Source organism: Saccharothrix sp. NRRL B-16314 (assembly GCF_000716595.1).
Lineage (GTDB): Bacteria > Actinomycetota > Actinomycetes > Mycobacteriales > Pseudonocardiaceae > Actinosynnema.
The window spans coordinates 1-57,671 of the sequence record NZ_JNXC01000013.1 but is presented as its reverse complement, the minus strand read 5'-3'; the positions used below and the strand labels follow the sequence as shown (position 1 = coordinate 57,671).

The 57,671-nt window shown below is 71.1% G+C and carries 52 protein-coding genes (1 of these 52 running past the window's edge); 27 read left to right on the top strand and 25 right to left on the bottom strand.

Annotated features, from left to right (window positions below; genetic code table 11):
* From OQ02_RS20290 to typA, 9 genes are all read right to left on the bottom strand, one after another.
* Nucleotides 1-124 carry the 5' portion of a hypothetical protein gene (locus OQ02_RS20290; protein WP_033440080.1) on the bottom strand. Its footprint begins 269 nt before the window's first position, so 124 of the gene's 393 nt are visible here — the first part of the coding sequence; the start codon lies at nt 122-124; the stop codon falls past the left edge of the window.
* Entirely contained in the window at nt 121-960 is an 840-nt protein-coding gene (mshB, locus tag OQ02_RS20285; RefSeq protein ID WP_033440079.1) for an N-acetyl-1-D-myo-inositol-2-amino-2-deoxy-alpha-D-glucopyranoside deacetylase, read from the bottom strand. The genes OQ02_RS20290 and mshB overlap by 4 nt, the downstream gene beginning before the upstream one ends.
* A 90-nt stretch (nt 961-1,050) precedes the next feature.
* The gene (locus tag OQ02_RS20280; RefSeq protein ID WP_051772569.1) at nt 1,051-2,115 is read right to left on the bottom strand and encodes an ABC transporter ATP-binding protein; all 1,065 of its coding nucleotides are present in this window, start codon (nt 2,113-2,115) and stop codon (nt 1,051-1,053) included.
* Nucleotides 2,112-3,296 carry an ABC transporter ATP-binding protein gene (locus tag OQ02_RS20275; RefSeq protein ID WP_033440078.1) on the bottom strand — a complete coding sequence of 395 codons (1,185 nt, stop codon included), beginning with the start codon at nt 3,294-3,296 and terminating at the stop codon, nt 2,112-2,114. Before OQ02_RS20275 ends, OQ02_RS20280 begins: the two co-directional genes overlap by 4 nt.
* Nucleotides 3,293-4,249: an ABC transporter permease gene (locus tag OQ02_RS20270; RefSeq protein ID WP_033440077.1), complete on the bottom strand. Its 957-nt coding sequence runs from the start codon at nt 4,247-4,249 to the stop codon at nt 3,293-3,295. Before OQ02_RS20270 ends, OQ02_RS20275 begins: the two co-directional genes overlap by 4 nt.
* A complete protein-coding gene (locus OQ02_RS20265) occupies nt 4,242-5,240 on the bottom strand; it encodes an ABC transporter permease (protein ID WP_033440076.1) in 999 nt (332 codons plus the stop codon). The genes OQ02_RS20270 and OQ02_RS20265 overlap by 8 nt, the downstream gene beginning before the upstream one ends.
* 146 nt (nt 5,241-5,386) lie before the next feature.
* Nucleotides 5,387-7,204, bottom strand: a complete 1,818-nt coding sequence (locus OQ02_RS20260) for an ABC transporter family substrate-binding protein (RefSeq protein ID WP_033440165.1) — start codon at nt 7,202-7,204, stop codon at nt 5,387-5,389.
* 290 nt (nt 7,205-7,494) lie between these two features.
* On the bottom strand, nt 7,495-9,165 hold the full coding sequence (locus OQ02_RS20255) for an ABC transporter family substrate-binding protein (protein ID WP_051772568.1): 1,671 nt from the start codon (nt 9,163-9,165) through the stop codon (nt 7,495-7,497).
* 94 nt (nt 9,166-9,259) lie between these two features.
* Nucleotides 9,260-11,161, bottom strand: coding sequence for a translational GTPase TypA (gene typA, locus OQ02_RS20250; protein WP_033440074.1), 1,902 nt, complete (start codon nt 11,159-11,161; stop codon nt 9,260-9,262).
* Nucleotides 11,162-11,308: 147 nt separating this feature from the next.
* Here typA and OQ02_RS20245 point away from each other — a divergent pair, with 147 nt between their 5' ends.
* A complete protein-coding gene (locus tag OQ02_RS20245; RefSeq protein WP_081915799.1) occupies nt 11,309-11,539 on the top strand; it encodes a hypothetical protein in 231 nt (76 codons plus the stop codon).
* A gap of 259 nt (nt 11,540-11,798) precedes the next feature.
* On the opposite strand, the gene OQ02_RS20240 is transcribed toward OQ02_RS20245, so the two are convergent.
* Nucleotides 11,799-12,098, bottom strand: coding sequence for a YciI family protein (locus OQ02_RS20240; RefSeq protein ID WP_033440072.1), 300 nt, complete (start codon nt 12,096-12,098; stop codon nt 11,799-11,801).
* 193 nt (nt 12,099-12,291) lie between these two features.
* Here OQ02_RS20240 and trpS point away from each other — a divergent pair, with 193 nt between their 5' ends.
* On the top strand, nt 12,292-13,257 hold the full coding sequence (trpS, locus tag OQ02_RS20235; protein WP_033440071.1) for a tryptophan--tRNA ligase: 966 nt from the start codon (nt 12,292-12,294) through the stop codon (nt 13,255-13,257).
* Between the two features lie 192 nt (nt 13,258-13,449).
* Here the strand turns inward: trpS and OQ02_RS46955 are convergent, their stop codons facing one another.
* The 3 genes from OQ02_RS46955 to OQ02_RS20220 all read right to left on the bottom strand — a co-directional run bounded on the left by OQ02_RS46955 (nt 13,450) and on the right by OQ02_RS20220 (nt 16,753).
* Entirely contained in the window at nt 13,450-14,355 is a 906-nt protein-coding gene (locus tag OQ02_RS46955) for an NUDIX domain-containing protein (protein ID WP_331281541.1), read from the bottom strand.
* Between the two features lie 413 nt (nt 14,356-14,768).
* Complete coding sequence (locus OQ02_RS20225) at nt 14,769-16,034, bottom strand: sensor histidine kinase (RefSeq protein ID WP_033440070.1); 1,266 nt, start codon at nt 16,032-16,034, stop codon at nt 14,769-14,771.
* Nucleotides 16,031-16,753 carry a response regulator transcription factor gene (locus OQ02_RS20220; protein WP_156077165.1) on the bottom strand — a complete coding sequence of 241 codons (723 nt, stop codon included), beginning with the start codon at nt 16,751-16,753 and terminating at the stop codon, nt 16,031-16,033. The genes OQ02_RS20225 and OQ02_RS20220 overlap by 4 nt, the downstream gene beginning before the upstream one ends.
* A gap of 139 nt (nt 16,754-16,892) precedes the next feature.
* Here OQ02_RS20220 and OQ02_RS20215 point away from each other — a divergent pair, with 139 nt between their 5' ends.
* From OQ02_RS20215 to OQ02_RS20200, 4 genes are read left to right on the top strand one after another with little or no spacing between them, the layout of a single operon-like run.
* The gene (locus OQ02_RS20215) at nt 16,893-18,020 is read left to right on the top strand and encodes a LolA family protein (protein WP_033440068.1); all 1,128 of its coding nucleotides are present in this window, start codon (nt 16,893-16,895) and stop codon (nt 18,018-18,020) included.
* Nucleotides 18,017-19,036, top strand: a complete 1,020-nt coding sequence (locus OQ02_RS20210) for an ABC transporter ATP-binding protein (protein WP_033440067.1) — start codon at nt 18,017-18,019, stop codon at nt 19,034-19,036. Before OQ02_RS20215 ends, OQ02_RS20210 begins: the two co-directional genes overlap by 4 nt.
* Entirely contained in the window at nt 19,033-19,866 is an 834-nt protein-coding gene (locus tag OQ02_RS20205; RefSeq protein ID WP_033440066.1) for an ABC transporter permease, read from the top strand. The genes OQ02_RS20210 and OQ02_RS20205 overlap by 4 nt, the downstream gene beginning before the upstream one ends.
* 4 nt (nt 19,867-19,870) lie before the next feature.
* Nucleotides 19,871-20,518 (top strand): GNAT family N-acetyltransferase, encoded by a 648-nt coding sequence (locus tag OQ02_RS20200; protein ID WP_063747112.1) that lies wholly within the window; start codon nt 19,871-19,873, stop codon nt 20,516-20,518.
* Between the two features lie 8 nt (nt 20,519-20,526).
* Here the strand turns inward: OQ02_RS20200 and OQ02_RS20195 are convergent, their stop codons facing one another.
* From OQ02_RS20195 to OQ02_RS20185, 3 genes are read right to left on the bottom strand one after another with little or no spacing between them, the layout of a single operon-like run.
* Nucleotides 20,527-21,498, bottom strand: a complete 972-nt coding sequence (locus tag OQ02_RS20195) for an ABC transporter ATP-binding protein (protein ID WP_033440065.1) — start codon at nt 21,496-21,498, stop codon at nt 20,527-20,529.
* Nucleotides 21,498-23,117, bottom strand: coding sequence for an ABC transporter permease (locus OQ02_RS20190; protein ID WP_033440064.1), 1,620 nt, complete (start codon nt 23,115-23,117; stop codon nt 21,498-21,500). Before OQ02_RS20190 ends, OQ02_RS20195 begins: the two co-directional genes overlap by 1 nt.
* Nucleotides 23,093-24,127, bottom strand: coding sequence for a thiamine ABC transporter substrate-binding protein (locus tag OQ02_RS20185; RefSeq protein WP_081915797.1), 1,035 nt, complete (start codon nt 24,125-24,127; stop codon nt 23,093-23,095). Before OQ02_RS20185 ends, OQ02_RS20190 begins: the two co-directional genes overlap by 25 nt.
* A 137-nt stretch (nt 24,128-24,264) precedes the next feature.
* Between OQ02_RS20185 and OQ02_RS20180 the strand changes: the two genes are divergently transcribed.
* Entirely contained in the window at nt 24,265-24,558 is a 294-nt protein-coding gene (locus OQ02_RS20180; protein WP_033440062.1) for a 4a-hydroxytetrahydrobiopterin dehydratase, read from the top strand.
* Here OQ02_RS20180 and OQ02_RS20175 read toward each other — a convergent pair.
* Nucleotides 24,514-25,743, bottom strand: a complete 1,230-nt coding sequence (locus OQ02_RS20175; protein WP_156077164.1) for a mannosyltransferase — start codon at nt 25,741-25,743, stop codon at nt 24,514-24,516. The genes OQ02_RS20180 and OQ02_RS20175 overlap by 45 nt on opposite strands.
* A 423-nt stretch (nt 25,744-26,166) precedes the next feature.
* Between OQ02_RS20175 and OQ02_RS20170 the strand changes: the two genes are divergently transcribed.
* On the top strand, nt 26,167-26,742 hold the full coding sequence (locus OQ02_RS20170) for a Uma2 family endonuclease (RefSeq protein WP_033440061.1): 576 nt from the start codon (nt 26,167-26,169) through the stop codon (nt 26,740-26,742).
* Nucleotides 26,743-27,075: 333 nt separating this feature from the next.
* Here OQ02_RS20170 and OQ02_RS20165 read toward each other — a convergent pair whose 3' ends face one another.
* Together OQ02_RS20165 and ychF are read right to left on the bottom strand one after the other, a co-directional pair.
* Nucleotides 27,076-27,858 (bottom strand): DUF3800 domain-containing protein, encoded by a 783-nt coding sequence (locus OQ02_RS20165; RefSeq protein WP_231500128.1) that lies wholly within the window; start codon nt 27,856-27,858, stop codon nt 27,076-27,078.
* A 91-nt stretch (nt 27,859-27,949) separates the two neighbouring features.
* Nucleotides 27,950-29,029: a redox-regulated ATPase YchF gene (gene ychF / locus OQ02_RS20160; protein WP_033440060.1), complete on the bottom strand. Its 1,080-nt coding sequence runs from the start codon at nt 29,027-29,029 to the stop codon at nt 27,950-27,952.
* An 80-nt stretch (nt 29,030-29,109) separates the two neighbouring features.
* On the opposite strand from ychF, the gene OQ02_RS20155 reads away from it, so the two are divergent.
* Nucleotides 29,110-30,387, top strand: coding sequence for an AlkA N-terminal domain-containing protein (locus OQ02_RS20155; protein WP_033440059.1), 1,278 nt, complete (start codon nt 29,110-29,112; stop codon nt 30,385-30,387).
* Nucleotides 30,384-30,881, top strand: a complete 498-nt coding sequence (locus OQ02_RS20150; RefSeq protein ID WP_033440058.1) for a methylated-DNA--[protein]-cysteine S-methyltransferase — start codon at nt 30,384-30,386, stop codon at nt 30,879-30,881. Before OQ02_RS20155 ends, OQ02_RS20150 begins: the two co-directional genes overlap by 4 nt.
* A gap of 11 nt (nt 30,882-30,892) precedes the next feature.
* Here the strand turns inward: OQ02_RS20150 and OQ02_RS20145 are convergent, their stop codons facing one another.
* On the bottom strand, nt 30,893-31,672 hold the full coding sequence (locus OQ02_RS20145) for a DUF6542 domain-containing protein (RefSeq protein ID WP_033440057.1): 780 nt from the start codon (nt 31,670-31,672) through the stop codon (nt 30,893-30,895).
* 38 nt (nt 31,673-31,710) lie between these two features.
* Complete coding sequence (locus tag OQ02_RS20140) at nt 31,711-32,649, bottom strand: DNA recombination protein RmuC (RefSeq protein WP_033440056.1); 939 nt, start codon at nt 32,647-32,649, stop codon at nt 31,711-31,713.
* A 97-nt stretch (nt 32,650-32,746) separates the two neighbouring features.
* Between OQ02_RS20140 and OQ02_RS20135 the strand changes: the two genes are divergently transcribed.
* The gene (locus OQ02_RS20135) at nt 32,747-33,889 is read left to right on the top strand and encodes an exonuclease SbcCD subunit D (protein ID WP_033440160.1); all 1,143 of its coding nucleotides are present in this window, start codon (nt 32,747-32,749) and stop codon (nt 33,887-33,889) included.
* On the top strand, nt 33,886-36,765 hold the full coding sequence (locus OQ02_RS20130) for an AAA family ATPase (RefSeq protein WP_033440055.1): 2,880 nt from the start codon (nt 33,886-33,888) through the stop codon (nt 36,763-36,765). The genes OQ02_RS20135 and OQ02_RS20130 overlap by 4 nt, the downstream gene beginning before the upstream one ends.
* Nucleotides 36,766-37,318: 553 nt before the next feature.
* Here the strand turns inward: OQ02_RS20130 and OQ02_RS20125 are convergent.
* A complete protein-coding gene (locus OQ02_RS20125; protein ID WP_033440054.1) occupies nt 37,319-39,217 on the bottom strand; it encodes an ABC transporter ATP-binding protein in 1,899 nt (632 codons plus the stop codon).
* A 453-nt stretch (nt 39,218-39,670) separates the two neighbouring features.
* On the opposite strand from OQ02_RS20125, the gene OQ02_RS41100 reads away from it, so the two are divergent.
* The gene (locus OQ02_RS41100; protein WP_051772566.1) at nt 39,671-40,522 is read left to right on the top strand and encodes a PP2C family protein-serine/threonine phosphatase; all 852 of its coding nucleotides are present in this window, start codon (nt 39,671-39,673) and stop codon (nt 40,520-40,522) included.
* Nucleotides 40,523-40,668: 146 nt separating this feature from the next.
* On the opposite strand, the gene OQ02_RS20115 is transcribed toward OQ02_RS41100, so the two are convergent.
* Entirely contained in the window at nt 40,669-41,613 is a 945-nt protein-coding gene (locus OQ02_RS20115; RefSeq protein ID WP_033440053.1) for a 4-hydroxy-3-methylbut-2-enyl diphosphate reductase, read from the bottom strand.
* A gap of 85 nt (nt 41,614-41,698) precedes the next feature.
* Here OQ02_RS20115 and OQ02_RS20110 point away from each other — a divergent pair, with 85 nt between their 5' ends.
* The 8 genes from OQ02_RS20110 (at nt 41,699) to OQ02_RS20075 (ending at nt 47,389) form a co-directional block, all read left to right on the top strand.
* Entirely contained in the window at nt 41,699-42,184 is a 486-nt protein-coding gene (locus OQ02_RS20110) for a lipid droplet-associated protein (RefSeq protein ID WP_033440052.1), read from the top strand.
* A complete protein-coding gene (gene xseA, locus OQ02_RS20105) occupies nt 42,181-43,506 on the top strand; it encodes an exodeoxyribonuclease VII large subunit (protein WP_081915780.1) in 1,326 nt (441 codons plus the stop codon). Before OQ02_RS20110 ends, xseA begins: the two co-directional genes overlap by 4 nt.
* Nucleotides 43,463-43,894 carry a hypothetical protein gene (locus OQ02_RS20100; RefSeq protein ID WP_051772565.1) on the top strand — a complete coding sequence of 144 codons (432 nt, stop codon included), beginning with the start codon at nt 43,463-43,465 and terminating at the stop codon, nt 43,892-43,894. The genes xseA and OQ02_RS20100 overlap by 44 nt, the downstream gene beginning before the upstream one ends.
* Entirely contained in the window at nt 43,891-44,100 is a 210-nt protein-coding gene (locus OQ02_RS20095; RefSeq protein ID WP_033440051.1) for an exodeoxyribonuclease VII small subunit, read from the top strand. Before OQ02_RS20100 ends, OQ02_RS20095 begins: the two co-directional genes overlap by 4 nt.
* 48 nt (nt 44,101-44,148) lie before the next feature.
* Nucleotides 44,149-45,204, top strand: a complete 1,056-nt coding sequence (gene glpX, locus OQ02_RS20090; RefSeq protein WP_033440050.1) for a class II fructose-bisphosphatase — start codon at nt 44,149-44,151, stop codon at nt 45,202-45,204.
* A gap of 156 nt (nt 45,205-45,360) precedes the next feature.
* A complete protein-coding gene (locus tag OQ02_RS20085) occupies nt 45,361-46,128 on the top strand; it encodes a S1 family peptidase (RefSeq protein WP_033440049.1) in 768 nt (255 codons plus the stop codon).
* Nucleotides 46,129-46,430: 302 nt separating this feature from the next.
* Nucleotides 46,431-46,904 carry a L,D-transpeptidase gene (locus tag OQ02_RS20080; protein ID WP_051772564.1) on the top strand — a complete coding sequence of 158 codons (474 nt, stop codon included), beginning with the start codon at nt 46,431-46,433 and terminating at the stop codon, nt 46,902-46,904.
* Between the two features lie 56 nt (nt 46,905-46,960).
* Nucleotides 46,961-47,389, top strand: a complete 429-nt coding sequence (locus tag OQ02_RS20075) for a L,D-transpeptidase (protein WP_033440048.1) — start codon at nt 46,961-46,963, stop codon at nt 47,387-47,389.
* A gap of 3 nt (nt 47,390-47,392) precedes the next feature.
* On the opposite strand, the gene OQ02_RS20070 is transcribed toward OQ02_RS20075, so the two are convergent.
* Nucleotides 47,393-48,364 carry an NAD(P)/FAD-dependent oxidoreductase gene (locus OQ02_RS20070; protein ID WP_033440047.1) on the bottom strand — a complete coding sequence of 324 codons (972 nt, stop codon included), beginning with the start codon at nt 48,362-48,364 and terminating at the stop codon, nt 47,393-47,395.
* Between the two features lie 64 nt (nt 48,365-48,428).
* Between OQ02_RS20070 and OQ02_RS20065 the strand changes: the two genes are divergently transcribed.
* Complete coding sequence (locus OQ02_RS20065) at nt 48,429-49,823, top strand: class II fumarate hydratase (RefSeq protein WP_033440046.1); 1,395 nt, start codon at nt 48,429-48,431, stop codon at nt 49,821-49,823.
* Between the two features lie 76 nt (nt 49,824-49,899).
* Here OQ02_RS20065 and OQ02_RS20060 read toward each other — a convergent pair whose 3' ends face one another.
* On the bottom strand, nt 49,900-50,826 hold the full coding sequence (locus tag OQ02_RS20060; RefSeq protein WP_231500127.1) for a DMT family transporter: 927 nt from the start codon (nt 50,824-50,826) through the stop codon (nt 49,900-49,902).
* 48 nt (nt 50,827-50,874) lie between these two features.
* On the opposite strand from OQ02_RS20060, the gene pdxR reads away from it, so the two are divergent.
* The 5 genes from pdxR to OQ02_RS20035 all read left to right on the top strand — a co-directional run bounded on the left by pdxR (nt 50,875) and on the right by OQ02_RS20035 (nt 57,579).
* Nucleotides 50,875-52,245 (top strand): MocR-like pyridoxine biosynthesis transcription factor PdxR, encoded by a 1,371-nt coding sequence (pdxR, locus tag OQ02_RS20055; protein WP_033440044.1) that lies wholly within the window; start codon nt 50,875-50,877, stop codon nt 52,243-52,245.
* Nucleotides 52,246-52,282: 37 nt separating this feature from the next.
* The gene (locus OQ02_RS20050; protein ID WP_033440155.1) at nt 52,283-53,809 is read left to right on the top strand and encodes an ATP-dependent DNA ligase; all 1,527 of its coding nucleotides are present in this window, start codon (nt 52,283-52,285) and stop codon (nt 53,807-53,809) included.
* 565 nt (nt 53,810-54,374) lie between these two features.
* Nucleotides 54,375-55,814, top strand: coding sequence for a GuaB1 family IMP dehydrogenase-related protein (locus tag OQ02_RS20045; protein ID WP_033440043.1), 1,440 nt, complete (start codon nt 54,375-54,377; stop codon nt 55,812-55,814).
* Nucleotides 55,815-55,861: 47 nt separating this feature from the next.
* A complete protein-coding gene (locus OQ02_RS20040; RefSeq protein ID WP_033440042.1) occupies nt 55,862-56,815 on the top strand; it encodes an ABC transporter ATP-binding protein in 954 nt (317 codons plus the stop codon).
* The gene (locus tag OQ02_RS20035; RefSeq protein ID WP_033440041.1) at nt 56,812-57,579 is read left to right on the top strand and encodes an ABC transporter permease; all 768 of its coding nucleotides are present in this window, start codon (nt 56,812-56,814) and stop codon (nt 57,577-57,579) included. The genes OQ02_RS20040 and OQ02_RS20035 overlap by 4 nt, the downstream gene beginning before the upstream one ends.
* Nucleotides 57,580-57,671 lie beyond the last annotated feature (92 nt).

Sequence of the window (57,671 nt, the reverse complement as noted above, 5' to 3'; positions counted from 1 at the left end):
ACGGCCAGTCACCGGCACGCGGGAGGAGCGTGCCGTCCAGCCGCAGCGGCAGGAAGAACAGCTCCAGCACCGCGAGCACGAAGGCCGCGACCGCGATCCCGACGAGCGCCAGGCGATCGGTCAATCCAGCCCCCCGAACAGGTCGGTCTCCGCACCTTCCGCGGGACCCTTGGCCAGCACGTAGTACTCGGCGTGCACGACGGGCTGCGCGATGCCGTTGGACAGCGCGTAGCTGGCGCCGCCCGAGCCGTCCTGCCACACGCTGATCTGCGTGGAGTGCGCCCGCAACGCCCGGAGCTTGGCCACCAGGTGTTCCGAGATGTCGATCGTGGTGGTGATGGCGGCGTCGTCGGTGACGGGCAGCTCGCCCTCGACGGGCAGCCGCCACGGCAGGTCGGCCATCTCGGCCAGAGCGGCGGCACCGGCCTCGGTCGCCGCTCGCGACGTCACGGCGTGGAACACGCGGTCCACGTCGACAGCGGCCGCGGTGGTGATCTCGTGCACCCTGATGTGGTCGGGGTGGCCGTAGCCGCCGAACGCGTCGTACGTGACCACGACCTGGGGTTTCACCGACGCGATGATCTCGGACAGCGCGGCGACCTGGTCGTCGAACGAGCCGTTCACGAACGCGCGCGGGTGGGTGTTCGCGTCGACACCGGCCATGCCGGAGTCGCGCCAGCGGCCGATGCCGCCGAGGAAGCGGTGGTCGGTCACGCCCAGGGCCGCGCAGGCGGATCTCAGTTCCGCGACCCGGTACCCGCCGAGCTGGTCGGCGGCGTCCGCGGTCAGCTCCCGGAGCGCCGGCGGGATGATCTCGCCCTCCTCGCCGAGGGTGCAGGTGACCACGGTGACGTGCACGCCCATCGCCGAGTAGCGGGCGATGGTGCCACCCGTCCACAGGCTCTCGTCGTCGGGGTGTGCGTGTACCAGCAGCAACCGTGGTGGAGCAGTGAGCGTCACCGGATCAGAGTAGAGGGGCAGTCGCCGCCCGCCCTCGGGGACACCGGACAACCGGCGGCCCCGAGGGCGGCAGCGCTACCGACGCGGCGGCTACCCCGCGATCGAGGGCATCACTTCGGCGAAGTGGCACGCCGAGAGCGTGCCCTCGCCGTCGCCGCGCCGCTCCAGCTTGGGCTCCTCGGTGGCGCAGATGTCCTGCGCCTTCCAGCAGCGGGTGCGGAAGCGGCAGCCCGACGGCGGGTTCACCGGCGACGGAACGTCACCGGTGAGCACGATCCGCTGACGGCCGCGCTCCACCTTCGGGTTCGGCACCGGTACCGCGGACAGCAGCGCCTGCGTGTACGGGTGCATCGGCCGGGCGTAGATGTCCTCCCGGTCGCCGATCTCGATGATCTTGCCGAGGTACATCACGGCGACCCGGTCGGAGATGTGCCGGACGACCGACAGGTCGTGCGCCACGAACAGGTACGCCAGGCCGAGGCGGTCCTGCAACTCCTCCAGCAGGTTCACCACGCCCGCCTGCACCGACACGTCCAGCGCCGACACCGGCTCGTCCAGCACCACGAGCTTCGGGTTGAGCGCGAGCGCGCGGGCGATGCCGATGCGCTGGCGCTGCCCGCCGGAGAACTCGTGCGCGTACCGGCCGCGGTGCTCCGGGTTCAGGCCGACGAGCTCCATCAGCTCGTTGACCCGGTGCTGCACGTCGCCGCCGCCGTCCGCGGGCACGCCGTGGATCTTGAACGGCTCGGAGATCAGCTCGTTGATCTGCCAGCGCGGGTTCAGCGACGCGTACGGGTCCTGGAACACGATCTGCATGTCCCGGCGCACCGAGCGCAGGCCCTTGCCGCGCAGCGTGGTCAGCTCGCGGCCCTCGAACTTCACCGAGCCGGACGTCGGCTTGTGCAGCTGGAGGATGGCCCTGCCGGTGGTGGACTTGCCGCAGCCGGACTCGCCGACCAGGCCGAGGGTCTCGCCCGGGTACAGGTCGAAGCTGACGCCGGACACGGCCTGCACCTGCCCGACCGTGCGCGGGATGATGCCGCCGCCGCGCACGGGGAAGGACTTGACCAGGTCCTTGATCTCCAGCAACGGGGTCTCGCCCGGACGCCCGGAGGCGACGCCACCGGCCTGTGGGTTCACTTCTGTGGACGTCATGAGGTCGGGTTCTCCCCTTCGTGCAGTCGCGCTTCCACCACGTCGACGTCCTCGGCGATGGGCATGCCCGGGTTCGCCGTGGTGAGCGACGCCGGGTTCTCGACCACGCCGATCTCGTCGTGCGCGAACAGCCGCTGCGGGTTCTCCAGCGTGGCCAGGTGCGCGGAGCGGTGGCACCGCGCGAAGTGGCCGGACCGGTCGGTCTCCAGCAGCTGCGGCTCGGTCTCGCGGCACTCGTCGATCGCCAGCGGGCACCGCGGTGAGAACGAGCAGCCCTGCGGCAGGTTCATCAGCGAGGGCGGCGCGCCCTTGATCGGGGTGAGCCGCTTGCCCAGCAGGTTCGGGTTCGGGATGGAACCCAGCAGACCCACCGTGTACGGCATCCGCTGCGCCTCGAACACCTCGTCCACGGTGCCCTGCTCGACGACCGTGCCGCCGTACATGACCTGCACGCGGTCCACCATGCCCGCCACCACGCCGAGGTCGTGCGTGATGACGACGATGCCGGCGCTCGTCTCGTCCCGGATGCGCAGCAGCGTGTCCAGGATCTGCGCCTGCACCGTCACGTCCAGCGCGGTGGTCGGCTCGTCCGCGATGATCACGTCCGGGTCGTTGATGATCGCCATGGCGATCATCGCGCGCTGCCGCATGCCGCCGGAGAACTCGTGCGGGTACTGCGACGCACGGCGGTCCGGCTGCGGGATGCCGACGAGCTCCAGCGCCTCGACGGCCTTGGCCCAGGCCGCCTTCTTCGACACGTCGTGGTGCGCCAGGTGCGCCTCGGCGAGCTGCCAGCCCACCGTGTACACCGGGTTCATCGACGTCATCGGGTCCTGGAAGATCATCGCGACGCCGTTGCCGCGGACCGGCTGCATCTGCTTGTAGCTCAGGCCGACGAGCTCGCGGTCCTTGAACTTGATCGACCCGCCGATCTTCGCGGTCTTGGGCAGCAGGCCCATGACCGCCATCGACGACACCGACTTGCCCGAGCCCGACTCGCCGACGACGCCCAGCACCTCACCGGGGCCGAGCGTGAACGACACGTCCCGCACGGCGTGCACGACGCCGTCGTCGGTCGGGAAGTCCACCGACAGGTTCTCGACCCTCAGCAGCTTCTCGCCGCCGGCCGTGTCGCCCCACGCCGAGGACTCGGGTGCGTTCATCACGTCCACCTCACTCATGCCTTCACCCTCTTCTGCCGCGGGTCGAAGGCGTCCCGGAGACCGTCACCGATGAAGTTCACCGAGAGCGAGATCAGCACGATGAACACGAACGTGGTGAAGAACAGCCACGGGTGCAGGGTCAGCTCGTTCTTGTTCAAGCTGATCATCAGCCCCAGCGACGTGTCCGGGCTCTGCACGCCCAGGCCGAGGAACGACAGCGCGGCCTCCAGCAGCACCGCCTGCGCGATCGCCAGCGTGGCGTTGACGATGATCACGTCGACCGTGTTGGGCAGGATGTGCCGGAACACGATCCGGAACGTCGACGCGCCCAGCGCGCGGGCGGCCTCCACGAACTCCTTCTCGCGCAGCGACAGCACCATGCCGCGGATCACGCGGGCGATGGACAGCCAGCCGATCAGGCCCATGTACAGGGCCACGATCATCCAGTTGCTCTTGCCGCCGTTGCCGGCGACCGACACCACGAAGCTGTTGCGCACCAGCACGGCCGCGATGACCAGGCTGGGGATGACCAGCAGCAGGTCGATGAAGCGGCTGATGACCGTGTCGACCCAGCCCTTGAGGTAGCCGGCCAGCGCACCGAGCACCACGCCGATGATCGTCGACAGGACCGCGACGACCACCGCGATCTGGAGCGAGAACTGGGTGCCGCGGATCAGCTGCGCCACCATGTCCGCGCCGAGCCGGTCGGTGCCGAACGGGTGGTCGGCGCTGGGCGGCAGGTACCGCTTGAAGCCCAGGTCGGTGTACGAGTACTTCCAGATCGCGCCGCCCAGGAAGGCGAACAGCACGAGCAGGACCAGCAGCACGACACCGAACACGGCGGCCTTGTGCCGCATGAACCGGCGCAGGATCACCTGCGACTGCTTGCGCGTGGAGGTCGTGTCGAACTGACTCGCCTCGGCCGGGCTCGGCGACGGGGCCTGCGCCACGGGGGAACCGATCTCAGTCAAGGCGGATCCTCGGGTCCAGGAACGCGTACATGACGTCCGCGATCAGGTTGAACACGATGATGAAGACGGCGGTCACCATCATGAAGCCGAGCACCTGGTAAGGCTCGAGGTCGGTGATCGCGTCGACCAGGAACTTGCCCATGCCCGACCAGCCGAAGACCGTCTCGGTGATCACCGCGCCGCCGAACTGGGCGCCGATGTTGAGCGAGGACACCGTGACGATCGGGATGAGCGCGTTGCGGAACGCGTGCTTGAAGATGGCTCGGCTCTCCGAGATGCCCTTCGCCTGCGCGGTGCGCACGTAGTCGGCGTTGAGGGTGTCCAGCATCGAGGCGCGCTGGAAGCGGCTGTACAGCGCGAACTGGATCACGACCAGGCAGATCGTCGGCAGGATGAACGCGCCGGAATACTGGTAGACCTGGTCGATGAACCCGCCGGAGAAGCCCTCACCGGGCGGACCGGCCATGGTGAGCCATCGTTCGGCGCCTATCGACTCCAGCCAGTTGTTGAACTGGATGCCGCCGGCCTTGAGCACCAGCGCCACGCAGAACAGGGGCATGGAGAACATGGCGAACGATATTCCGGTCGCCGTGTAGTCGAATATCGAATACTGTCTGACCGCGCCGACGACGCCGACGCCGACGCCGAGGAGCAGGGCGATGACCTCCGCGACCAGGATCAGCCGCAGGGTCGTGCCAAAGGCGTTGATCAGCTCTTCCTTGACCGGCTTGCCCGCGTTGCCGGGGACGACGGACTCGCCCCAGTCGCCGGTCACGAAGTCGCCGGCCCAGTCGACGTAGCGCTCCATGAACGGCTTGTTGTAGCCCGTCCGCTCGTAAGCGGCGGCGATTTCCGCCGGTGTCCGCGGTTTCTGGAGCTTCCACTCGCCGAGGGGATCACCCATGGCGTTGACGAGACCGAAGCAGAGGAATGAAGCGACGATCAACAGCGGAATCGAGATCAACAACCGCCGGATTATGTAACGGAACATGACGAGTCTCTAGTCTCCCTAGGCACCCCCGCGTGCAAGCGTGGGAGCCTACCGGACGCGGACACCGTCCGGGGGGCCGGTGCTTGTGGCACCGGCCCCCCGGCGGTTGGGTCGTACTTTATCTACCCGGAATCACGAACCCGGCGTTACTTCTTCTGCCAGGCGTAGAGGTTCCAGGTGACACCGCCGCCGACACCGATGTACGAGATCGGGCCGATGTCCGCGCTCGAAGCGGCGAAGTCGGTCAACTGGAACAGCGGGATGCTGTGCAGGTCATCACGCATGATCTTGTCGGCTTCGTTCATCATGGTGATGCGCTTCTGGTAGTCCAGCTCGCTGTTCGCGGCCTTCCACTTCTCCGTCAACGGGGCGGAGTCGTAGTTGTTGTAGTTGCCCGTGCCACCCTCGGACTTCTGGGCGTAGTTGCCGTACGCACCGGCCTTCAGCGGCTGGCCGACCCACGCGAACAGCGCGGACTCGAACTCGCTCGCCGGGAGGCGCTTGTCGTTGAAGTCGGCAGCCTGGTCGGCGACGATCTCGATGCCGGCCTGCTTGCACTTGTCCTGCAGGATGCGGACCGTGTCGGCACGACGCTGGACGATCTTGTGGCCGAGCTTGAAGGACGCGCGGAACTCGCCCTTCGTGTAGACGCCGTCGGCGCCGAGCTTCCAGCCGCCCTCGTCCATCGTCTTCTTGGCCGCGGCGACGTCACCCTTGCCGACGTCACCGTAGTGGTCCTCGTAGCCGACCTCGTTGGGCTGGAACGTGAGGCTGCCGAGCGGCTTGGCGTTCGGGTCCACGTCGGCGACGAGCTTCTCGATCAGGGCTTCGCGGTCGAAGCACTGGGCGATCGCCAGGCGCAGGTCCTTGTTCTCCTTGAACAGCGGCAGCGCCATGTTGAAGTCGACGTGCTCGTAGGTCTGGCCACCGGCCGCGAAGACCTCGAACGCGCTGTCGCCGCGGAGCTGCTGGGCGACGGCCGGGTCAGCCTGCGGGGCGATGACCTGGACTTCCTTGTTCTGGAGCTGCTGGGCCGACGACTGGGCGTCGGTGTTCGTCTTCAGGATGACCTTGGCCGGGCCACCGGGGTTGCCCCACCACTTCGGGTTGCGCTCCAGGACCGTCTGGTCCTTGAGGTCCGAGGAGACGATGGAGTACGGGCCGCCGGAGAGGGCGACGGACGGGTCGAAGCCCAGCCAGCCGGTGGTGTAGAACTCGGCGACCTTCTTGACGGTCTCGTCGTTCTGGTCCGGCTTCACCGCGGTGATGTCCGAGACGCCGGTCTTCTGCTCCAGGACGTGCGCCGGGAGCAGGCCGTCGCTACCGGGCTGCGAGAACATGCCCCGGTAGTCGGCGAACGCCTTCTTGAACGTCGTGGTGATCGTCTTGCCGTCTTCCGAGCACTCGAGCTTCTCGACGTCCTCGTAGCCGGTCGGGGAGGAGTCGAAGATCGACGCTTCCTCGCCGCTCTCGCCCTTGACGGTCGCCTTGCTCGTCGCCGCCAGCCACTTCAGGTGGAAGTCGTCGCAGTCGATGGCTTCGCCATCGGACCAGACGGCCGCCTTCTGCACCTTCCACTCGATGGTCTGCGGGTCGGTCGACGTGACCTTGATGGACTCCATCAGGTCGTTGTCGATCTTGATGACGATCTTGCCGTCCACCAGCACCGGGAGGTACGGCGAAGGCTGCACGTTCGACAGCGCGATGGTGCTGGAGAAGTTGTTCGTCGCGCCGATGTTGTTGTTGTAGTTGTGGAAGCCCTCTTCGACGGCGACCGCGATCTCGCCGATGTCCTCCACCTTCGGACGCTTGAACAGCTCGTCCTGACCACCGATCGCACCGGGGTCGAGGTCTTGCGGACCGCCCTGTTCTCCGCCGCCCGAGCCGCCGCCGCTGCACGCGCTCAGCACGAGCGCGGCTCCGGTCAACAGCGCAAGCGCCGAGACAGTCTTTGATCTCCTCATCGACACGTGCCCTCCTAGCACTGGGTTGGAGCGACCGTTTGGGCCGACTTCCACCCATAACCGAGATGTGCCAAACGCGCCCCGAACCGACACACCGTTGCAGCACGATAAGAACCAGTGCGCCGCACGGTCACTGCCCATCGGCCGATCGTGACCAAAGGGTGACACGTCGTCGCAGCACGCGACTCCGTCGTTACCGGCAGGGAGCGTTCGTTAACCGGACGGCAGGAATACTGTCAATACTGCTCCGCGAACGCATCTTGAAGCTGGTGTTTCGTCGGAGTCAACGGTCAACGATCTTCACGGCGCCAGGTGCGCGCGGTGCTGAGCGGGCCGGCGAGCGGGGCGCCCGCGGTGACGTTCTGAGCCACCGGCAAGACCACCAGCAAGTCTGCTACCTGGAACAACGGCATCGCGACGGCCTGTTGCCAGAGCACCGGCTCGATCGTCTTCAGGGCGTCGGCCAGCAGCAGTTCACCGCTGAGGGCCTGTTCGATCACCGGCTGGACGGTCTGGTCGCAGAAACCGGAGAGATTCGCCGGAATGGGTGTACCACCGTCCTGCGGTGACGGCCGACACCCGAATGCGGAAGCCAGAACGGCCGCTGAATCACCGGTGTCGACGCGCGGCACGACGGCAATGTCGATGGTCTCTTTGGAAGCGGCGGTATCCGACAGATCTTGGCCGAACAACTGATTGGCGGGCGTTGTCAGGACGCGTGCGGCGATTCCGGACAATGACAGTTGACGCTGAACCTGGTTCGCGATGGCGACGTACGGCTCGACATCGGCGGGTGCGGCGATGGTCAACTCCAACGTCGTGTTGTCACGCCCCCACTGACCGCCCTCCGGTCGGGTGTAACCCGCTTCGGTGAGCAGTTGCACGGGGTCACCGGCCTTGGCGGGCATGGTCGGGGTGTAGCCGGCCCTGCTCGGCGGGATCACCTGCGCGTCCGCGCGGAGGGTCGCGCTCGGGCCGCTGCGGGTGCCGAGGGCGATCAACTCGTCGCGGTCGAGGGCGTTCATCACGGCGGTGCGGACCCGGACGTCCTGCATTCGCGGCGACGCGGGTCGCAGGAGCAGTTGGACGACCTCCGGCCTCGGCACCACGGTCGAGGTGAGCGGTGCGGTCTTGGCCAGTTCGGCGATGTCCTTGGTGACGATCGAGTCGGCGCGGATGAGGGCGACCTGGTCGTCACCCGTGTTCAACGCCTCGATCGTGTCGTGCTGGCCGGCGCGGCGCAGGACCAGCCGGTCGAGGGGCGGCGGCTGCTCCCAGAACCGGTCGTTGCGCTCGAGCACGATCTCGCCCCGCGGCTGGTCGAGCGTGCGGACGGCGAACGGGCCCGCCGTGGCCGGGAAGCTGTCCGCGAGGGCCGCGCTCCAGCCGCCCGGGGCGTCCTTGAGCAGGTGGGCGGGCAGGAGGTTGTGGAACAGGCTCCGCCAGCCCGGGTACGGCTTGGTGAACACCACCTCGACCACCTTGCCGCCCTCGCGGCTCGCGATGTCGTCGATCAGCCGGTACCCGGCCGGGTCGACCACCCCCGGCTCCTCCCGCATCCGCTGCCAGAGGTAGACGAAGTCCTCGGCCGCGATCGGCGCCGAGTCGGACCAGCTGGCGTCCCGGCGGAGCGTGTAGGTGACCGTGTACGGTTCCGCGCTGGTGACCTCGGCGCTGACCACCAGGTCGAGGTCGAGCCGCGGGCTGCCGTCCGGGTCGGTGCGGAAGGTCGACGGGAGCAGGAGCGAGGCCAGGGCCGTGGTGACGGTGCTCTGGCTGGCCAGGGTGTGCGGGTTGTAGCCGCCCTTGACGTCGTCCACCCCGACCACGATCTCGTTCTGCTTCTCCTTGGGGACCACCGTCATCCCCGGCGTCGACGGCACCAGGGGCGGTGGAGGCGTCGCCGTGCACCCCGCCAGGGCGAGCGCAGCAACCACCGCAAGTACCTTTCGCGTCCCCATGGGTACGAGCGTGCCAGACGGCGCAAACCGAAGGGCACCCCGGGCCGGAGCCCGAGGTGCCCTTCAGCACACCCTATATATAAGGAGCAGTCGATCAGCCGCGCAGCTTGTTCCGGTTGCGCTCCCGGCCGCGCTGGTTGGCATCCAGGATCACCTTGCGCACCCGCACGACCTCGGGCGCGACCTCGACGCACTCGTCGGCGGCGCAGAACTCCAGCGCCTCCTCCAACGACAGCTTCCGCGGCCGGGCCAGGGTCTCCATCACGTCGGCTGACGACATCCGCATGTTCGTCAGCTTCTTCTCACGGCACACGTTGACGTCGAGGTCCTCCGCGCGCGGGTTCTCGCCCACGACCATGCCCTCGTACGCGTCCGCGCCCGGCTCGACGAAGAACGTGCCGCGGTCGGCCAGCTGGGTCATCGCGTACGCGGTGATCGACCCGGTGCGGTCGGCGACCAGCGAACCGTTGTGCCTGGTCCGGATCTCGCCGGCCCACGGGCCGTAGCCCTCGGACACCGCGTTCGCGATACCGGTGCCGCGCGTCTCGGTCAGGAACTCGGTGCGGAAGCCGATGAGGCCGCGCGACGGCACGACGTACTCCAGCTTGATCCGCCCCGACCCGTGGCCGGACATGTTCTCCATCCGGCCCTTGCGGTTGGCCAGCAGCTGGGTGATGGCGCCCAGGTGCTCCTCCGGCGCGTCGATGGTCAGGCGCTCGAACGGCTCGTGCAGCTTGCCGTCGACCATCCTCGTGACCACCTGCGGCTTGCCGACGGTCAGCTCGAAGCCTTCGCGCTTCATCTGCTCGACCAGGATGGCCAGGGCCAGCTCACCGCGGCCCTGCACCTCCCAGGTGTCGGGGCGCTCGGTCGGCAGGACCCGCACCGACACGTTGCCGACCAGCTCCGAGTCCAACCGGGCCTTCAGCATGCGGGCGGTGAGCTTGGTGCCGCCGCCGCGACCGGCCAGCGGGGAGGTGTTGACGCCGATCGTCATCGAGATCGCCGGCTCGTCCACCGTGATGCGCGGCAGCGCCTCGGGGTTCTCCACGTCGGCGAGCGTGTCGCCGATGGTGATCTCCGGGATGCCGGCGATGGCGACCAGGTCGCCCGCCTTCGCCGTCTCGGCGGCCACGCGGTCCAGCGCCTCGGTGATCAGCAGCTCGGTGATCCGGACCTTCTGGATCGAGCCGTCCTCACGGCACCAGGCCACCGTCTCGCCCTTGCGGATCGTGCCGGACTCGATCCGGCACAGCGCGATGCGGCCGAGGAACGACGACGCGTCGAGGTTCGTCACCAGCGCGCGCAGCGGCGCGTCGGCGTCACCCAGCGGGGCCGGGATGTGGTTGAAGAGCACCTCGAACAGGACGTCGAGGTTCTCCTCGTCGGGCAGGCCGCCGTCGGCGGGCTGGGTCAGCGAGGCCCGGCCGGCGCGCGCGGAGGCGTAGACGACCGGCAGGTCCAGCACCGAGTCGTCGGCGCCGACCTCGGTCGCCAGGTCGAGCAGCAGGTCGTGCGCCTCTTCGACGACCTCGGAGATCCGGGCGTCGGGGCGGTCGACCTTGTTCACCACCAGGATCACCGGCAGACCGGCGGCCAGCGTCTTGCGCAGCACGAACCGGGTCTGCGGGAGCGGGCCTTCGGAGGCGTCCACCAGGAGCACCACGCCGTCGACCATGGACAGGCCGCGTTCGACCTCACCACCGAAGTCGGCGTGACCCGGGGTGTCCACCACGTTGATGGTGACCGGCCCGTCGGGGGTCTGGCGGCGGACCGCGGTGTTCTTGGCGAGGATCGTGATCCCCTTCTCGCGCTCGAGCTCGCCCGAGTCCATGACCCGGTCTACGAGCTCGGCTCGCGCCGAGAAGGCGCCGGACTGGCGGAGCATGGCGTCGACGAGAGTGGTCTTGCCGTGGTCAACGTGCGCGACGATCGCGACGTTGCGCAGGTCGTTGCGGACCAGCGTTTCCTTGATCGACGCGGTGGCCGTGGGCACGCGGAACTCCTAGAGCTGTCTGTGCGAGGGAAGCCAGGCGCCGGACGTGGATCGCGCGCAGCCTTAACGACAGCTTACCGGTCGGAACGCCCTTACCACACACGTACCGCAGGTGAGGTCAGCCTCACCTACTCTGTGGACACCCGGATGAGTGGAGCACGCACCATGGGCAAGGTCAAGGTGAAGAAGAAGTGCTGCCGCTCGACGCCCCGGTGCAAGAGCTGCCCGGTGGTGGTGCTGCTCAAGGCCCGGAAGAAGGCCGAGAAGAAGGCGGCGAAGAAGGCCGCCAAGCAGGAGCTCAAGGGCCTGGACCTGGGCAAGAAGGCTCGGAAGAAGGACCGGAAGAACCGGAAGGACGACGACCGGAAGGCCGCGTGAGGGACTGCGCGGAAGGCCTCGTAGGCACCGCGTGGAGGCCGCGTGCAGCCTGCTTGGGAGGCCGCGTGGAGGCCTCACGAGCCGCACGCAGGACTCCGCGGGAGCCGCACGAAACCTTGCGCGTTGCCACGTGAGGCCTGCGCCGAGGGCCACGTGAAAACCTCGTAGGAGCCGCGCGGAGGCCGCGTGCCACCCGGCGTCGGCCGCGCGAAGCTCACCGCCCGGCCGACGCCGGGTGGCACGCGGGTCGTACCCGCGGTCAGCCCATCACCGCTTCGTTGACCCTGGCCAGCTCGGGCGCCGTCCGGGTGGCCTGGAACTCCACCACCTGGTACTTCGCCAGCTTGCGGATCGCGAACGGGTCCGTGGCGAGCAGCGCGTCCAGCTTCCCGCGCACCATCGGCCGGGCGATGATCACGCCGCCGACGCGGGGCACCTGACGACCCGAGGCCAGGAAGTACCCGGCCTCGTACTGCTTCTTCAGCCACTCCGTGTGGTCCGGGAGGGCGTAGTCGACCTCGTCCAGCGGTGCGGTGTACTCCAGCAGCACGACGTACATGGATGAAATGTAGACCCGTGGCGCACCACACGTGACACGGTAGGATCGCGGGTGTGCGCACTCTTCACACGTTCTGGTGGTCCGCCTTCCGGCGGCCCTGAGAACTGCGCGCAGACGAACGCAGGCCGCCCGCTGGGGCGGCCTTCGTGCTTTCGGGGGGTCCGGTCGGGCGGGCACACCCGAAGGGATCACCATGATCAGGCTGTCCGCGATCACCCCGTCCGGCCCCGTCCAGCTGGGCAACTACCTCGGCGCGATCAGGCGGTGGGCCGCCGAGGGCACGGACGAAGACGTCTACTTCATCAGCGACCTGCACGCGATGACGGCGTCGCACAACCCGTCCAGGCTGAGGTCGTTGACCCGGGAGCAGTTGGCGGTGCTCATCTCCGCCGGCGTCGACCCGAGGTCGGTGGCGGTGCAGTCCGACCTTGTCCGGGAACTGGGCGCTCTGACGTGGGTGCTGGAGTGCACCTGCACGTACGGCGAGGCCGCCCGGATGATCCAGTTCAAGGAGAAGTCGGAGGGCCGGTCGTCGGTCCGGTTGAGCCTGCTCACGTACCCGGTGCTGATGGCGGCGGACATCCTGCTGCAGGGGGCGCACGAGGTGCCGGTCGGTGACGACCAGCGGCAGCACGTCGAGCTGGCCCGGGTGTTGGCGCGGCGGTTCAACGGCACGTACGGCGACGTGTTCGTGGTGCCGCGCGCCGTCGTGCCGCCGACCGCTGCGCGCGTTCGCGACCTGGCGGACCCGTCGCGGAAGATGGCCAAGTCCGCGTCGGACGCGGCGGGGACGGTCTTCGTGCTCGACCCGCCCGACCTGGTGCTCCGCAAGATCCGGCGGGCGGTGACGGACGACCGGGGCGAGGTGCGTTACGCGCCGGAGGAGCAGCCGGGCGTGGCGAACCTGCTGGAGATCCTGGCGGCGTGCACGCGGAAGGAGCCGCAGGAGCTGGCCGGCACGTTGAAGGACTACGCGGAGCTGAAGGAGACCACCGCGGAGGCCGTGGTGGAGGAGCTGCGCCCCGTCCGCGAGGGCACGCGCCGCCTCTTGGACGACCCGGCCGAGCTGGACCGCGCGCGGGCGCACGGCGCCGACCGTTCCCGCGAGCGCTGCCGCCACCGCCTGGACGCCGCCCTGCGCATGTCCGGCCTCACCTAACCCCGTGAGTCCTACGTTCGGAACGCGTGAGTCCTACGTTCGGAACGCGTGAGTCCTACGTTCGCGTCCCCCGAGTTCAACGCTCAGAACGACTCCGGCCGGCCGACCGTGTTCCGAGCGTTGAACTCGGGGGTTCCGAACGTAGGACACGGTGGTTCCGAAGGTACGACTCACGCGTCCTGAACGTAGGACTCACGGGGTTAGGAGGAGGTGCAGGGCGGGGAGCAGGACGCGGTCGGCGGGGAGCCAGTCGACGGTGTCGAGGTCGGCGGCGGCGAGCCAGCGGACGGCGCGGTGCTCGACGGCCTCGGGTTCGCCCTCGGTGAGGTGGGCGGCGAACACGCGGAGCACGAGGTCGGCGCGCAGGGGGATGTCGGGGCCGATCTGGTCGTCCGGCGCCACGGTGACGCCCAGTTCCTCCGCGCACTCGCGGATCACCGCGGCGTGGTCGGTCTCGTCGGCCTCCACCCGGCCGCCGGGCAGCTCCCACTTGCCCGCGGCCTCGGGCGGGTACGAGCGTTGCTGCGCCAGGAGCAGCCCGTCGCGGACGATCGCGGCACCCACCACCACGCGCGCGGTCAGCAGTTCGACGCTCCGCGCGGACACGGCGGAAGCACGCGCCTGAAGCACCTTCAACGCCAACCCGCGCCCCACGAGCACGTCGGCCAGGCGCCCGAACGGACCGCCGGGGCTGGACCACTCCACCGAGTCGACCACCATCGTGCCGCCACCCGTGTGCAGCAGGTCCGTGACCAGCGTGAACCGGGGCAACGGCCCGCCGACCAGCTCCGCCGACACCCCGGTCGTGTCGGCCCGCGTCACGAACAGCGTCCCGTCGACCGGCCCGACCGACCCGTCCAGCGTCGCCCCCGCGAACAGCACCGGCCCGCCGGAGATCCGCACGCCGAGCCCGCGGACCGCGCGGGCCAGCAGTCGGGCGTCCAGCAACGCGGCGGCGACGGTCCGCAGCGGGGCGTCGACCAGCGTGGTGATCCTCAGCTCGGGCACGGCCGTGATCCTGCCACCCACCACGGCGCTCAGGTCCACACCGCAGCGCGGGTCGACCTCCGCCCCGGCGACGAAACCGACGAATTCCAACCGACACCGCGCGGAATTCCCCTCGCCGATCGACGAATTCTCCGGAGCAGGGGCCGACTAGTGCGCCGAATGGCAGTACCCATAACCGCAAAATTTCCGATGTCACGCGGTGGTCGCGGTCGAGCTGGAACCACGCAGTGGCCGGGACACCACCGTCCGACCTGGACTGCGTGCCCGTGACCGGCGCAAACTGGCCTGCTTCGAGCATGACGGCTGCAAGTGGGTCAAGGACACCACCGCTCGGGAGCGAGCCGGATCAGCCTGGGCAACGGCAAGCGGAGTGCCTGCAACAAGGATTACTGCGAAGACAGCACCCTGGTCTTCATCGACTGCGTGTACGGCGAATCCAGCGAATCAGCGGAACGGTGACGGCAAGCGAATCGGTGACGGCAATCGGTGCGGGAAATGGGTGGTCACCGGTAGAGCGGCCACCGCACTTCCAGGCGTGCCCCGCCCTCGGGTGACTCGCCCGCCCTGATGGTGCCCCGCCGCCTCCGCACCAGGTGCGCGACCAGCGCCAGCCCCAGCCCGAACCCGCCGGTGGCCCGACCGCGGTCCGATTCGACCCGGTAGAAGCGGTCGAACACCTTCTCGCGGTGCTCCTCGGGGATGCCGTGGCCGTCGTCGTCCACCAGCAGCCGCACTTCACGCGCCGCCGGCAGCACCGAGATCCGGATGAACGTGCGGGCGTACCGGGCCGCGTTGCGCAGCAGGTTGTCGAGCACCAGCTCGACCTCGGTCCGGGCCGCCGAGATGAGGCAAGCGCTGATCGGAGCGGCCAGCTGCACCAGCAACTCGCTCTCACCCAGCCGGTCGACCGCCGCCTGAGCCTGGAGCACCAGGTCGACGGGCTCGGCCCGCGGCAGCTCACCGGTGTCCGCCCGCGCCAGGATCAGCAACGCGTCCACCAGCGCGGAAAGCCGTTCGGACTCCTCCACCACCGATTCCAGCACCTCTATGGAGAAGTCCGGGTCGGGGTGCGCGACCGCCACCTCCGCCTGCGCCCGCACGGACGTCACGGGCGACCGCAGCTCGTGCGCGGCGTCACCGGTGAACCGGCGCAGCCGCTCGGTGGCCTCGTCACGCCGGGCGAGCAGGGCGTTCAACGCCACCGCAAGCGCTTGCAGCTCGTCCCGCGCGGCCGGCACGGGCAGGCGTTGACCGCGCGGCAGCTCCGCCGCGGCCACCCGCATCCGCTCCACCGGCCGCAACGACGACCGCACCGCCAGCCACGTCGCTATCCCCACGAGCCCCGCGACCAGCACCGCGGCCAACGCGAGCCACCGCGTGCCGAGGACGTTGGCCTCCCGGTACCCGAGCAGCGTGTCACCGGCGACGTGCAGCCGCGGCGTGCCGTCCGGCCCGAACACCACCCGCCCGATCCACCGCTGGGCGCTCGGCCCGTCGATCCGCAGCACGGGTTCGCCCGCCTTGAGCTGACGCACCTCGGCCGCGGTCAGGTCGGGCCGCGGCCCACCGTCCAACGGGGCGCCCGCGGTGTCGAGCACGCGCACGTTCTCCGCCTTGGTCAACTCCCGGTCCACCGCGCTGACCTGCACCGATCCGATCAGGAACGGCGCGAGGAGGGTGAACGCCAGCAGGCACAGCAGGGCTGCGCCGGTCGCCACGACGGTGATCCGGAACCGCAGCGTCCGCCGCAGCCACCAGCGCGGGTTCACCTGCGCCTGGTCCCCGCCGAACCCAGCGCCGCGTCGAGGTCGGGTGTCGACGCCAGGTAGCCGTGACCGCGCACGGTCCGCACGACCTCGCCCGCGCCCATCGCGTCGAGCTTGCGCCGCAGGTAGCCGACGTACACCTCGACCGCGTTGCGGGTCGCCGCCTGCTCGTCGCCCCACACCGTGCGCAGCAGCTCGTCCTTGGTGACCACGGACCCGGCCCGGCTGGCCAGCACGTCGAGGACGGCGTACTCGCGCGGCGACAGCGCCACGTGCTCGCCGGCCCAGCTCACCTCGCGCGTCGCCCGGTCCACCACCAGCTCGCCGAGCTTGAGCCTGCGCCGCGCCAGGTCCGCCGAGTTCCGCCGGAGCAACGCCCTGACCTGCGCGACCAGCACCACGAACGAGAACGGTTTCACCAGGTAGCCGTCGGCGCCGAGGTCGAGGCCGTCGGCCTGGTCCACCTCGCCGTCCTTGGCCGACACCATCAGCACGGGCGTGCGCACGCCGTCCGCCCGCATCCGCTGCAGCACCCGGTAGCCGGACAGGCCGGGCAGCATGATGTCCAGCAGCACGACGTCGAACGCGCCGGTCAGCGCCACGCGCAGGGCGTTGGGGCCGTCGGCGGCGGTGACCACCTCCATGCCCTCCGCGGACAGGCCGCGTTCCAGCGCGCGTCGTACGCCGATCTCGTCGTCCACAACAAGCACCCGTGGTCTCACGCCCACAGCATGCCTGTTGAGGAGGACAATCGGCGCGGGAGTCTCAGTGCGCTCTCAGCCTCTCAGCGGTGTCTCAGGGCCGTCGGAGCAGTGTCTGGGTTGTCGGGACGCAAGGGGCTGCCCGGTAGGAGGAGGGGACATGGACCGGAGAAGGGTGACCGTCGTGGCGGCGGCGGTCGGCGTGGTCGCCGGAGCCACCGGGCTCGGGGTGCTCGCGATGCCGGCCGGCGCGGGACCCGCACCGGTGCTGCCGGACGTCAGCGCCGAGGCGCTGGTCGAGTCGGTGCTCAACGCCAAGCCGGCCGCGTTCGGCGGTTCGGTCGCGGTGAACAACGACCTGGGCATCCCGGCGCTCGCCGGCGTGCCGCAGCTGTCGGACGGCGCGAGCACGGTGCGGATGTGGAGCGACGGCACGGGCAAGGTCCGGGTGCAGCTGCCGGGCGGCGACTCGGAGCGCACGTTCGTGGACGACGGCCAGACCGCGTGGCTGTGGGACTCGGCCGCGCAGACCGTGGTGAAGAAGCCGCACGGCTCGTTCGAGGAGCACCAGCCGGGGCTGGGTGACCAGCAGGCCGCGCCGACCGACCCGGTGACGGTGTCGCGGCAGGTGGTGGCGGCGATCCAGCAGTACAGCGACGTCACGGTCGACGGCACCGCGCGGGTCGCGAACCGGCCCGCGTACGAGCTGGTGCTGACGCCGAAGCCGACCGAGAAGACGGTGCTGCGCGAGGTGCGCATCGCGGTCGACTCGGAGCTGCGGGTGCCGCTGCGGATGGCGGTGCTGACCAACGGCACGGACGCGCCCGCCGTTCAGGTCGGGTTCTCCGAGCTGAACGTCGGCCCGCAGGACGCGTCGCTGTTCGCGTTCGCCCCGCCCGCCGGGGCGAAGGTGACGGAGCCGGACGTCGAGGAGCCGACGGCGGACGACAAGGCCGCCGCCGAGAAGGCGTTGACCGAGGCGAAGCCGCAGGTCATCGGTGAGGGCTGGGACGTCGTGGTGGCCGCACGCACCCCGCAGGAAGCCCTGGCCGATCTCGCCGAGCGGCAGGAGCAGAGGGCCGAGCGTGGTCCGCAGCGCGGTGAAGGCGGTGACGTCGACGTCGCGGGTCTGCTGAAGCAGCTGGGCAAGCCGGTCAGCGGCACGTGGGGCTCGGGCACGCTCATCACCACGCGGGTCGGCGGCGTGCTCGTCGCCGATGACGGCCGTGTGGTCGCGGGCGCGGTGCCGGAGCAGGTGCTGCTGGACGCGATCGGCCAGGTCAAGTGACCACCTCGACCAGCGCGCGGGTGGGGTCGGCTGCTTCGGCGGCCGGCTCCACCCCGGTCTTCGCGGCCCGGACGCGGGGACTGCGCAAGGTGTACGGGCGCACGGTCGCGGTGGACAGGGTGGATCTCGACGTGCCGGAGGGTGCGGTGCTCGGGATGCTCGGCCCGAACGGGTCGGGCAAGACCACCACGATCCGCATGCTGCTCGGGCTCGTGCGGCCGACCGAGGGTGAGGTCGAGCTGCTGGGGAAGGCGTTGCCCGACGGCGTGGCGCAGGCGTTGCCGCACGTCGGCGCGCTGGTCGAGGGTCCGGGGTTCCACCCCTTCCTGACCGGCCGGGAGAACCTGCGGCGGGCGGCGGCGTTCGAGCCGCTGCTGGCGAGCGGTGACATCCGGCAGGCCGTGGAGGACGCGTTGGAGCGGGTCGGTCTCGCCGCCGCGGCGCACCGGCGTTACCGGGGGTACTCGCTGGGCATGAAGCAGCGGCTGGGGTTGGCGTCGGCGCTGCTCGTGCCGCGCAGGCTGATCGTGCTGGACGAGCCGACCAACGGCCTCGACCCGGCGGGCACGCGCGAGGTGCGCAAGGTGATCGCGGACCTGCACGAGGCGGGCAGCACCGTCGTCGTGTCGTCGCACCTGCTGAGCGAGATCGAGGCGACGTGCACGCACGTGGCCGTGCTGCACCGGGGAACCGTTGTGGCGCAAGGGGAACTGGCCGAGTTGCTGCACTCGGACAGCAGTTCGCTGCTGATCGTCACGCCGGACGTGGACGACGCGCTGAGCGCGTTGCGCGCGGGCCGGATCTCGGCGCGGCCCTTCGCGGAGGGCGTGCGGGTCGAGCTCATCGGCACGACGGCGCCCGTGGTGCTGGAGACGTTGGTGCACGCGGGGGTCGCGGTGCACGAGGCGCGTCGCCACCGGACGGGTCTGGAGGACCTGTTCGCGCGGCTCACCGAGGCCGAGGAGTCCGAGCACAGCCTGTCCGCGGTGGACACGATCGAGGAGGGGACCCGATGACCGCGCTGGTGGCGGCACGTGCTCCGCTGGGCAGGCAACTGCGCTCGGAGCTGCGCTGGATCCTGCGCCGGCCGCGGACCGTGATCGGGCTGGCTTCGCTGTGCCTGGTGCCGATCCTGGCCGGGGTGGGGCTGTGGTTCGCGACCGACGGCGACGGCCCGGCGGGACCGGGTCTGGCCGCGATCATCGCGGGCAACGGCCTGGTGCTGCCGGTGTTCACCCTGTTCCTGGCGCTGCCCCTGCTCCTGCCGCTGGTGGGTGCGATCTGGGCGGCGGACGGGCTGGCCGGTGAGGCGCAGCACGGCACGTTGCGGGGGTTGCTGCTCTCGCCGGTGGGGCGGATCCGGCTGCTGGCGATCAAGTCGTTCGGCGTGGCGATCATGTCGTTGGTGGCGGTCACGTTGATCGCCGTCGTGGGCGTGATCACCGGCGTGGTGCTGTTCGGCGGTGAGGGGATGCTCACGCTGTCGGGTTCGACGCTGTCGTTCGGCGAAGGGCTCGGGCGGATCGCGTTGACGATCGCGCTGGTCACGGTGCAGGTGTGGGGGGTGGCGGCGATCGCGATGGCGATCTCGGCGTGCACCGAGCACCCGCTGGTGGTGATGGCCGCGACGATGGCCGGTGTGATCGTGTTCGCGGTGCTGGGGCTGTTCAGCGCGCTGGACTGGCTGCACCCGTACCTCATCACGTCGGCGTGGGAGGGCATGATCGACGTCATGCGCGACCCGTTGCCGACGGAGCAGCTGTGGCGCGGCACGGTCGTGGCCGGGTGCTACGTCCTGATCGGGTTGTCCCTGGCGGCGATGCGGTTGGCCACCAAGGACAATTAGGTCCGTGCTCCCGGAGACCGAGCGGTTGGCGTTGCGAGGGTTCGCCGAGTCCGATGTGGACTTGGTGGCGTGGCTGCTGGGCGAGCCCCGGGTGATGCGGTACATCGAGGACGGCAAGCCGGTGTCACGGGCCGAGGTGGAGCGGGTCGTGCTGCCGAAGGTGGTGGGCGGACCGGGCTGGTGGGCGGCGCACGAGAAGGCTTCGGGCGCGTTCATCGGCTGGTTCGAGCTGAGCCCGGTCGGCGAGGGGGTGGCCGAGCTCGGGTATCGGCTGCACCCGCACTTCTGGGGGCGCGGCTACGCGACCGAGGGCGCGTCCGCGCTGGTGGCGCACGGTGCGGCGGCGGGGTTGAAGCGGATCGTGGCGTACGCGATGGCGGTGAACACCGGGTCGCGGCGGGTGCTGGAGAAGGCCGGCCTGAGGTACGTCCGGACGTTCCACGAGGAGTGGCCGGACTACATCGAGGGCGCGGAGCACGGCGACGTCGAGTACGCCCTCGACCTCGCCCCCGCACCGGCCCCCGCTGCCGCACCTGCACCCGCCGCCGCTCTCGCTGCCGCCGCGCCCGTCTCCGCCGCAGCACCTGCGCCCGCCGCCGCACCCGCCACACCGGCCTCCACGCCCGCCGCCGACCGCCCAGGTGGCCGATGACCGACCGGTCAGCCGATGACCGCGACCCCGTCGTGGTCCACCGACAGCCTGACCCGGTCCCCCGGTGCCGGCGGCTCCGCGACCGGCGCCACCGCCTCGAACTCCTCGCCCTCCACCCGCACCAGCAGCCGGACGTGGTCACGGCGGTGCACGCGTTCCAGCACCTCCGCCTCGATCGCACCCCCCGGGTCGACGCGCAAAGCCGTCGCCCGCAGCCCGACCCGCGCGTCGAGCCCCACCAGCGCCCGCGCCGCCGACGCCGCCAACACCTTGCCGCACCCCAGGAACCGCGCCGTCTCGACGTCCGCCGGCCGCTGCCACACCTCCGTCGGCACGCCGACCTGCACGATCCGGCCCGCCCGCATCACCGCGACCCGGTCGGCCAGCGTGAACGCCTCGTCGTGGTCGTGCGTCACCACCAACGCGGTCGCACCGGTCTCCCGCAGCAGCCGCGCCAGGTCCACCGCCAGCTGCTCCCGCAACGCCCGGTCCAGCGCGGACAGCGGCTCGTCCAGCAGCAGCAGCTTGGGCCGCGGCGCCAGCGCGCGGGCCAGCGCGACCCGCTGCTGCTCACCGCCGGACAGCGACGTGACCCGCCGCTTCCGGTAGCCCGCCAGGCCCACCAGCTCCAGCAGCTCCGCCACCCGCTTGTCGCGCGCCTCCCGCTCCACCCGCCGCATCCGCAGCCCGAACGCGACGTTGCCCGCCACGTCGCGGTGCGGGAACAGCTGGCCGTCCTGGAACACCAGCCCGAAACCCCGCCGGTGCACGGGTGTCCCCGCCAGGTCGACGCCGTCCCACGACACCACGCCCGCGCCGACCGGCTCCAACCCGGCCACCGCGCGCAGCAACGTCGACTTGCCGCACCCGGACGGCCCGAGCAGCGCCACCACCTCGCCGTCCGCGATGCCCAGGTCCACATCGGACACCGCGGCCACCGGCCCGTAGTGGACGCTCAACCCGTCGACCCGCAACGACATCAGAACTCCCCGCCGCTCGGCACCCGCAGCCGCTCGATCACCAGCACCGCCGCGGTCGTCACCACCATCAGCACCGCGCACGCCGCGTAAGCCATCTGGCTGTTCAGCTCACCGGGCCGCGACATCAACCGGGCGATCACCACCGGCAGCGTCGGCGCGTCCGGCCGGGCCAGGAAGCTCGTCGCGCCGAACTCGCCCAGCGCCACCACGAACCCGAACCCCGCCGCCGCGAGCAACGACCGCGACGCCAGCGGGAAGTCGACCTCCCGCCACACCCGCCACGGGCTCGCGCCCAGCGTCGCCGCCGCCTGCCGCAGCCGTTCGTCCACCGCGCGCAGCACCGGCAGCACGATCCGCACGATCAGCGGCGTCACCACCAACGCCTGGGCCAGCGGCACCAGCAGCGGTGACGTGCGGAAATCGCCGGGCAGGGCGTTCATCGTGATCAGGTAGCCGAAGCCGAGCGTCACCGCCGACACGCCCAGCGGCAGCATCAACGCGGTGTCCAGGGTCTCCGCGAACCACGAACCGTGCCGCCGCAGCCCCACCAGCACCACCGCCGAGACGACGCCGACCAGCAGCGCCACCACCGTCGCGTCCGTGGCCGTGCGCACCGAGTTCATCGCCGCGTCGAGCCCGGACACCGCCAACGTGCCGCGCTCCCCCGTGCCGGCCAGCGCCGCGTACCCGGCGAAGCTCCAGCCGTCCGCAGTCGCCAGGGATCGCACCAGCAGCCCCACCACCGGCGTGAGCAGCGCCGACACCACCAGCCAGGCCGCCACGACCACGCCCCACTCGCCGCCCGCCGGCCGACGCGGCGGCTCGATCCGCAGCGGCAGCCCCTTCTCCCGCTTCCGCCGGGCCGCGCCGCCGATCAGCAGCACGGCCACCACGGCGACGAACTGCACCAACGACAACGCAGCCGCGCCCGACAGGTCGAACAGCTGCACCGTTCGCAGGTAGATCTCGGTCTCCAACGTGCGGTGGCGGGCACCGCCGAGCACCAGCACCACCCCGAAACTGGTGGCGCAGAACAGGAACACCACCGACGCCGCCGACCCGATCGCCGGAGCCAACGACGGCAGCACCACGGACGTGAACGCACGCAGGCGTGACGCGCCCAACGCGCGGGCGGCGTCCTCCGCGCGCCGATCCACCCTCGCCCACAGGCCGCCGACGGTGCGGGCGACCACGGCGACGTTGAAGAACGCGTTGGCCAGCACGATCGGCAGCACACCGCCGTCCGGCCACAACGCCCGGAACGCCAGCCCCACCACCACGGTCGGCAGCACGAACGGCACCATCACCGCCGCCCGCACCACCCCCGCGCCGCGAACCCGGCAGCGGGCCAGCAGGAACGCCACCGGCATGCCCGTGACCAGCGCCAACCCCGTCGCCGCGGCAGCCTGGCCGAGGGTGAACGCGACCAGGTCCAAGGTGTCGGCGCGGGCCAGGGCGGGCAGCACGCCGCCCTCGTCCAGGCCGAGCGCGACGATCGCCAGCACCGGCCAGGCGAAGAACACACCCAGGAACGCCAGCGGCACCAGCGCCGCGAGCGACCAGGCCAGCCTCGGACCCGGCCTCGCGCTTCGACTCAGCCTTGGACCAACGTGCGCCACTGCTGCACCCACCGCTCGCGGTTCGCGTCGACCTCGGCGGCGGGAAGCGACCGCGCGGTGGCCGGCAGCGGTGCGGCCTTCGTCCACGCCTCGGGCAGCGCGACGCCCTCGCGGGACGGGTAGACGTACATCTGGCCCGGCACGTCGGCCTGGACCTGCTCGCCGAGCAGGAAGTCGACGACCTTCTTGGCGTCCTCGGGGTTCTTCGCGCCGTTCAGCACGCCCGCGTACTCGACCTGGCGGTAGCACGTGTCCAGCAGCGCCTTGGTGCGCGGCGTGCCGTCGTCACCGATCTCCGCCGACGGCGACGACGCGTAGGACACCACGATCGGCCGCGGCCCCTTGCCGGACGAGCCGGAGAAGTCCTGGGTGTAGGCCTCCTCCCAGCCGCTGACGACCTTCACGCCGTTCGCCGTCAACTGGCCCCAGTAGTTCTCCCAGTTCGACTCGCCGAACGTGGCGATCGTGCCGAGCAGGAACGCGAGACCCGGCGAGGACGTGGCCGGGTCCTCCACCACCAGCATGTCCTTGTACTTCGGGTCGGCCAGGTCGGCGTACTGCTTCGGCTCGCCGACGTCCTTGAACGCGGCCACGTCGATGTTCAGGCACACGTCGCCGACGTCCACCGCGTGCAGCCGGTTCGGCGGGTCGAGCTGGTAGCGCTGCGCGCCCTTCTGCGCCTCCGGGCTCGCGTACTCGGCGAACACGCCCTCCTTGAGGGCACGGGAGGCGAACGTGGAGTCGACGCCGAACGCGACGTCACCGATCGGGGCGTCCTTGGTGAGCACCAGCTTGTTCGTCACCTCGCCGGCGTCACCGCTGGCCAGCGGCTTGATCGTGATGCCGGTGTCGGCCTTGAACTTCTCCAGCAGCTCCGGGGTCAGCGCGAACGAGTCGTGCGTCACCAGCGTGACCACCCGCTCTCCCGGCGGCGGCGCGTCCTGCGCCGTCACGGAACAGCCGGTGAGCAGCGCGAACGCGGCCACCGTGGTCAGCACTCGTCGAAACATCATCTCTCCCTACACCGGCATGACCCGGATCAGGTGTGGACGGTCGAAGGCTCGCGCGCCTTCCTCTCAGCCCGGCGCAGCACCGGACTCCCGTGGTGAACGCGCAGCTTACCCCGCGCGGTGGGACGATCGGGGCCATGGCCGAACTGCTGACCGACGACCAGGTGACCGCCGCGCTGACCACGTTGCCCTCGTGGAAGGCCCAGGACGCCGCACTGGTGCGCACGGTGGAGCTGGAGAGCTTCTCGCAGGCGCTCCAGGTGGTGAACCGGGTGGCGGAGATCGCGGAGAACGACAACCACCACCCCGACATCGACATCCGCTGGCGCACGCTGACGTTCCGGTGCAGCACGCACTCCAGCGGCGGGATCACCGCGCTGGACGTGTCACTCGCGGAGGAGATCGACGGGGTGCTCGACGTCTTCCTGTGACGTCCGCGCCCGCTCGGCCGTGGCCTGTCGCAGCACCACGGCGACGGTGACGAGCGTGAGCACGCCCACAGCCGGGTACACCCAGCCGAGCGCGGCGTAGTACCAGGGCCGCTCGATGACCCAGATCGACGGCTGGACGTTGAGCAGGAACGAGATCAGGTAGCTGCCGACGGCCAGGAGCCACGCGACCGCGGTGATCGCCGCGAGCCGGTGCCCCGCCCGGTACACCAGCCACATCAGCGCGGGCACCGCCCACACCCAGTGGTGGCTCCACGAGATCGGCGAGACGAGCAGGCCGAGGAACTGGACGGTGACGATCATCGCCAGCGCGTCCTGGGCCTTCACCGCCGCGTGCAGGGCGAACCCGGTGAGCACGACCGCCGCTGCCACCCCGGCCAGGAACACCGGCCCGGTCTCCACGTCGTAGCCGACCGTGCGGGACAGGGCGCCGCGCAGCGACTGGTTGATGGCCGACCCGACCGGGCCGACGCGGGTCGCGTCACCGAGCAGGTGGAACCAGTACTGGTTCGACAGGCTCGGCGAGATCAGGTAGCCGAGGCCGACCGTGCCGAAGAACGCCGCGATCGACCACACCGCCGCCTTGTAGCGGCGGGTGACCAGGAAGTAGAGGCCGGAGATGGCGGGCGTGAGCTTCAACCCGGCCGCGACGCCGACACCCGCGCCCTGCGCCCAACTGCGCGCGCTGACCATCGTGCCGAGCAGGAGGGCCGCGAGCACCAGGTTGATCTGCCCGTAGTTCAGCGTGGTGCGGACCGGTTCGACCCAGATGAACAGGCCGGTCCAGAGCAGGGCGCGGCGCGGGTCGGCGCTGCCCGCGAGCTTCAGCGACTTCGCGGTGATGAACCACAGGCAGGCGAGGCTGACCAGCTGCCAGAACCACCGTGCCACGCCCCACGGCACCCACGACAGCGGGACGAAGACGAGCGCGGAGAACGGCGGGTAGGTGAACGGGAGGGCGAACTGGTCGGAGAACTCCTTCAGCCGCCACTCGTAGAGCAGACCGGTGAACAGCTCGGGCGAGGCGTTCCGGTAGACCATCAGGTCCACCATGGTCATCTTCGTCTGGAAGGCGACCATCGCCAGGTGTCCGAGCAGGGAGAGGCCGAACACCCACGGCGCGAACGCGAGTGCCCGTCCCTCCAGTGCGCGCAGTCTCACCCTCATCCCTCCACGATTGTGTGAATTACACGACTGTCAGGCCACGAAACCGGGTACCCGGGCGTCAAGACGTGAGGGAGATCAACGCAAGGGGATAACCGCATGACCGCCGACATCGTCGTGTTCACCGTCGCCGCACTGGGCATGCTCGCCACCGCGGGGGGCGTCTTCGCCCTGGCCCGCTACAGCCGCAACCAGGTGCGCTGACGTCACAGCACACTACCTCGGGGCGGTGCGTTCAACGCACCGCCCCGAGGCCGTTCACGGACGGTGGATTCGGGGCCGGCGGCCAACAGACGTCCTCGGCCACGCCATCGTGCGACTACCGGGGCGACCGCCCGCGGCCTAGCGTTCACCAGCGACGCCACGCCAAGGAGTCGATCACCCATGATTGCTGCTCAACTCATCGAATCGCACTACGTTGAGTTCATGAACGACTTGCCGGACTGGATGCGACCACCGCGCGACGAAGGCTGGTTCGCGGAGGATCTGGACCGACTCGCCGAGGCGCCCCCCCACACCGAACTCATCGACGGAGCGCTCGTTTTCATGATGGCCCCACAGCGGTCGTGGCACGGCCGAGTCATCACCCGGCTCACCGTGACGCTTGATGATCAAGCACCGGACGGTGTCGAGGTCGACCGGGAGATGACGATCCGGCTGGACGCACGCAACCGGCTCGAGGCCGACATCGTCGTGTCGTCCGCCCGCTACGACCCGGACCGGACCTTCTTCGAGCCGGGTCAGGTGCTCTTGTCGGTCGAGGTCGTGTCACCCGAATCAGCGTTCCGGGACCGCACGGTCAAGCTGCGGAAGTACGCCGCGGCGGGCATCCGGCACTACTGGCTGGTCGAGGACGAGGCCACCGGCCCGGTCGTGCACGTGTACGAGCTGGACGAGCCGACCAAGTCCTACGCGCCGACCGGTGTCTTCCGCGACGCGCTGCACGTCCAGCTGCCGTTCGAGATCGACATCGACCTGGCGAAGCTCCTGCCGGGCCGGTGACGGCCCGGCTCCGACCCGGTCAGACACCGAATCGGACTTCGGGCTGGTTCTGGGGTGGAGCACGGCCGGGCCGAGCCCAACCTTGCACCGCAGCCTCCACGTGTAGGCGTCCGTGGGTGTCCTGCCCCATCAACGAAGGTTCGAGACGGCCCCGCGTACCGCTCACGTCCCCTCAGCGGGCAACACCCGAACGCACCTGTGGACACCCTGCTGCTCGAGTCACACCTCAGCGCAGGCCAGAGGGGTTGCCACCCCGCAGAGGACCGCTAAGCTGTACTCAACGGCTCTCCAGGAGCCTGTCGGGGATCGCCAGCGGTGCTGCCACCGCGCTCCTTAAGTGGATTGGCCCCCGGAGGCTCCTGGGGAGCCGTTCGACGTCCTGCACTGCGCACAGGGGAACCACTCCTCACGTTGAAGCAGTTCATGCCCCGGCATCGACATGATGCCCAGGGGAATCGCGCAAACGGCGCTGTTGCGCAGTTGGGGCCACACGCGAAGCAGGTAGGCCGGTTCGACGTAGCCGAACTCGCCCGCGGGCCAGAGCGCCGCCTTGAGGAAGCCTCCGTACAGGTCAGCCGCTTGACTCTCCCGATAGGTGTTGGCCGACACCCACCTCAGGCCCTGTTCCAGCTCATGCGGGACCGTGGGATCCGCAGCCGCCTGCAGCTTGATGTACTCATCGGTGGTGCGGTGGTCGTGTCCCTTCACATGACCAAAGCGGGTCCACACCCGAACGCCCGGACCCTTCCAATCGCGAGCGGCCCACAACACCGACTTGTAGATCTTGTATGCGACGTAGTTGTAGAAGCGCTGAGCGTCGTTCAGGTACGACTCGGCGGCAAGTGCGCTCTTGACGCTGTAGACGTAGCACAAGCGAAGACCGTTGACGTTGCGAAGCACCTCTGCGGCGTGCCTACGGCGGTCATGCGTCTTGACGTGCTCTTTCCACGACATGACCTTGTTGGCAGGCACAGCGAAATCCAGCCGCAGCCGATCGACCGCAGCACGAAGTTCGTGTTGCCCTGCCTCGTCCAGAAGCACCGCTGCCATACCGAAGATCGGACTGGATTTCAGCGATCCCCCACGATCACCAGTCTCGTCGATATAGACGTACACATCTCGCTTGGTCAGCCCCGTGAACCTTTCCTACGCCAGGTCGTCCGAACCGGACGTCGTCGCGACTCCGCAGACCTCACCGGTAGCACGATCAGACGTTGAAGCGGAACTCGACCACGTCGCCGTCGACCATCACGTAGTCCTTGCCCTCCATGCGCACCTTGCCCGCGGCCTTCGCGGCGGCCATGGAGCCGGCTTCCACCAAGTCCGCGAACGAGACGACCTCGGCCTTGATGAAGCCCCGCTCGAAGTCCGTGTGGATCACCCCGGCGGCCTGCGGCGCGGTCGCGCCCTTGGGGATGGTCCACGCACGGGATTCCTTCGGGCCGGCCGTGAGGTACGTCTGGAGGCCCAGGGTGTGGAAGCCCGCGCGGGCCAGGGCGTGCAGGCCCGGCTCGTGCTGGCCGATCGACTCCAGCAGCTCCCGGGCGGACTCCTCGTCCAGCTCCAGCAGCTCCGCCTCGACCTTCGCGTCCAGGAACACCGCGTCCGCGGGCGCCACCAGCTCGCGCAGCTCCTTGAGCTTCGCCTCGTCGGTGAGCACGGCCTCGTCGGCGTTGAACACGTACAGGAACGGCTTGGACGTGAGCAGGCTCAGCTCGCGCAGCAGCGCGCCGTCCACCTCGGACTGCGCGGAGAACAGCGTGCGCCCGCTGTCGAGGACGTCGCGCGCCTTCTGCGACGCCTCGAGCACCGGACGGCGGTCCTTCTGCGTCCGCGCTTCCTTCTCCAGCCGGGGAATGGCCTTCTCGAGGGTCTGGAGGTCCGCGAGGATCAGCTCGGTGTTGATCGTCTCGATGTCGGACACCGGGTCGACGCGGCCGTCGACGTGCACCACGTCCGAGTCGTCGAACACCCGGATGACCTGGCAGATCGCGTTGGCCTCACGGATGTTGGCGAGGAACTTGTTCCCCAGCCCGGCGCCTTCGGACGCGCCCTTCACGATGCCCGCGATGTCGACGAACGACACCACCGCCGGCACCTCGCGCTCGGAGCCGAAGATCTCCGCCAGCCGGCCGAGCCTCTCATCGGGCAGCGACACCACGCCGACGTTCGGCTCGATGGTCGCGAACGGGTAGTTCGCCGCCAGCACGTCGTTGCGCGTGAGGGCGTTGAACAGGGTGGACTTGCCGACGTTGGGCAGGCCGACGATGCCGAGGGTCAAACTCACGGTGGGTGAGTCTACGCGTCCCCGGTGCGGTGTCCGATTCCCGCGAGACCACACCTGCCGCCGCTGGCAGAGTGGTGTCCATGCTCCTCGACGACGAACGCGCGTACCGGGCCGTCGCGGCCCGCGACGCCCGCTTCGACGGGTGCTTCATCCTCGCGGTGCGCACCACCCGCATCTACTGCCGCCCGTCCTGCCCCGCCATGACGCCCAAGCGCCGCAACGCCGAGTTCTACCCCACCGCCGCCGCTGCCCAGTCCGCCGGCTACCGGGCGTGCCGGCGGTGCCTGCCGGACGCCGTGCCCGGCTCACCGGAGTGGAACCTCCGGGCCGACCTCGCCGCCCGCGCCATGCGCCTCATCTCGGACGGCGTGGTGGAGCGCGAGGGCGTCCCCGGCCTGGCGTCACGCCTGGGCTACTCGGAACGCCACCTGACCCGCGTCCTCACCGCCGAAGTGGGCGCCGGGCCGCTGGCACTGGCCCGCGCCCACCGCGCGCACTCCGCGCGCCTGCTGATCGAGACGACGGACCTGTCGTTCGCGGACATCGCGTTCGCCGCCGGCTTCGCCAGCGTGCGGCAGTTCAACGACACGATCCGCACGGTGTTCGCGGCCACCCCGTCGACCATGCGCGCGGCCCGCGCCGCGTCCGCCACGGCGGGCCGGATCACGCTGCGCCTCCCGTACCGGCCGCCGTTCGACGCGGCGGGCCTGCTCGCCTACTTCCGCGTCAACGCCATCCCCGGCGTGGAGCACGTGACCGACGACAGCTACGCGCGCTCGCTGCGCCTGCCGCACGGCCAGGCGACCGTCCTGCTGGAACCGGCGGCGGGCCACGTGTCGTGCTCGCTGCGGTTGACCGACCTGCGTGATCTGGGCAGCGCCGTGAGCCGGGTGCGCCGACTGCTGGATCTGGACGCCGACCCGGTGGCCGTGGACGACTTCCTGTCCACCGATCCGGCGTTGCGCCCGTCGGTCCTGGCCCGGCCGGGCGTGCGGCTGCCGGGCAGCGTCGACGGCGCGGAAACCCTGCTCCGCGCGCTCGGCCACGAAGCGCCGGGTGAACGGCTGGAACGCCCGGACGGCCAGGTCACGCACCTGTACCCGGCGCCGTCGGCGATCGATTCGCCGGTGGCCCGTGCGCTGGCGGACGGCACGTTGAAGGTCGACGTCGGCCGTGACGCCGACGAGCTGCACGCCGAGCTGTCGGCGTTCCCCGGCATCGGCCCGCGCGTCGCCTCGTACGTCGTGATGCGCGTCCTCGGCGCCCCCGACATCCCCTTGACCAGCTCCACCAGCGACAACACCGCATGGCGCCCTTGGCGCTCCTACGCCGCGATGCACCTCAGGAGGACCGCGTGAGCACCGGCCACGTGTCGACCATCGACACCCCGATCAGCCCTTTCACCGCCATCGTCGCCATGGACGGCGCCGTGCTGGCCAGCGGCTGGACCGCGAGCACCGACGACCTGCTCCCCCAGATCTCCCCGTCCCTGCGCCCGACCACCCTCACCACCCGCCGTGACCTGGGCGCGGTGACGAAGGCGGTCCGGGCGTACCACGGGGGTGACCTGGACGCGATCGCCGGCATCCCGGTCCGCCAGCGCTCGGGCGAGTTCCTGCAGCAGGCGTGGGACGCGCTCCGCACCGTCCCGGCGGGCAAGCCCGTCAGCTACGCCGACTACGCCCTGCTGGCAGGACGCCCGGCTGCCGTGCGAGCCGCCGCCACCGCGTGCGCGCGCAACGCCGCCACCCTGTTCGTCCCCTGCCACCGCGTGATCCGGACGGGCGGCGCGATCGGCAACTTCCGCTGGGGCGCGCACATCAAGCGCTGGCTCCTGGACCACGAGTCCTGAGGACCGCCGGGTCAGTCCTCGTCGCGCGGCGGCCGGGGCCGGCGCGCGGGACGGGCGCCGTCACGGGGCGGCGCGGGACGGCGGGGACGGTCCGCACCACCAGCGGCCGGTGGACGGGGGCGCTTCGGGCGGTCCTCGTCCGCGGGCGGTGCCGCGGGACGACGGCGCTCGGGCTCACCGCGTTCACCGCGTGGCCGCTTGGGGCGGTCCTCCGACGACGGCCGCTCGGCCCGATCCGGGCGGTCTGAGTGGTCCGAGCGGTCGGCGCGGCGGGGCTTGCCCGGCTTGCGCTTGGCCTCGCGGATCTCGTCCTTCGTCAGCCGGTTCGGGTCCTTCTGGGTCATCACCCGGATGATCCCGATGATCACCGTGCACGCCGTGGTCAGCGCCATCGCCGGGAACCCGTCGATCAGCGGCGTGCCCAGCTTGAGCCCGACGGACGCCAGCCCACCGGTGGGCATGCCCTGGACGAGCACCACCACCAGCGGCACCACGATCGCCAGGACCAGCGGCGGCTGGACGATCGGGCCGAACATCGAGCGCCGCTCGACGAACACCACCGCGCCGACGCACCCGACGAAGAACAAGACGGCGAACACCAGGCCGACGGTCTTCCCGGCCGAGCCCACGTCGATGAACGTGCCGACGATCGCCACCACGAACGCGATGGCCACCGCCGCCCACCAGGGCAGACCTCGGAAGCTGCCGAACATGGCGCGGTCGTTCCAGCGGACGGCGATCGCCTCGTCCTCCGGCTCGCTGCGCGAGTCGTCACGCGTTGCAGCGGTCAACGCACACTCCTAGTTCGGCTCAGTCCCGACACACTCTATTACGCCTCTCGGGCCTCCAAGGGTGCACCAACGCCGGCTTCGTCCGCCCGCCGCACCAGCGGCAGGGGCGTGACGTCGGACGATGCGTGGCTCAGCGGCTCCACCGCCGCCCGGAACCCCTCCAACGCCTCCAGCTCGCGCCGCCGCGCCGACAGGAACCGCTGGAGGTGGGTGCTCGACAGGTTCACCGCCTCGACGGCGCCGTCCGCGGCCCGGTGCGCGCGGGAGGCCGCCGCCCTGACCTCCTCCACGTCGGCCGCCAGCGCCCGGTCGGTCACCGCGAACATCGCCGCTGACGCGATCACCGCGAACCCGGTCGGCCCGCACAGGAACACCCGCCGGTCGAGCAGCCACCGCAGCAGCTCGGGATCGGTGTCGAGGGCCGCCACCACGGCGCCGTCGTTGGGCACGAACATGATCGTCCCGTAGATCGCGTCCGCCCACCGCTGGTAGCCCTTGCCCGCCAGCTCGGCCGCGCGCGACCGGATGTTCCGGACGTGCACGCGCAACGCGTCGACGCGCTCGGACGGGTCGTCGGTCTCGACCGCCTCCGCCCACGTGGCCATGCTCATCTTCGCGTCCACGGGCACCTGCCGCCCGCCGCCGACGTTGAGCACCAGGTCCGGCCGCACGGCACCGCCGCCGGCGACGTCGACCTGGAGGCTGAAGTGGATGCCCTCGCGCAGGCCCAGCGCCCGCGCCGTCTCCACCAGCACCTTCTCACCCAGTTCACCGCGACCGCTGACCGAGGAGAACGCCACCTCGTACCGCTGCAACGCCACCCACTGCGCGTCGCCGCGTTCCCGTTCGGCCTTCACCGCGGCCAGCGCGGCGTCGGTGCGCCGAACGCCGTCCTGGTAGAGCCGCCAGAGGAACACCAGTGCACCCGCGAGCAGGAGTGCCACGACCACCGCCGCCGTGCTGAGGACCGCCGTCATCCCCCGATCATCGCGCATGGGTGTCCGACCACACGTTCGAGCGACACGCCGAGCGGGGTTCGGCGGTTCGCGCCCGCACGGCCCTAGCGTGATCGCCGTGAAGATCCTGCACACGTCCGATTGGCACGTGGGGCGCACCTTCCACGGCCGTGACCTGCTGCCGGAGCAGGAGTCGGTGCTGGGCGGGCTGGCGGACACCGTGTCGGACGAGCGGATCGACGTGGTCGTGGTGGCGGGCGACCTGTTCGACCGGGCGGTGCCCAACGCCGAGGCGGTCGCGGTGTGCTCCCGGGTGCTCAAGCGCATCCGAGCGGCGGGCGCGCAGATCGTGATCACGCCGGGGAACCACGACTCGGCGGCCAGGCTGGGTTTCCTGGGCGCGTTCACCGAGGCGGGCGGGCTGCACCTGCGCACGAGGATCGCGGAGCTGCACGAGCCGGTGCTGTTCGCCGACGCGCACGGACCGGTCGCCGTGTACGGAATCCCTTTCCTGGAGCCGGAAACGGCGCGGCACGCGCTGGGCGTCGACGCCAAGGGCCACGGCGGCGTGCTCACCGAGGCGATGCGGCTGATCAAGGAAGACCTCGGCGCGCGGCCGGGCACGCGGTCGGTGGTGCTGGCGCACGCGTTCGTGACGGGCGGCGAGCCGTGCGAGTCGGAGCGCACGATCGCGGTGGGCGGCGTGCAGGACGTGTCGGGCGCGGTGTTCGCCGGTGTCGACTACGTGGCGCTGGGCCACCTGCACGGGCAGCAGACGCTGGCCGATCACCTGCGGTACTCGGGCAGCCCGGTGGCCTACTCGTTCTCCGAGGCGCGGCACCACAAGTCGGTGTGGCTGGTCGACCTGGACGCGGGCGGGCTGGCCGGGGTCGAACGCCGGTCGCTGCCGGTGCCCCGCGCGTTGTCGACGTTGAGCGGCGCGCTCGAAGACCTGCTGCTCGACCCGGACCACGAGCCGGTCGAGGACCACTTCCTCTCGGTGACGCTGACGGACCGGGTGCGCCCGCTGGACGCGTTGCGGCGCTTGCAGTCCCGCTTCGCGCACGCGGTGCACGTGGAGTGGCGGCCGGAGGGCGGTCGGACGGGCGAGCTGCGGTTCGCCGAACGGGTCCGCGGTCGCAGCGACGAGGAGATCGCCTGCTGCTTCATCGAGGACGTGCGCGGCGACGTGCCGGGTCCGCGTGAGCTGGACCTGCTGCGCGAGGCGTTCGCGGCGGCGGCCCGGGAGGGTGAGGCGTGAAGCTGCACCGGTTGGAGGTCAGCGGTTTCGGCCCCTACGCGGGCAGCCAGGAGGTCGATTTCGACGTCCTCGGCGCGGACGGCCTGTTCCTCCTGCACGGCGACACGGGCGCGGGCAAGACGACGCTGCTGGACGCGGTGGCGTTCGCGTTGTTCGGCAAGGTCCCCGGGGCGCGCGGCGACGTGAAGCGGCTGCGCTGCGACTACGCCCACCGCGACACCGAGACGTACGTCGACCTCGAGCTGACCGTGCGCGGGCGGCGGTTCCGGATCAAGCGCAGTCCCGAGTACGAGCGGCCGAAGAAGCGCGGCGACGGCGCGACCCGGCAGCAGGCCCAGGTGTCGCTGACGTGGATCAGCGGGTGGACCGGCGAGGGCCACAGCCGCATCGACGACGTGGCCCGCGAGGTCGAAGGGCTGCTCGGGATGACGGCCGAGCAGTTCTTCCAGGTGGTGCTGCTGCCGCAGGGCGAGTTCGCCAGGTTCCTGCGCGCGGAGACGGCCGAGCGGGAGAAGCTGCTGGAGAAGCTGTTCGGCACGGAACGCTTCCTGGACGTGGAGAAGTGGTTCCGCGAGCGCCGCAAGGAGTGCAAGCGCGAGGTCGACCAGCTCGGCCTCGCGCACCGCGACCTGGTGCAGCGGGCCGCCGAGGCCGCGCACGAGGAGCCGCCGGAGTCCGGTGGCGACCAGGAGTGGCTCAGCTCCCTGCTCAAGCGGCTGGACGAGGCCGAGCGGGACGCCGACCAGCTGGCGGGCGAGGCGGGCGCCGTCCGGGCCGACGCGGAGAAGGACTGGCAGGAGGCACGGGCGCGGCACGAACGCGTGCGGCGGGTGCGGCAGGCGCGGCTGAACCTTGACCGGTGCGCCGAAGCGGAACCGAGCCTGCGGGCGTGGGTCGCCGAACGTGACGCGGCCCGGCAGGCCGCCGTCGTCGTGCCCGCGCAGAAGCGGGCGGTCGACCTGGAACGCGACCTCGCCGCCGCCGTCGACCACGAGCGGGCCGCGGCCGACGCCGTGCGGGCCCTCGGCTACCAGGGCACCGACCTGCGCGGCGACGGTGAACGCCTGCGCGAGGAGGCGGGCGGCCTGACGAGCTTGGCGGCCGAAGCCGAGCGGCAGCGCGTCGAGCAGCGGCGGATCGTGCAGCTGGACAAGGACGTGGCCGCGACGTCGCAGCAGCTGGCCGCGCTCGTCACGCAGTTGGACGAGGTGCCGCTCAAGCTGGCCGCCGCGAAGGCGGGCGTCGAGGAGTCGGCCGAGGCCGCCGCACGGCTGGCGCAGGTGTCCGGCCTGGCTGCCGCCGCGGCCGAGCTGCCCCGCGTCGAGCGGGCGTTCCGGGAGGCGGACGACGCGCGGCGGGTCGCGGTGGACGCGCAGCAGAAGGCGCGCGAGAAGCTGCTCCGGATCCGTCGGGAACGGTTGGACGGCATGGCCGTCGAGCTGGCGGAACAGCTCCGCGCGGGCCACGAGTGCCCGGTGTGCGGTTCGGCCGAGCACCCGTCGCCCGCGCAGCCGGTGCTGAACGCGGTGACGGCGGTCGACGAGGAGCGGGCCGCCGAAGAAGACCAGCACGCGCTCGACGTGCGGCAGCGGGCCGAGCAGAAGTCGCAGAAGCTCGAAGCGCGGCTGGGGTTGCTGCGCGAGCAGCTGGGCGACCGGCCGCCGGCCGAGCTGGAGCGCGAACACCGGTCCGTGGCCGCGTCGGCCGAGCAGCTGGAGAGCAGGCAGGCCGCGCTGGCCGAGCTGGAAGACCAGGTGGAGCGGGCGCTCGAGCAGCGCGGGACGTTGGAACGCCGGCTGACCGAGGCGCGCACGCAGCGCGCGCAGCTCGTGGAGGTCGTCGAAGAGCGGGGTGCGCGGCTGGAGGAGGCGCGCGGCGACTTCCCGGACGTGGTGACCCGCCGGGCGCACCTCGGCGACCTGGCCGACGCCCTGACCGCGTTGGCGACGCGACGCGCGGCCGTGACCGAGCACGAGGAGCGCCTCGCCGACCAGCGCCTGGAGGTGGCGCGGCTGGCGTCGGAAGCCGGGTTCGCGGACGTGGCGGACGCCTTGGCCGCCGCACGCCCGGCCGCCGCGGTCGCCGAGCTGGAGACCCGTATCCGCGACGTCGAGAAGACCCGGACCGCGGCGGAGAGCACGCTGGCCGAGCTGCCCGACGTCGACCCGGACGCCGAGGTCGACGTGACGGGCGCGGAGGAGCGGTTCCGCCGCGCGACCGAACGGGCGACCGAGGCCACCACGGCGCTGACCAACGCCCGCACCAGGGCGAACCGCGCCGCCGCGCTGGCCGAGCAGCTCCGGGCCGCGTGGCTGCGGCTGGAGCCGGTGGAGGCCGAGTACGCCGAGCTGGACGCGTTGACGGACGTGATCAACGGCCTGGGCCAGAACTCCAAGAGCATGACCCTGCGCACCTACGTGCTGGCCGCGCGGCTGGAGGAGGTCGCGGTGGCGGCGAGCGCGCGTTTGGACCGCATGAGCCAGGGCCGCTACCGGTTCGTGCACTCGACCGAGGCCGGTCCGCGCGGCACCAGGGGCGGGCTGGGGCTGGACGTCATGGACGACTACTCGGGGCAGCAACGGCCGGCGAAGACGCTGTCCGGCGGCGAATCGTTCCTGGCCTCGCTGGCGTTGGCGCTGGGCCTGGCGGACGTGGTCGCGGCGGGTGCCGTGCTCGACACGCTGTTCATCGACGAGGGGTTCGGCACGCTCGACGCCGAGACCCTGGAACTGGTGATGACCACGCTGGACGAGCTGCGCGCCGGCGGCCGGGTCGTCGGTCTCGTCTCGCACGTGGAGGAGCTGCGGCAACGCATCCCGACGAGGCTGCGGGTCCGCAAGGCCCGCGAGGGTTCGACGCTGGAACTGACGGCGTAGCGGGCGGCCCGCTGCGCCCGTCCGATCCCAACGGGGTTCGACCGCTCGGATTGATGTCCGCGCCGAATCACGGCGAGTCATCGGACGGGACGGGAAAGCACCCTTCCCGGGGAATTCGCGCACCAGTGTGGATGAAACATTTTTCAGCCATTCGGCCTCGGCGGCGTCGTCATCGACAACCCCGCCGTCGTCTCGTAGGGCCCCAACCGGATCAGTACTGGAACGGGTCGTGGTCGGGCCGGGAAAGCCTTGGCGGCGTGTTCCTGCACAACCCGGCCGCCGTCTCCGGGGGACCCAACCGGATCGACGTCTTCGTCGAGGGCCTGAACAACCACCTGTGGCACAAGGCGTGGTACTGAGATCGTCCCGCTGAATTCACCCCGCCCTTGATCCTCGCGGCGTCACGGTGAAGGCGATTGCCATTCTTCTGAATTGCCCGGACACCTGCTTGCCTTCCTCACGGCAGTGAGGGCAGGTTCCGGACCGAATTGCACAGAAATCGCGGCCCGGCCTACCGGTTCCGATCACCGGACCGTTTGATCACCGCGCCGGCCTAGGACGCCAGCAGCCCGCCCCGGTAAGCGGAGGCCTGGAGCTCGAACAGCTCGAAGTAGTGGCCGCGCAACGCCATCAACTCCTCGTGCGTGCCCTGTTCCACGATCCGGCCCTGGTCGAGCACGACGATCCGGTCGGCGTTGCGGATGTTCGCCAGCCGGTGCGTCACCAGGATCGTCGTGCGCCGCGCCGTCGCCTGCCGCAGGCCCTCGAACACGCGCGCCTCCGCCTTGGCGTCCAGCGCGGCCGTCGGTTCGTCCGCCACGAGCACCGCCGCGTCCCGGTACATGCCGCGGGCGATGCCCATCCGCTGCCACTGCCCGCCGGACAGGTCCTGCCCGTCGTTGAACTGCCGCGACAGCACCGTGTCCGGCCCGGCGGGCAGCGACGCCAGCACCTCGTCCGCGCCGGACTTCGCCACCGCCTCCCGCCACGCCTCCTCGTCGTCGCGTTCCAGCCGGCCGACCGTCACGTTGTGCCGTGCCGTCATCGGCCACTGCGCCGGGTCCTGCGCGATCACCGCGATGGACGAGTGCACCGAGTGCGGGTCCGCCGCGGCCAGGTCGACGTCGTCCCAGGCGACGGTGCCGGACGACGCCGGGAACAGGCCGGTGAGGACCTTGCCGAGGGTCGTCTTGCCGGAGCCGTTCTCCCCGACCAGCGCGACGACCTCGCCCTTGGCCACGGTCAGGTTCACGTCGCGCAGCGCGGGCTTGGGAGCGCCGGGGTAGGTGAAGGAGACGTCGGTCAGCGTGATCAGCGACGGGTCGGCGGGCGCCTTGGCCGGTGAGCTGCCCTGCGCCCGTTCCGCGCCTTCCACCAGCAGCTTCCGGTAGAAGTCGATGTAGAACGAGTCCTCGTAGAGCGAGTTCACGGCGCGCGTCGTCGAGGCCAGCGACGAGAAGCCGGTGCGCATGGCCAAGACCGCCGTACCCGCCAGCGCCAGCTCCATGCCGCCGTTGTTCAGCAGGACGCCGAGCACGACGTAGGCGACCGCGGTGCCGATGCCGGCCAACGCGCGTCCGGTGAGCCGCACGACGTTCGTCCGGTGGGCCATCCGGATCTCGTCCGCCATCAGGCTGTCCGCGATGCGCCGGTGTTCGCCGAGCAGCCGTTCCTGCAAGGTCAGGGCGTGCCGTTCGAGGGCGAAGTCGCGGTCGGTGGCGACCTCCTCCACCACGCCCTTGCGGGTGTTGCGGGTGACGGAGTCGAGGAAGTGCTCGTAGCGCAGCTTCGACGCGCGCGCCGACGCCCAGGCGTTCGCGAACGCGGCCAGCAGCAGGGCGGGGGCCAGCCACGGGTTGAGCAGCCCGACCGTGACGACCGCCGCGATCAGCGAGATGCCGCCGGACACCAGGTCGGCGAGGTAGCGCAGGCTGCTCTCCAGCGACCTCACCCCGCGCCGACCGCCCTGCCGCGCCAGTTCGCGGAAGTCCGCGTCCTCGAACGCGAGGAGCGAGGCCCGCACGAGGACCGCCGTCACCTCGTCGTCGGCGGCACGGGTGACCCTGGGCCGCAACGAACTCTCGACCGCCGCGACCGCCGTGTCGAGCAGGGCGCGGACCACGAACGAGCCCACCACCACCGCGAGCGCCGGCAAGGCTTCGGCAATCCGCTGCGGCGTGGGGCCTTCGCGCAGCAGGGCCGAGAACACGTCGGCCGTGGCGAGCAGCCCGAAAGCGGTGACGCAGCCGGACAACACGTGCACCACGCCCGCGAGCACGGTCAGCCGGGACGAGGTGCGCCAGGCGAGGCGCACCACCATCGACACGGCCGACGGCAGGCTCCGCAACGCCTTGCCCAGGCTGACGGAGGACCCCCGTCGACGCCGTGCCCACGTGGGGGTGGCCACGTTCTCCACCCCGATCAGCACCGTGTCCGTCGCCCCATCGCTCATACCTCAAGGAAACGCGAACTCACCCGACCCGCCAACCGCTTTCACCGTCAGCGCAGCTCAAGCCCGACCGCACCCGAGATTGTCGTACTCCGCCGGCAGAATCCGAGCAGGGCTCCCCGCGCTCCGGCATCGGAAGTCATGGTGCTGCCGCCCTGGACGAAGTGGCTGCGGCAGTGGCGCAACGCACCGGCCGGGAAGGACGGTGCGCCTGGCAAGCCGACCCACGTCGCCCCAGGGGTCCGAGGGCTTCACGTCGTCGCGGTAGGTGACGGCTCCGACTGCGGCCCCACACCGCCGGGCGATGTGCGGGTGCGTTCGGAGGACGGCCCTGGACGACGGCGGTCGAGGTCCTCAGCCTGGAGCCGCGAGGGTTCGGACGGCCACCCGGCACGCCGCGCCACGGTCGGACGGTCGCGATCCGGAGGGGGTTCGACGGTGGCTACGCTGCGCTCCGTGATCGAAGACGGCGATGTCCCCGGGTCCGCGTCCACCCGGCCCACCGACCGCATCGGCGACCCGCGTCCCGTCCGACCCGCCCCTGCCGAGCCGACGCCCGCCCTCGCCGGACTGGTGTCCGTCCAAGGGCGACGGCGGGAGCGCAACTGCGACGCCGGGGCGTACGCGGTGTTCCACGACGTGATCGCGGCGGCCGTGGTCGACGGCTCCGGCTCCGCGCCGGAGGTGGCTCGGTTCGCCGCGGACACCGCGCCCGCGGTGGCCGGTGTCACCGCGCGACGCGGCAGCCCGGTGCTGGGGATCGTCACCGCTTCGGAGATGTGCTCCGACCCGAAGATCCTGCTGCCCTCGCCCTCGGGGGCGGTCGTCGCAGCGGTCTCCCGGCCGGACGGGCGCTGGCTCGTCGCCTGGGCCGGCGACAGCGTGGCGTGGGCCGTGCGGGACGGTCAGGCGTGGCTCGCGACGAAACCCCACACCAGGGGCCAACTGCTGCGCGACGAGGGCGCGGACGAGGACACGGCGCGGCCGGCCGATCGGGAGCTGCTCAACGACTTGGCGCGCGTACCCCTGTACGGGCTGTCGGGCAACGAGGTGATCGCGCCGATGCTGGTCTTGGCGTCCGACGGGCTCAAACTGACGGCGGAGGACGTGGCGCGGATCGCGGCCGAGGACCCGGAGCCGTCCGCGTGCGCGAAGGCCCTGGTCCGAGCGGCGCAGGACAAGGGTGTCGGCGACGACGTGACCGCGCTCGTCGTGCACCACCCGGCCGTGGACGACCCGGGCGGCAAGGCCCGCGGCGGAGAATCCGTCGAGGACGAAGACGGGAACGAGAAGGAGGACGCGACGTGACGATCACGCTCGACGGACGGGACAACGACTACCCGGGCGACAACGAGACGACCGGGCCACTCCCACCGGTGCCACCGGACCCGCGGAAGTGATCCGGCGGGCCTGCCGTCGCGATCAACCCGACGGCAGGCCTCGCGGACCGCGTCTCAGCGGACCATGTCCTTGCGCAGTTCGCGCGGCAGAGCGAAGGCGATCTTCTCGTTCGCCGTGGTGATCTCCTCGACGTCCCCGTAGCCGTGCTCGGCCAGGAACTCGAGCAGCTCCATCACCAGGATGTCCGGCACCGACGCGCCCGACGTCACACCGACCGTCGTCACGCCCTCCAGCCACGCCAGGTCGACCTCGTTCGCGTAGTCGATCAGGTACGACGCCCGCGCACCCGCCTGCAACGCCACCTCGACCAGCCGCACCGAGTTGGACGAGTTCTTCGACCCGACCACCAGCACCAGGTCGCACTCCGGCGCCATGGTCTTCACCGCGGTCTGCCGGTTCGACGTCGCGTAGCAGATGTCGTCCGACGGCGGCTCCTGGAGATCCGGGAACCGGTCCTGCAACTGCCGGACCCGCACCATCGTCTCGTCCACCGACAACGTCGTCTGGGACAGCCAGATCACCTTGGACGGGTCGCGCACCACGACCTTGTCGACGTCCTCCGCGGTGTCCACGAGCTGGATGTGCTCGGGCGCCTCGCCGTACGTGCCCTCGACCTCTTCGTGTCCTTCGTGGCCGATGAGCAGGATGTCGTAGTCCTCACGGGCGAACCGCTTCGCCTCGTTGTGGACCTTCGTCACCAACGGGCACGTGGCGTCGATCGTGCGGAGCTGCCGGGCTTCCGCCTCCTCGTGCACCGCGGGCGACACGCCGTGCGCCGAGAACACCACGAGCGCGCCCTCGGGCACCTCGTCGGTCTCGTCCACGAAGATCGCGCCACGGCGGGACAGCGTCTCCACGACGTGCTTGTTGTGGACGATCTCCTTGCGCACGTAGACCGGGGCGCCGTACTGCTCGAGCGCCTTCTCCACGGTCACGACCGCACGATCCACGCCCGCGCAGTAGCCACGCGGCTTCGCCAGGAGCACTCGCTTGTCCATGGCTCCCAGGGTACGGCGTGGCCGCTCTCAGCGTACGGCGCGCCGAATGTAGGCATCGGACCTCCGACTGCGGCAGGCTGTAGGCATGAAGCAACTGCCGCTGACCGTCCGCCTCGCCGCGGGACTGGCGGTCACCGCCGTCGAGCAGGTCCGGAAGCTTCCGGTGCAACTCGCGGGCCTGCCGGTCACCGTCATCAGCGAGGCCATGCGGCTCACCATGCGGATCCAGCAGGAGGTGACGGAACTCGCAATCAAGGGCGACGAGGTGCTGGCCATGCTCCAGCCGCCGGAGCAGGAGCCCGAGTGGGCGACCTTCGACGAGGACGAGCCCGAGTCGCCGCCCGTGCGGGCCGACGACCCGTGGGCCGAGGAGGAGCAGGCGCTGGCCGCCGAGCCGCCCGCCGTGCTGCCGAACTACGACGAGCTGTCGTTGGCGCAGCTCAGGGCACGTCTGCGCACCCTGAGCGCGGAGGACCTGGAGCAGCTGCTGGCGCACGAGCGCACGCACGCCGCCCGTCCCGAGTACACCGGCATGCTCACCCGTCGCATCGCGAACCTCGGCCACCGGTGAACCCGGAGAAGCCGCCCGTCACCGACAAGTCCAGCCCCGAGAAGTCCAGTGCTGAGCACCCGTGGCCGGTCCGGACGGTCGCGCGCAAGATCTTCGACTGGATCAACCGGCTCGGCGACGTGTGGGTCGAGGGCCAGGTCACCCAGCTGAGCGCGCGACCGGGCACGGCGACCGCGTTCCTCACCCTGCGTGACCCGTCGGTGGACATGTCGATGCAGCTCACCGCGCCCGTCGGCATGGTGCGCGAGCTCCAGCTGACCGAGGGCAGCCGGGTCGTGGTGCACGGCAAGCCGAACTTCTTCCCCAACCGCGGCACGCTGAGCCTGCGCGTGGACGACATCCGCCAGGTCGGCATCGGCGAGCTGCTGGCCCGGATCGAACGCCTGCGCAAGCTGCTCAACGCCGAGGGCCTGTTCGACCCGCGCCGCAAGCGCAAGCCGCCGTTCCTGCCGAACAAGATCGGTCTCGTCACGGGCCGCGCGTCGGCCGCCGAGCGCGACGTGCTGACCAACGCGCACGCCCGCTGGCCCGGCGCGCGTTTCCGCGTGATCACCGTTGCGGTGCAAGGGGCTTCGGCCGTGCCGCAGATCCTCACCGCACTGTCGACTCTGGACCGCGACCCCGAGGTCGACGTCATCGTGCTGGCCCGCGGCGGCGGCAGCGTGGAGGACCTGCTGCCGTTCTCCGACGAGGCGCTCTGCCGTGCCGTGTCGCAGTGCCGCACGCCCGTGCTGTCCGCGATCGGGCACGAGCCGGACACCCCCTTGGTCGACCACGTGGCGGACGTGCGCTGCTCCACGCCGACCGACGCGGGCAAACGGGTGGTCCCGGACGTCGCGGAGGAGGGCGAGCGCATCCGCCAGCTGCGTGACCGCAGCCGCCGGGCCCTGCACGGCTGGGTTGACCGGGAGCGCAAGCTCCTCGCCGCCCTGCGGACCCGACCTGCGCTCTCCGACCCGCACGGCCCGCTGGACCGGCGCGCGGAGGACATCGACCGACTGCGTGAACGGGCCCGCCGCGCGGTGCGCAACCGTCTCGATTCAGAAACGTCCGGGCTGATCGCCACCACGGCGCGCTTGACGACCCTCGGACCTGCCGCCACGCTGGCGCGGGGGTACGCGGTGGTGCAGCTCGTGACCCCCGACGGGGTCGACGGTGTGCTCCGGTCGACGTCCCAGGCTCCCGCCGGCACCCGGTTGCGGGTGCGCGTGGCCAACGGCGCCGTGCACGCGCTCGTCACCGGCGAAGTCGGCGATCAGGCAGGCACACCGGCAGGCGATGAGGCAGTGGAAGGAGGCGGTGGTGCCGAACCCGGCACGTGAGCCCACGTTCCTGCCCCTGACGATGGCCGCCGCGGGGAGGTCCGACGACGAAGCGGCCCGTGCGGTGCGCAGCCGCGCCGAGTCCGCCGACCGGGCCGCCGCCGATTGCTGGCTGTCACTGGTCGCCGGCTGCAAGGCGGGCGGCCAGGCGTTGGTCAGCCGGTTGCACGACCTGTCCGAGGCCACTTCCGGCTACGCCGGCGTGAAGTGGTGGCTGGGCCACGGCTCGGTCCACCGCCGGCGCGTCGCCGCCGCCGAGCACCGCATCGACGACGCCGTGCGCGAGGGTGACGGCGCGGAGTTCGCCGAGGCTTTCATCGGCTACGACCAGGCGGTTGCGACCGTCGTGGTGCACGTCCAGAACCGATTGGGGAAGTTGTCCACGTGAGCGAGCCGGGCTACGAGCAGGCCAGGGACGAGTTGGTGGAGGTGGTCCGCAAACTGGAAGCGGGCGGCCTGTCGCTGGAGGAGTCGTTGGCGCTGTGGGAACGCGGCGAGGCCCTGGCGAAGACCTGCGAGCGGCAGCTCGCGGGCGCCCGGGAACGGATCGATCAAGCACTCAGTGTGACCGAGGAGGCCGTGGCCGAGTCCTGACATCGTGCGAGGATTGGTCTACCGGCCGGTAATCGCAGGAGGAACGTCATGGTCACAGGCAGCAGCCCGTCCGAGCGCCGCCGCGAGGCACCCGACCGCAACCTCGCGCTGGAACTCGTCCGGGTGACCGAGGCCGCCGCCATGGCCGCCGGGCGCTGGGTGGGCCGCGGCGACAAGAACGGCGGCGACGGCGCGGCGGTGGACGCCATGCGCAAGCTGATCGGCACCGTCACCATGCGTGGCGTCGTGGTGATCGGCGAGGGCGAGAAGGACGAAGCGCCCATGCTGTTCAACGGCGAGGAGGTCGGCAACGGCGAGGGCGCCGACTGCGACGTCGCGGTCGACCCGATCGACGGCACCACGCTGATGGCCAAGGGCATGCCGAACGCGCTGGCGGTGCTCGCGGTGGCCGAGCGCGGCGCGATGTTCGACCCGTCGGCCGTGTTCTACATGGAGAAGCTGGCGACCGGGCCGGAGGCGGCGGACGTCATCGACATCACCGCGCCGATCGCCGAGAACGTCCGCCGGGTGGCGAAGGCCAAGCACAGCGACGTGTCCGACGTGACGGTGTGCATCCTGGACCGGCCGCGGCACGACGAGCTGGTGCGGGACGTGCGCGCGGCGGGCGCACGCATCCACTTCATCTCCGACGGCGACGTGGCGGGCGCGATCTCGGCGGCCCGCCCGCACACCGGCATCGACCTGCTGGTCGGCATCGGCGGCACGCCGGAGGGCATCATCGCGGCGGCGGCGCTGAAGTGCATGGGCGGCTCGATCCAGGCGAAGCTGTGGCCGAAGGACGACGCCGAGCGGCAGAAGGCGCTGGACGCGGGCCACGACCTCGACCGCGTGCTGCTGACCGACGACCTGGTGCGCGGCGACAACGTGTTCTTCTGCGCGACCGGCGTCACGGACGGCGACCTGGTGCGCGGCGTGCACTACCGGGCGGGCGGCTGCACGACGCAGTCGATCGTGATGCGGTCGAAGTCGGGCACGGTGCGGATGATCGACGGTTTCCACCGGCTCACCAAGCTGCGCGAGTACGCGTCGGTCGACTTCGACATCCCGCCGACCGGCGAGGACGCCCTCCCGCCGCTCCCGTAGTGGTCCGTTCGCACGGGGAGTAGCCCGTTCGCCACGCAACGCTGTCAACTGTGAACCCAGCGTTACCGGCCGATCGGCTGTGGTGATCACCGGACGTCCATCCCAAGTTTCCGATCCGTCCCCGAGCATCCCTGCGCCGGGGACGGAGAGGAAGCGATGAAGGTTCGTACCCTGTTCACCGCGCTCGCGGTGGCGGTAGGAGCTGCTTTCGCCACGGCGGCCGGGGCGGCGGCGGCCCCGGCGGGCGACGGCGAGATCACCCCGTACATCGTGGGTGGCGGCAACGCGACGCAGACCTACTCGTTCATGGTGTCCCTGCAGAGCACCACGGGCAGCCACTTCTGCGGCGGCTCGCTGATCAAGGCCAACTGGGTCGTCACGGCCAAGCACTGCGTGCAGGGCCGGTCGGCGTCCTCGATCCGGGCCCGCATCGGCACGACCAACCGCACCAGCGGCGGCACGGTCGCGTCCGGCGCGCAGGTCATCACCCACTCGTCGTACGACATCGCCCTGGTGCGCCTGTCGACGTCGGTGGGCCAGACGCCGATCTCGGTGGCGTCGACGTCCGGTGCCGTCGGCACCGCCACCCGCATCATCGGGTGGGGCCAGACCTGCGCCCCGCGTGGCGGCTGTGGCGCGCCGATCACCTTGCAGGAGCTGAACACGTCGATCGTGTCGGACAGCAACTGCCTGGGCATCTACGGCTCGGTGGAGATCTGCACGAACAACCCGAACGGCAACTCGGGCGCCTGCTACGGCGACTCGGGCGGCCCGCAGATCAAGTCCGTGAACGGTGTGTGGCAGCTGGTCGGCGCCACCAGCCGCGCGGGCAACAACAGCTCCACCTGCGCCACCGGCCCGTCGATCTACATGGACGTGCCGGCGTTCCGCTCGTGGATCAGCCAGTACGCGGGCGCGGTCTAGCCCGCGGGTTCACCCGTTCGTCCGTTCGAAGGGCCGTCCCACTTCCGGGTGGGGCGGCCCTGATCGATTCGTTACCCGGCGGCTGGCAACCCGGCGCTCGCGGGCGGCGTCTCCAGGTCAGAACAGCATGATCCTGGGGGTGCGCGATGCGTAGAGCGGCATTGGTGGCAATCGCTTTCCTGGCAACGGCGTGCGGGACGTCGGAGCAGGCGGCCGGACCGGCTCCAGCGCCGACCGAGTCGTCCTCGTCCTCGTCTTCTTCCTCGGTGCCCTCATCCTCGGCGGCTCCGTCGGAGGCGCCCGTGCCGACGCCGGCACCCGAGCCGGTGCCCGTGCCCGAACCGTCGCCCGAACCGGCACCCGAGCCGACCTCGAAGACCCCGGAGCCGCAGCCCGCGCCGGCACCACCGCCGGTGACCGTGCCCGGCACGCCGTGCGACATCACCGAGGGCGCGTGCGTCCAGCTGTCGACCAACCAGTCGTGGCTGATCAGCGGGGGCAAGATCAGCTACGGGCCGGTGCCGACGACGTCCGGGCAGCCCGGCTACGAGACGCCCGTCGGCTACTTCCCGGTCCTGTGGAAGGTCCGCGACGACTGGAGCATCCCCTACAACGGACCGATGCCGTTCTCGACGTACTTCACCAGCAGCGGCATCGCGTTCCACGAGGGCAGCCTCACCCAGGAGTCGCACGGCTGCATCCACCTGTCCCGCGACGCGGCGGCGACCTACTTCAACACCCTCCGAGTGGGTGACCAGGTTCAGGTCGCCGCTTGATCGGACGTGTGAAATCACCCCACGATCGGGTAACCGGGGTCGAGGAGTGATTCGCGATGAAGAAGACGTTCGGCACCGTTCTCGCCGCGTCCGCCCTGCTGTTAGGCCTCGCGGCACCCGTATCCGCGTCAACCGGCACGCCCTGCTCCATCACGGACGGGGCGTGCCTGAAGTTGTCCACCAACCAGGCGTGGCTCGTCTTCCGGGGCAACGCGAGCTACCGCCCGGTACCGGTGACGCACGGCCGGCCCGGCTACGGCACGCCGGTCGGCACGTTCCCCGTCCTGCGCAAGGTCCGTGACGACTGGAGCGTGCCGTACAACGCGCCCATGCCGTTCTCGGTGTACTTCACCGGCAGCGGCATCGCCTTCCACGAGGGCAGCCTGACGGAGTTGTCGCACGGCTGCGTGCACCTGTCGCACGACGCGGCCGTGACGTTCTTCGACAACCTGTTCCCCGGTGAGCAGGTCCAGGTGGTGCCCTAGCCCCTAGCCGGCGTTGCTGGAGTGGCCCGGGAACAGGTGGGCCGAGGGGTTGAGCAGGACGGCGATGTTGTTGACCGCGGTGGCGGCCTCACCGAAGCCCGTGGCGATCAGCTTGACCTTGCCGGGGTACTGGGCCACGTCGCCCGCCGCGTAGACGCGGTCCCGGGCGGTGCGCATGGTGGTGTCCACCAGCACCGCCCGGTGGTCCAACTCCAGGCCCCACGACTCGATCGGCCCGAGGTCCGCGGTGAAGCCGAGGGCCGCGACGACGGCCTGCGCGGGCAGCACCTTGCGGTCGCCGCCCTTGATGGCCACCTCGACCTCGGCCAGTTCCGGGTCGCCGCGCAGTTCCAGCACCTCGGCGTCGGTGATGATCTCCACGCCGAGCTCGCGCACCTGCCGCACTGTCGGCGGGTGTGCGCGGAACGTCGCGCGGCGGTGCACCAGCGTGACGCTGGCCGCGATCGGGTGCAGCGCGAGCGCCCAGTCGAACGCCGAGTCACCGCCGCCGACGACCACCACGTCCTGGCCGGTGTGCACGTTCAGCTTGGGCACGAAGTGCACCATGCCCCGGTCCAGCCAGCCGTCGCCCGCGGGCAGCGGCCTCGGCCGGAACTCGCCGATGCCGGCCGTGATCAGCACCGCGCCGGCGCGCACCACGCCACCGTCGGCCAGCCCGATCTCCAGCCGACCGTCCACATCGGACAGCGTCCGGGCCTGGCGGCCGAGCAGGTAGGTCGGCTTCCACTGGTCGGCCTGCTGCACGAGCGCCGTCACCAGCTCCCGGCCGCGGACCGCCGGGAACCCGGCCACGTCGAAGATCATCTTTTCCGGGTACATCGCGGTGATCTGGCCGCCCGCCTCGGGCAGCGCGTCGACGACCGCCACCGACAGGTCCCGGAATCCCGCGTAGTACGCCCCGAACAACCCCGTCGGGCCCGCACCGACGATGAGCAGGTCGACCTCAAGCTCCATGCCTCGACCTTAGGTGTTCCAGCCCACCGTGCCCAGTAAGGCAAGCCGGTCCAAACTCGGTGGCATGGCAGAACAGGAGTACCGCGTCGAGCACGACACCATGGGCGAGGTCAGGGTGCCGGTCGACGCGCTGTGGCGTGCGCAGACGCAGCGAGCGGTGGAGAACTTCCCGATCTCGGGGCGGGGCCTGGAGCGCGCCCAGATCCGCGCGCTCGGCCTGCTGAAGGCCGCCGCGGCCCGGGTGAACGAGCGGTTGGGGGTACTGGAACCCGAAGTCGCGGCGGCCATCGCGTCGGCCGCCGACGCCGTCGCGGCGGGCGAGCACGACGCCCACTTCCCGGTGGACGTGTTCCAGACCGGGTCCGGGACGTCGTCCAACATGAACGCGAACGAGGTCATCGCCACCCTCGCCTCCCGCGCGTCCGGCCGCGAGGTGCACCCGAACGACCACGTCAACGCGTCGCAGTCGTCCAACGACACGTTCCCGACGACGTTGCGGGTCGCGGCGACGGAGGCCGTGGCGCGCGACGTGATCCCCGCTCTGGAGCACCTGGTGTCGGTGCTGGACGCCCGTGCCGCGGACTGGACGTCCCTGGTGAAGTCCGGTCGCACGCACCTCATGGACGCCGTGCCGATCACCCTGGGCCAGGAGGCCGGCGCGTGGGCCACCCAGGTCCGCTACGGCGTCGAGCGCCTGACGTCGTCGCTCCCGCGCCTGGCCGAGCTGCCCATCGGCGGCACGGCCGTCGGCAGCGGCCTGAACGCACCGGCGGGCTTCGGCGCCGCCGTGTCCGCCGAACTGGCGTCGGTGACCGGGCTGCCCCTGACCGAGGCGCGCGACCACTTCGAGGCCCAGGCCACGCAGGACGGCGTGGTCGAGATCTCGGGGCAGCTGCGGGCCACCGCCGTGGGCCTGTACAAGATCGCGAACGACCTCCGCTGGCTCGGCTCCGGCCCCCGCACCGGCCTCGGCGAGCTGGCGCTGCCCGACCTCCAGCCGGGCTCGTCGATCATGCCGGGCAAGGTGAACCCGGTGATCTCCGAGGCCACGATGATGGTGGTGGCGCAGGTGATCGGCAACGACGCGGCGGTGGCGTTCGCGGGCTCCCAGGGCAACTTCCAGCTGAACGTGATGCTGCCCGTGATCGCCCGCAACGTCCTGGAGTCGTCCCGCCTCCTCGCCGCCGTCGCCCGCCTCCTCGCCGACAAGGTCCTCACCGGCGCCGCGCCGCAGGTGGAGCGGATGCGCGAGTACGCCGAGTCGTCGCCGTCCGTCGTCACGCCCCTGAACCGGTACCTCGGCTACGAGGAGGCCGCGTCGATCGCCAAGCAGTCCCTCAAGGAGCGCAAGACCATCCGCGAGGTGGTCCTGGAACGCGGCCACGTCCCCGCCAAGCTCACCGAAGCCCAACTGGACGAGGCCCTGGACGTCCTCCGCATGGCCAAAGGCAACCAATAACCCCGTGAGTCCTACATTCAGGACCCGTGAGTCCTACGTTCCGGTCGCGTGAGTCCTACGTTCAGGACCCCTGAGTTCAACGCTCAGAACGCGCGAGCCGGACGTTCGGGTCGGCCTGGGGCGGTCGGTCGGCGGCCGTCCGCCCCCGCAGCCCGATCACGCAACCGCACGCCACCGCCACCGCGCCCAGCAACGCCACCGCCGTCAGCTCCTGCGCACCCAACGCGACCGACGCGCCCAGCCCCGCCACCGGCATCAACCCGATCAGCACCCCGGCCCGGTCCGCGCCCAACCGCGCCACCGCGAAGTACCAGAGCCCGAACGCCAAGGCCGTCAGCACGACCCCCAGCACGACGAGCGCCACGCCCTCCCGCACCGTCGGCACCTGCCACCCGCCGAACACCGTCCCCAACACCCCGCCGACCACGGCCGCGATCAGGCAGCACCACGTCGCCACCGCCACCCCGCCCAACCGCCGAACCACCCCCACCGCGAACAGCGTGAACGAGACCTCGGCCGCCATCGTCGACAGCGCGAGCACCAACCCCGGCCCGTGCCACGACCCGCCGCCGGACAGCACCACCACCCCGCCGACCACGACCACGGCGCCCACCACCGCGGGCACGGCCGGTTTCCGCCCCGCCACCAGCGGCACCGCCAGCGCCAGCACCAACGGGCTCGCGCCGAGCACGGCCGCGACGAACCCCGGCTCGGCGTACCGCTGCGCGTACAGCACGCACGCGGTGAACCCGAGCATCCCGGTCGTCACCAGCCCGATCAGCGCCGGCCAGTCCCGCCGCCCCGGCACCGGCAGCCGCCCGCCCCGCAGCGCGATCCACCCGAGCAGCACCAACGCACCCAGCCCGTACCGCATCGCCTGTCCCGTGAGCAGCGGGTAGCCCTGCAGCATCCCGGTCACCGGCACGGACGCGCCCACGATCACCGACGTCAGGGCACCGGCCGCGATCGCGCTCTTCGTGGACCTCATGGTCGCGGTTCTCATGGTGGACGACTCTGCGCGAGAGGTGGTCCAGGCTTAAGCTCCACTTCGATGCCCTCCAACTGGACCACTTACCGGGAACTCCTCCTCCCCGCCGCGAACGGCCGGCGCGCGGTCGAGTCCGAGCTGCGCCGCGCGGTGCGGGACGGGCGGCTCGCGCCGGGCACCCGCCTGCCGTCCAGCCGGGACCTGGCGGCGCAGCTCGGCGTCGCCCGCGGCACCGTCACGTCCGCCTACGAGCAGCTCATCGGCGAGGGCTACCTGACCGCGCGGCGCGGCTCGGGCACGACCGTCGCGGCCACCTGCACGTGGCCGGGCGCGGTCGCCGGCGAGCCGGAACCCGCGCCGAAGTTCCGCTACGACCTGCGGCCGGGCGTGCCCGCGTTGAGCGCGTTCCCGCGCGAGGAGTGGTTGCAGGCGCAGAAGTCGGCGTTGGCGGACCTGTCCACCGACGACCTCGGCTACCCGGACCCGGCCGGTTTCGGGCCGTTGCGGCGGGAGCTGGCGGACTACCTGGGTCGGGTGCGGGCGGTGGCCGCGCGACCGTCCGAAGTGGTCGTCACGAACGGCGCGGCCGAGGGGATTTCGTTGCTGGGACGGGTGTTGCAGGCGGCCGGGCACCGCAGCGTGGCGGTCGAGGAACCGAGCCACCCCGGTGCCGCGGAGATGCTGGCGTCACACGGCTTGACCATCTGCCCCGTCCCCGTCGACGACCACGGCCTCCGCGTCGACGTGCTGTCCACTTCGGACTGTCGGGCGGTTTTCGTCACGGCCGCGCACCAGTTCCCGCTGGGTGTGGTGCTGCACCCGACGCGTCGGCGTGCGCTGTTGGACTGGGCGCGGGCGTGCGACGGAGTCGTGGTGGAAGACGACTACGACGCCGAACACCGCTACGACCGGCCCGCACTGGGTGCGATGCAGGCGCTCGACCCGACGCGGGTGGTGTACCAGGGCAGTGCGAGCAAGGTCCTGGCACCCGCGTTGCGGCTGGGGTGGTTGGTGCTACCGCCCGCCCTGCGCGATGCCGTGGTCGACCGCAAGCGCTTGGACGACCTCGGCACCGGCACCTTGCACCAGGCGGCGTTCGCCCGGCTGCTCGACACCGGCGGGTACGACCGGCACCTGCGCCGCACGCGCCAGCTGTACCGGGCGCGGCGGGACGCGTTGCTGGACGAGCTGCGGAACGTCCTGCCCGCCTGGGAGCCGATCGGGGTGGCCGCCGGCCTGCACGTGGTGGTGCGGCTGCCGGAGGGGACCGACGACTCGGCGTTGCAGGCCAGGCTGGCCCGGCGAGGCGTCAACGCACCGGCTTTGGCCGCCTACGCCCGCACGCCGACGTTCCCGGGCCTGGTCCTCGGGTATGCGGCGCTGACGCCGGACCGGCTGCGGGAGGCGGTCCGGGAGCTCCGCGCGGCCTGCTGACCGGCTTTTGTCGGGGGTCGGGTGCACCATGGTCGACGTGTTGTTCAGCGAACTCGTCGAGACGTCCGCCGTGGTGGCGGCGACGCGTTCCCGCCTGGCCAAGGTCGCCGCCCTGGCCGGGCTGGTGCGCCGGATGACGACGCCCGCGGTGGTGTCGTTCCTGGTCGGGGTGCCCAGCCAGGGGCGCATCGGCGCGGGCTGGCGGACCGTGTTCGACCTGGCCGTTCCGCCGGCGTCGACGCCTTCGCTCACGGTGTCCGATGTGGATTCGGCGTTGGGCGCGATCGCGTCGACGAGCGGGAAGGGGTCGACGGCGAGACGGTCGGCCCTGCTGACCGACCTGTTCGGCAGGGCCACCGAGGCCGAGCAGGACTTCCTGCGTCGGCTGCTGACCGGGGAACTGCGTCAAGGTGCACTCGAAGGGGTGATGCTGGACGCGATCGCCCGTGCGGCCGACGTGCCCGGCGAGGTGGTGCGGCGGGCGTTCATGCTGTCCGGCTCGCTGCCCGGGACCGCCGTCGCCGCGATGACCGGGGAGGAGGCGCTGGCGGCGTTCCGGCTGGAGGTGGGGCGTCCGGTGCGGCCGATGCTGGCGTCGCCGGCGGAGTCGCTGACGGCGGCGTTGGCCGAGTTGGGGTCGTGCGTGGTGGAGCACAAGCTCGACGGCGCGCGGATCCAGGTGCACCGGTCGGGGGACGAGGTGCGGATCTTCACGCGGACGTTGCGGGAGATCACCGGGACCGTGCCGGAGCTGGTGGCGTTGGTGCGGGAGCTGCCTTGCCGGTCGGTGGTGCTGGACGGTGAGACGCTGGCGTTGACCGACGACGGCAAGCCGCGGCCGTTCCAGGAGACGATGAGCAGGTTCGGGGCGAGGGACGTCCGGGAGCTGTTGCTGAGCCCGTTCTTCTTCGACTGCCTGCACCTGGACGGGGTCGACCTGCTGGACGAACCGCTGGGGACGCGCTTGGAGGCGTTGCGGTCGGTGGCGGGCTCGCACGTCATTCCCGGGGTGGTGGGGCCGACGGAGGACCAGGCGGCCCGGGTCGTGACCGAGTCGCTGGACGCCGGGCACGAGGGCGTGATGGTGAAGGCGCTGGAGTCGGTGTACGCGGCGGGGCGGCGCGGGCGGGCGTGGCAGAAGGTGAAGCCGGTGCACACGCTGGACCTGGTGGTGCTCGGCGTCGAGTGGGGCAGCGGGCGGCGGAAGGGGTTGCTGTCGAACCTCCACCTGGGGGCGCGGGATCCGGATGGCGGGCCGCCGGTGATGGTGGGGAAGACGTTCAAGGGTCTGACGGACGAGTTGCTGGCGTGGCAGACGCGGGAGCTGATGGCGATCGCGACGGAGAAGTCGGACTGGGTCGTGCTGGTGAGACCCGAACTGGTGATAGAGATCGAACTGGACGGTGTGCAGGTCAGCCCTCGATATCCTGGTGGGGTGGCGCTGAGGTTCGCCCGGGTCCTGCGGTACCGGCCGGACAAGGACGCGGGCGAGGCGGACACGATCGACACGGTCCGCGCCCTCTTGCCGCAACGTGCAGCGGCCCAGGACGACACAAACGGGTGATCATCGCCGGAAAATGTACGGAAACACCGTTACCGCCCCTCGGTTGAACGAGACGGAGACCAACCAACCCCGCCACACCCCTACAAACCCCCAAACCCCCAAACCCGCCACTCCACCAGCCAGCCCAGGTGCCCCACCCAAACCCTCCGCCCGCCGACCTCCCACCCAGCGCCCGCCGACCCAGCGCTCGTCGACGGGCTACCGCACGCGACGCTCCGGCCTCGCACCCCACCGCACGACCGCCGCACCGCCAACCCACAGCACCGCCAGCCGACCGCACCCTGCACCCCGCACCACCACACCCCGCACCACCGCACCCCGCACCACCGCTGCCCGCGCCCCACCGACGCGCCCCCAGGCCAGGGCCACTCCGGTGCGCAACTCCCGCGACACGCGCTCCCGCGCCGTGCACTCCCTCCCGCGCCGCGCACTCCCGCGACACGCACCAAGCAGGCGCCCGCCATAGTGCGGCTTTGGGCGAACCCACAACCGCAGACCCCGTAGCGACGGCGCTTTGGTGCCCACAACCGGCGCGAATTCGGCCCGACGCGGGTATCAAGGTCTCGTGCGGTTCATCGAAGGGCATCGGCCCAGCTACGACCTGACCTACGACGACGTGTTCCTCGTGCCCGGCCGGTCGGCCGTGGAGTCGAGGTTCGGCGTCGACCTGTCGACCTCGGACGGCACGGGGGCGACGATCCCGATCGTGGTCGCGAACATGACCGCGGTGGCGGGACGGCGGATGGCGGAGACCGTGGCTCGGCGGGGCGGGCTGGTGGTGCTGCCGCAGGACGTGGCGCCGCAGGCGGTCGCCGAGATCGTCCAGTGGGTCAAGGCCCGCCACCCGGTCTGGGACACGCCGCTGACCCTCCACCCCGACGACTCGGTCGCCGACGCCGTCAACCTGCTCCACAAGCGCGCCCACGGCGCGGTGGTGGTGGTCGACGACGACGGTCGGCCCGTGGGTGTCGTCGACGAGGCGGCGTGCGCGGGTGTCGATCGGTTCACTCGGTTGCACGACGTGGCCGACGGCCGGATCGTCACCCTCCCGTTGGACACCCCGCCGCGTGAAGTCTTCGAACGGCTCCACGGCGGCACGCAGCGAGTCGCGCTGGGCATCGACGCCGACGGCCGCCTCAGGGGCGTCATGACCAGCCTGGGCGCCCTCCGCGCCGACGTCTACCAACCCGCCCTCGACCACGCCAACAGGCTCCGCGTGGCCGCCGCCGTCGGCGTCAACGGCGACGTCACCGCCAAGGCCGACGAACTCCTCCGGGCCGGCGTCGACACCCTCGTCGTGGACACCGCCCACGGTCACCAGGAGAAGATGATCGCCGCCCTCAAGGCCGTCCGCGAGGCCGGCCCCACGGTCCCGGTCGTCGCCGGCAACGTCGTCACCGCCGAAGGCGTCCGCGACCTGGTCGAAGCGGGCGCCGACATCGTCAAGGTCGGCGTCGGCCCCGGCGCCATGTGCACCACCCGCATGATGACCGGCGTCGGCCGCCCGCAGTTCTCCGCCGTCGCCGAGTGCGCCGCGGAAGCCCGGCGGCTCGGCAAGCACGTCTGGGCCGACGGCGGCGTCCGGCACCCGCGCGACGTCGCCCTCGCCCTCGCCGCCGGCGCCGCCGGTGTCATGGTCGGCTCCTGGTTCGCGGGCACCTACGAGTCCCCCGGCGACCTCCAGCGCGACGAACAGGGCCGCCTCTACAAGGAGTCCTTCGGCATGGCGTCGAAGCGGGCCGTGTCCGCGCGCACCCGCACCGACAACGTCTTCGACCGGGCCAAGAAGGGCCTGTTCGAGGAGGGCATCTCCACCTCCCGCATGCGCCTGGACCCGATCCGCCCCGGCGTCGAGGACCTGCTCGACTCCATCACGGCCGGCGTCCGCAGCGCCTGCACCTACGCCGGCGCCCAGACGCTGGAGGAGTTCCACGCCAAGGCGACGCTCGGCATCCAGAGCGCCGCCGGGTTCGCCGAGGGCCGCCCGCTGCCCGCCGGGTGGTGATCGTTAATCCGGTGAACGCCCGTCACCGCTCCGATTAGGCTGGTCGGGTGGACGAAGCCGTAGCGGTGACGGACCTGGTGAAGGTCTACAAAAAGGGCCGGAAACCGGCGGTGGACGGGCTGGGCTTCGCGGTCCGCAGGGGTGAGGTGTTCGGGCTGCTCGGCCCGAACGGGGCAGGCAAGACGACCACCGTCGGCGTCCTGACCACCAGGGTCCGGCCTACTTCCGGCCAGGCCCTGGTGGAGGGCGTCGACGTGGTCGCGGACTCCCAGCGGGCACGCCGGATGCTCGCCGTGGTCCCGCAGCGCAACAACCTGGACCGCGCGCTGAACGTCCGGCACAACCTGCTGTTCCACGCCGCCTACCACGGCATCGGCCGCACCGAGCGGGTCAGGCTGGCCGACGAGATCCTGGAGCGGATGGGGCTCAAGGACCACGCGAAGAGCCTCGTGGACACGCTCTCCGGCGGTCAGGCGCAGCGGCTGATGATCGCCCGCGCCCTGATGCACCGGCCTAAGGTGCTGTTCCTGGACGAGCCGTCCACCGGTCTCGACCCGCAGGCCAGGCTCTTCGTGCACGACCGGGTGGCCGCCCTGCACGCGGACGGCGTCACGGTCGTGCTCACCACGCACGACATGGACGAGGCGCAGAAGCTGTGCGACCGGGTCGGCATCGTCGACCACGGCAAGCTGCTCGCGCTGGACTCCCCCGGCGAGTTGACCAAGACCCTGCCCGGCAGCACGACGCTCAGCGTCACCGTCGCCCTCGACGGCACGAGCCCCGATCCGGTGACGGAGGGGTTGGCGAAGGTCGAGGGCGTGCAACGCGTGGAGCACGTGCAGGAGATGTTCCGCCTCTACACGGACGTCGCGCCCGCCGTGGCGCTGCCCGAGGTCCTGCGCACGCTGGAACGGCTCGGCACCGCGGTCACGGACCTGTCCATCGGCACGCCGAGCCTCGAAGACGTCTTCATCCACCTGACCGGCCGGGAGCTGCGATGACGTCGCTGCGCACGTTCAACGCCATCCTGTGGCGCGATGTCTTCGTCACCGGCCGGGAGCTGCCGAGCTTCCTCGCGCAGGTGATCATCCAGCCGTTCTTCATCCTGTTCATCTTCGCCAAGGTGCTCGGCGACATCGGGTACGTGCAGGCCGACTTCGCCGCCGTGCTGCTGCCGGGGATCGTGGCGATGAACGGCTTCCTGGGCGCGTTGCAGAACACGACGCTGCCCCTGGTGCTGGACTTCTCGTGGACGCGCGAGATCGAGGACCGGCTGCTGGCGCCCATCCCGATCCCGATGGTCGCGGTGGAGAAGATGGTGTTCGGGGCGTTGCGCGGGCTGCTCGCGGCGGTGCTGATGATCCCGATCGGGTTCGTCATGCTGGACGTCAGCTGGCCGTTGTCCGGTCTGCCCGTGGCCCTGCTGGTGATCGTCCTGGGTTCGCTGGCGGGCGCGGCGATGGGCATGGTCATCGGCACGTCGGTGTCGCCGCGGCACATCACGGTGATGTTCGCGGTGATCCTGACGCCGCTGCTGTTCACGGGCTCGGCCCAGTTCCCGTGGCCGGCGCTGGACGGCCTGCGCTGGTTCCAGGTGCTGTGCGCGCTCAACCCGCTCACCTACGTCAGCGAGGGCATGCGGGCCGTGCTGGTGCCGAACGTCGAGCACATGCCGCTGTGGGTGTGTTTCGTGGTGCTCATCGCGTCGATCCTGGGCTTCGGCGCGCTGGGCATGCGCGGCTTCATGCGCCGGGCGCTCGACTAGATGAGTAAGTCCAAGGGCTCGTTAGTGGTCGTAGGCGGTCAGTGATCGCTTGACGGGCTGGTCGGTGTGGTCGTTGTGCCAGATGGCGGCGG

Bases quoted from the DNA above. Each gene is read 5' to 3' on its own strand.
- pdxR (WP_033440044.1), top strand. From the start codon at position 50,875: ATGCCCTCCAACTGGACCACTTACCGGGAACTCCTCCTCCCCGCCGCG.
- OQ02_RS20205 (WP_033440066.1), top strand. From the start codon at position 19,033: ATGACCGCGCTGGTGGCGGCACGTGCTCCGCTGGGCAGGCAACTGCGC.
- OQ02_RS20065 (WP_033440046.1), top strand. From the start codon at position 48,429: ATGGCAGAACAGGAGTACCGCGTCGAGCACGACACCATGGGCGAGGTC.
- OQ02_RS20085 (WP_033440049.1), top strand. From the start codon at position 45,361: ATGAAGGTTCGTACCCTGTTCACCGCGCTCGCGGTGGCGGTAGGAGCT.
- OQ02_RS20240 (WP_033440072.1), bottom strand. From the start codon at position 12,098: ATGTACGTCGTGCTGCTGGAGTACACCGCACCGCTGGACGAGGTCGAC.
- OQ02_RS20070 (WP_033440047.1), bottom strand. From the start codon at position 48,364: ATGGAGCTTGAGGTCGACCTGCTCATCGTCGGTGCGGGCCCGACGGGG.
- OQ02_RS20115 (WP_033440053.1), bottom strand. From the start codon at position 41,613: ATGGACAAGCGAGTGCTCCTGGCGAAGCCGCGTGGCTACTGCGCGGGC.
- OQ02_RS20215 (WP_033440068.1), top strand. From the start codon at position 16,893: ATGGACCGGAGAAGGGTGACCGTCGTGGCGGCGGCGGTCGGCGTGGTC.
- OQ02_RS20175 (WP_156077164.1), bottom strand. From the start codon at position 25,743: ATGAGGGTGAGACTGCGCGCACTGGAGGGACGGGCACTCGCGTTCGCG.
- OQ02_RS20155 (WP_033440059.1), top strand. From the start codon at position 29,110: ATGCTCCTCGACGACGAACGCGCGTACCGGGCCGTCGCGGCCCGCGAC.
- OQ02_RS20075 (WP_033440048.1), top strand. From the start codon at position 46,961: ATGAAGAAGACGTTCGGCACCGTTCTCGCCGCGTCCGCCCTGCTGTTA.
- OQ02_RS20255 (WP_051772568.1), bottom strand. From the start codon at position 9,165: ATGGGGACGCGAAAGGTACTTGCGGTGGTTGCTGCGCTCGCCCTGGCG.
- OQ02_RS20280 (WP_051772569.1), bottom strand. From the start codon at position 2,115: ATGACGTCCACAGAAGTGAACCCACAGGCCGGTGGCGTCGCCTCCGGG.
- OQ02_RS20260 (WP_033440165.1), bottom strand. From the start codon at position 7,204: ATGAGGAGATCAAAGACTGTCTCGGCGCTTGCGCTGTTGACCGGAGCC.
- OQ02_RS20195 (WP_033440065.1), bottom strand. From the start codon at position 21,498: ATGTCGTTGCGGGTCGACGGGTTGAGCGTCCACTACGGGCCGGTGGCC.
- trpS (WP_033440071.1), top strand. From the start codon at position 12,292: ATGATCAGGCTGTCCGCGATCACCCCGTCCGGCCCCGTCCAGCTGGGC.
- OQ02_RS20110 (WP_033440052.1), top strand. From the start codon at position 41,699: ATGAAGCAACTGCCGCTGACCGTCCGCCTCGCCGCGGGACTGGCGGTC.
- OQ02_RS20185 (WP_081915797.1), bottom strand. From the start codon at position 24,127: ATGTTTCGACGAGTGCTGACCACGGTGGCCGCGTTCGCGCTGCTCACC.
- OQ02_RS20170 (WP_033440061.1), top strand. From the start codon at position 26,167: ATGAACGACTTGCCGGACTGGATGCGACCACCGCGCGACGAAGGCTGG.
- OQ02_RS20180 (WP_033440062.1), top strand. From the start codon at position 24,265: ATGGCCGAACTGCTGACCGACGACCAGGTGACCGCCGCGCTGACCACG.
- OQ02_RS20275 (WP_033440078.1), bottom strand. From the start codon at position 3,296: ATGAGTGAGGTGGACGTGATGAACGCACCCGAGTCCTCGGCGTGGGGC.
- OQ02_RS20125 (WP_033440054.1), bottom strand. From the start codon at position 39,217: ATGAGCGATGGGGCGACGGACACGGTGCTGATCGGGGTGGAGAACGTG.
- OQ02_RS20060 (WP_231500127.1), bottom strand. From the start codon at position 50,826: ATGAGAACCGCGACCATGAGGTCCACGAAGAGCGCGATCGCGGCCGGT.
- OQ02_RS20035 (WP_033440041.1), top strand. From the start codon at position 56,812: ATGACGTCGCTGCGCACGTTCAACGCCATCCTGTGGCGCGATGTCTTC.
- OQ02_RS20100 (WP_051772565.1), top strand. From the start codon at position 43,463: ATGAGGCAGTGGAAGGAGGCGGTGGTGCCGAACCCGGCACGTGAGCCC.
- OQ02_RS20140 (WP_033440056.1), bottom strand. From the start codon at position 32,649: ATGACGGCGGTCCTCAGCACGGCGGCGGTGGTCGTGGCACTCCTGCTC.
- OQ02_RS20245 (WP_081915799.1), top strand. From the start codon at position 11,309: ATGAGTGGAGCACGCACCATGGGCAAGGTCAAGGTGAAGAAGAAGTGC.
- OQ02_RS20265 (WP_033440076.1), bottom strand. From the start codon at position 5,240: ATGTTCCGTTACATAATCCGGCGGTTGTTGATCTCGATTCCGCTGTTG.
- glpX (WP_033440050.1), top strand. From the start codon at position 44,149: ATGGTCACAGGCAGCAGCCCGTCCGAGCGCCGCCGCGAGGCACCCGAC.